Genomic DNA, 54,855 nt, shown 5'->3' with positions numbered 1-54,855 from the left:
CGCCTGAGCAACTCGCGGAGGCGCTGCGGGAGGACACAGCCCTCGTCTCCATCCACCACGCGAACAACGAACTGGGCACGGTGCAGGACACACCCGCCCTTGCTGCCGTGGCTGCCGCGCGGGGCGTCCCCTACCACACCGACGCGGTGCAGGCCCCCGGCGTGCTGCCCCTCGACCTCACTGGCTGGGGCGTCACCTTCGCCACCTTCAGCGCCCACAAGTGGGGCGGGCCGCGCGGCGTGGGCTTCCTGTACCTGAAGCGCGGCGCGGTTCTTCCCGCCGTCACGCTCGGGGGCGGCCAGGAGGGTGGCCTGCGCCCCGGCACCCAGAACACGGCGGGCGTGTACGCAGCGGGAGTGGCCCTGACCCACGCGGAGGCGGCACGGGAGGAGACGTTCGCCCACCTGACCCGTGTCCGTGACCGTTTCCTGGCGGGGGTCGCGGATATTCCCGGCCTACGCGTGAACCAGCCCGCGGACGCCAGCCCCAAGGTCGCCTCCGTCACCCTGCCCGGCGCGGACGGTGAGGCGCTCCTCATGAACCTGGACCTGCTGGGCGTCTCGGCCAGCGCCGGGAGCGCCTGCGCCGCCGGGACCATGCAGCCCAGCCACGTCCTGACCGCCATCGGCCTGGGCGAGGCGGACGCCCGCGCCACCCTGCGCTTCAGCTTCGGGCGGGCGACCACCGAAACCGAGGTGGACGCGGCGGCGGACGCGCTGCGGCAGGCGGCGGAGTGGAGCCGGGGTTAGCCCAGCTCCGCCCACCGCGCGAGTTCTGCCGCGTCAGGCCGCTGAAACCAGCCGTCCCATTCGAGCAGTTCCTCCCGCGTGACCGGAAACGTGGCGGGCGGAAGGTTCCTGTTGCGCTCCTCCAGCCGCCGCCACAACTCCTCCAGCGGCACGTCCAGCATGTGCAATTCGGCCCGCACGCCCAGCGCCCTCGCCCGCTCGCGGTACAGCTCGCGTTCCTCCCTGGACCAGAAGCCGTAATCCAGCACTACATTGACGCCCAGGCTCAAGGCACGCGCCGCCACGCTCCACAGCAGGTCGTGTTCCAGCACCGCCCGTTTGTTGTCCGACTCGCTCGCGCCGAACAGCGGCCGCATCCACTCGTCCGGCGTCAGGCGCAGCGCCGAATGCTCCTGCTCCAGCCGCCGCGCCAGCGTGGTCTTGCCCGCACCGGGGAGGCCGACGAGGAGAAAGAGGGTGGGCGCAGGATGACCGCTCAACACGGTGTGGCGGCTAGAAGGGCAGCAGGCCGGTCATCAGGTACACGCTCCCCTTGCGTCCCGGTTCCCGGTCCAGCCTGTTGAACCCCTCGATGCGGCCATCCACGCGGCAGTATTCCGTCTGGCCCTCGGTGCGGCACGCCACGTCGTGAAGCTTGCCGTCCAGGGTCCTCATCTCTCCGGTCTGCAACCGGGAAGCCTGAAAGATATGGGCGCGGGCGAAGTTCCCCGCCTCCGCGGAGGTCAGGAACTCGCCCAGGCTGACCCCCTTGCGACTCAACTCCCGCCCGAGCTGGGCCTTGATGTCGGCATCGCTCGCGTTGACCAGCAGCACCGTGACCTCCCCCTCCCCGCTTTGCAGGGTGGGCAGCAGCGCCCGGCAGGCCACAGCGTCCACGCCCCGCGCGCAGGATGCGACGAACTCCCGCGCGTCGGGCGGAGTGTACAGGTCCAGGCCGGGACTGCACGCGCTCAGCAGACCGGCGGCGCACAGGAGGGCAGACCGTGGCAGCTTCATGGGTTCAGCATAAGCGGAGCGCCGGGCCATCTGGCCGGAATCTGTGCGGGGAGGCTCGGAGTGTTGCCCCCAGCGGCAGAGGGCCGGGTTCAGTCGAAGTTGAACCCAGGGTCCGGAAAGACGCCCGTCTGGAGGCCCGGAAAGGCGGCCCGCAGCTCTCGCGCCAGTTGCCGCAGGCCCCACAGCTCGGTCCGGCGGTGCCCCAGCGCGACCACCCCCAGGCCATGCGCCCGCGCCGCCCCCACTGCCGACGGGCGCAGCTCCCCGGTGAGGTACACGCGGACCCCCTGCTGCGCTGCGGCCCCCAATAGTGCCGGATTCATCGCGTTCATCAGGGCCAGTCTCAGCGGTCCGGCGGGTGGCTCCGGCGGCCAGGATGTGTCCTCGCCGCCCAGCTCGGCCTGAAGGGCGGCGCGGAACGCCTGCCAGTCGCCTTGCGGGGGAGCCGCGGCCAGGCCCACGAGTCGGCCCTCCCAGGTCACTTCCTCCACGTCCGTCCAGCCCAGGGTGCGGGCGAGCCTGCGGTTCGGTCCGGTGGTGAGCCGCGCGTCGAAGCCGTCGTGGGCGGCCAGCACCCCCCGTCCCGGCCAGTGGCTCCCCACCCGCCGGGCGCGGTGCAGAAAGAGGGCGTCGGCCTCCAGAGCGGGCGGCAGGTCGGCGGGTTCCAGGGCGAGGGCCAGGCGGCGCACCTCCGGCGGGCCGTCCCGGCGCAGCGGCTCCGGCTCGTCCAGCTCGGTCCGCAGCCAGTCGGCGAGCTGGGTCAGGGTGGGTGGCAAGAGGAGGGCCTCTACCGGCCCGCCGGGATTCCAGCCCCCGCCAGCACCCGCCCGAGGCCCTCCTCGAAGCGGCGCACCGTGCCCTCCACGTCCGCCAGCTTGTCCAGCCCGAACAGGCCCACGCGGAAGGTCTTGAAGTCCTGCCCCTCGCCCACCTGGAGCGGCACGCCCGCGGCAATCTGCACCCCCGCCTGAGCGAACGCCTTGCCCGTGTGGATGGCGTCCGCGTCGGTGTAGCAGACGACCACGCCGGGGGCCTGGTACCCCTCGGCGGCGACGCTGGCGAAGCCTGCCTCCTTCAGCACCTGGCGGACGCGCCCGCCCAGGTCCCACTGCGCCGCCTTTGCCCGCTCGAACCCGAAGGCCTTCATCTCCAGCACCGTGTCGCGGAACTGGCGCAGGCCGTCGGTGGGCAGGGTGGCGTGATACGCGAAGCCGCCCCCCTCGTAGGCGCGCATGATGTTCAGCCACTTTTTCAGGTCGAGGGTGAAGCTCACCGAGTCGGTCGCGTCCACCCGCTCTGCGGCGGCCGCGCTCATCAGGACCACCCCAGCGCAGGGCGTGCTGCTCCAGCCCTTCTGCGGCGCGGTAATCAGAATGTCGATGCCCAGCGCCCGCATGTCCAGCCACACGGCCCCGGAGGCGATGGCGTCGATCACCAGCAGCCCGCCCGCCTCGTGCGTCGCCTGGGCGAGCTGGCGAATGTAGTCTTCCGGCAAAATGATGCCCGACGAGGTTTCCACGTGCGGCGCGAACACCAGCGCGGGTTTCTCGCGGCGGATGGCGGCCACCGCCTCCCCGATGGGTGCGGGCGCGTAGGGCTGCTGGCGGCCCGTGCCCTGCTCCCCGGCCCTCAGCACGGTCACGGCTTCCGGCACGCGGCTCATCTCGAAAATCTGCGTCCAGCGGTAGCTGAACCACCCGTTGCGAATGACCAGGCAGCGCTCGCCCTGTGCGAGCTGGTCCACCACCGCCTCCATCGCGGAGGTGCCCGACCCCGGAATCATCGCCACGGCGTCGGCGTGATACACCGCCTTCAGTTCGGCGGAGAGGTCGCGCATCACCTCCTGGAACGCGGCGGACATGTGGTTGAGCGAGCGGTCGGTGTAGACCACCGAGTATTCCAGCAGGCCGTGGGGGTCGATATCGGGTCGCAGGGCAGGCATGGGGTCAGGATAGCCCTGGCCTGGGTCTACCGAGGCGACGTGCTTTAACAGGTGAGGGCAGACCGCTCTCTGAGGTGGCCTGCCCATTCACCTCCATCCGGCTTAAGGATGGGACAAAGAAAGCCCCCACCACCTTCCGGCGCGGGGACTTCCTGGCTGATACGGATTCCGTCCAATTCCTGAACAGTCGGGAGGGCACCGCCTGTTCATCCATTTCCCGAAATCCGCCCTTGTTCCTTCTCCCTCTGGTCGGATTTCCGGGTGTTTTCAACACCCTTCAATCGGAATCAGTATGACGACTGAAAGCTGACCGCTTCCCTCAGAACTGCGCCAGCACCGCCTCCAGCCGTTCTTTCTGCGCCCCGAAGTCCTGCACCCGGCGGCGTTCTTCCTCGATCACTTCCTGGGGGGCGCGGGCCACGAAACCGGCGTTACCGAGCTTGCCCTGCGCCTGCTTGATCTGCTTGTCGAGTTCCGCCAGGCGCTTTTTCTGCTTGCCCAGCCAGTCCGCGATGTCCACGGTGCCTTCCAGCGGCGCGCGCACGCTCACGCCCTGTTCCACGGCGCTCAGCGTCCGGCCCTCCAGTGCGGGCACCAGCGTCACGCGGGCAATGCCCTCTACCACGCGGGCGTTCTCCTGCACGGTGGCGCTCAAATCGCCCTCCACGGCCACGTTCAGGCGGTCCTGGGGCGAGAGGCCCAGCTCGTTCTTGAGGCTGCGGGCGGCACTCACGGCGGCGCGCAGGGCATCGAAGGCGCGGGTGGCCCCGGCGTCGTGCAGCGCGGCCTCGAACTGCGGCCAGGCATGCAGCGCGAGCTGGCGGCGGTGGCCCAGCGAGGCGTACAGCTCGGAGGTGATAAAGGGCATGAAGGGATGCAGCAGCTTGAGGATGTGCTCCAGCACGGCCTTCAGCGTGGCGAGCGTGCCCAGTTGCCCGGCGGCGAGGGCGGGCTTGGCCGCCTCGATGTACCAGTCGCAGAACTCGTCCCAGGTGAAGGCATACAGGGTGCGGATGGCCGCGCCGATGTCATAGGCGTCGAGCTGTGCGCTCGCCTCCGCCGTCACCGCGTTCAGGCGGCTGATGATCCAGCGGTCGGCCAGGGTGAGGTCGTCGCGCGTCCGCAGGGTCGCCAGCACCTCGCTGCTGCGCAGGGGCGGATGGTCAGCGGGGTTCACGGCGCTGCGGACATAACGGGTCAGGTCGTCATGGTCCGTGAGTTGCGGCGCGGCTTCCGACAGGCGCAGCAGCGCGAAACGGGCCGCGTTCCAGAGCTTGTTGGCGAAGTTGCGCCCCTGCTCGAAGCGCCGGGGGTCGTGCCGGATGTCCTGCCCGCCGGTGCTGAGGCTGGTGAAGGCGAAGCGGCAGGCGTCCACGCCGTACTGGTCGAACAGTTCCAGCGGGTCGATGCCGTTGCCCTTGCTCTTGGACATCTTCTGGCCCTTGGCGTCCAGATACAGGCCGTGCAGCATCACCGTGCCGAAGGGGGCCTGCCCGGTCATCGCGTACCCGGCCATCTCCATGCGCGCCACCCAGAAGAACAGGATGTCGTAACCCGTCACCAGCACCTGCGTCGGGTAGAACTTGCGGTAGTCCTCGCAATCGGTATCGGGCCAGCCCAGGGTGGAAAAGGGCCACAGGTTGCTGCTGAACCAGGTGTCGAACACGTCCGGGTCGCGCCGCAGGTTGAGGTGCGCGTAGCGCGGGTCCTGGTCGCAGTCGAGGTCGGGATTCTCGGGGTCGGGCACGTAGACGTTGCCCTCCTCGTCGTACCAGGCGGGAATCTGGTGGCCCCACCAGAGCTGGCGGGAAATGTTCCAGTCGCGGATGTTCTCCAGCCAGTCGCGGTTGACCTTGCCGTATCGCTCGGGCGTGAGCTGAATCTCGCCCGCGTCCAGCCCCTCCAGCACCCGCTGCGCCATCGGCTTCACGTGGACGAACCACTGGGTACTCACGATGGGTTCGACCGGCACCTTGGTGCGCTCGGACAGGCCGATGGCGGTGTCGTGGTCCTTTTCCTCCAGCAGGTCGCCGGATTCGGTCAGGGCCTTGACCACGGCCTTGCGCGCCGCGAAGCGTTCCAGGCCCCGGAACTCTGCCGGCACGAGGTCGGACGTGAGGTTGCCGTGCAGGTCGATCACGCTGGGCCGCGCCAGGCCGTGCCGCTCCCCCACCTCGAAGTCGGTCGGGTCGTGCGCGGGCGTGATTTTCAGCGCCCCCACCCCGAACTCCCGCTCCACCGCCCCGTCCGCGATGATGGGCACGAGGCGGTCGGTGAGGGGAATGCGCGCCCGTTTGCCGACGAGGTGCGCGAAGCGTTCGTCCTCGGGATGAACGGCAATCGCCTGGTCCGCGAAGATGGTCTCGGGGCGCACGGTGGCGATGCGAATCTCGCCGCTTTCCCCATTGCTGGCGGGGGTCTGCGAGTCCTCCAGCTTGTAACTGAGGGTGTACATCTTGCCCTTGCGGACCTCGCGGTCCACTTCCATATCGGACACAGTGGTCTGCCCCGCCGGGTCCCAGTTCACGATACGCTCGCCACGGTAGGCGAGGCCCTCGTGGTACAGCTTCACGAACTGCGCACGCACGGCCTTGGAGAGGCTCTCGTCCATCGTGAAGCGCTCGCGGGTCCAGTCCGCCGAGACACCGAGGCGGGCCAGTTGCCTGAAGATGGTCCCGCCCGATTCCTCGCGCCAGGCCCAGGCCCGCTCCAGAAAGGCCTCGCGGCCCAGGTCGTGTTTCGTCTGGCCCTCGTCCTTCAGTTGTTTTTCCAGCAGCACATGCACGGCGATACTGGCGTGGTCCGTGCCCGGCAGGTACAGCGCCTCGAAGCCTGCCATGCGCTTGTAACGAATCAGCGTGTCGATCAGCGTGTTGTCCAGCGCGTGCCCCAGGTGCAAGCTGCCGGTCACGTTCGGCGGCGGAATCACGATGGTGAAGGGCGGTTTGCCGCTGCTGGCGTCGGCGCGGAACGGCTCGCTGCGCCAGCGCGCGGCCCAGGCGGGTTCGACGGCGGCGGGGTCGAAGGCCCTGTCGAGGGCCACGGCAGCAGCAGCGTCAGTGCCGGCGGCGTCCTGGGATGGAAGGGATGGATTCATGTTGGTGTCGGTCATGGCCTGGCTCCATTCGGAAAGGGCGGGAAAACAAAACGCCTCGTCCGCCGGAGATGAACTCCGAATGCGGACGAGACGAGGCGTTCTCTGCGCTGTGTCCCGTGGTACCACCGCCGTTCCGGCCCGTATGCGGGCGCGGCGCTCGTGCGCGCTGTGACGGGCGCAACCCGGACGGCTCTACTTCCCTCACGGGGTTCTTCCGACCTGCTCGCGGGCGACTTTCCCCGGCGGCCTTCCCGTTCCGGCTCTCAATCCCGGCCAGAACTCCCTGTGGGTGCCGCTTCCGGGTACTCCTCCCGGTCATTGCACCGGCAGTATACGGCGGCCCGGAACGGAATGCATCGGTCAGGTGGCGCATGGCGGGGAAGAGGACTGGGCGTCATGCTCGGGGGGTGCCGGAACTCCAGGACTTCACGCTGTACCACCGCGCCGTGCGGGACGTGCGGGGCGACCACCTCCTGCCCCTGAATACCCTGCGCGGCCCCCACCCCGACGTGTACGCGCGCGAGGTTGCCAAGTACGCGGGCCGCGAGGCGCTGCGGGACGAGCGGGTGCTGCCGCTGGCGTGCGGCTGGGGCGACGTGCTGTTCTTCTCGCCCGTCCACCCCGGCGCGCTGCTGGATACGGTGAGGGCCACGGGCCGGACGGTGCCGCCCCTGCGCTTCTGGACCGTGAAGGCCGCCGAACTCGACCCCGCACGGGCCTGCATCCGCTTCGTGCGGCCCTGGCCGGGCGGAACGTACAGTCCACCCGTGCCCGCGGACTACGCGCCCTTCGACGCGGCGACCCTCCAGCGCGTGTGCGAACCGTCCGCCGCCACGCTGGAGCGGTTGCGAAACCTCCCGCCCGATGCCCCACTGATTCTCTGGTCGGACGTGCCCCATGTGTTGTACCGGGGCACGCTGCCGCTGTCGGCCCTGGGGGAGGTGCGCGCCTGAAGCCCCCGCCTCTGCTGGCGGCTGGAAGCTGACTGCTGGCCGCTCCCCTCAGCCCACCTCCACCAGGCCCGCCGTCAGGAAGGGCCGCAGCGTTTCCAGCGTCTGACGCGGGGGCTGGCCGACGCGCTCCAGCAGAGTCTTGAGGGGCAGGCCCTCGGGGATCAGGCTGAGGGCCACGTACTGCGCCTGGGTCACGGGCTGGGCCTCAGTCCAGCGGGGGGTGAAGCGCAAGGGGCGGTTCCAGTCGGGAAACACGCGCAGCAGACCCTGCCAGGCGTCCGCGTCGTCGATCAGGCGGCGCAGGGCCACGCCCTGCCGCAGCGCCAGCGTCCGCTCGGTGGGGGGCACGTCCGGCGCGAAGGTGAACTGGCCGCTGTCCAGGCTGCTCAGCACTTGCAGCGCTGCCTCGCCCGTCAGCGCCCCCACCCGCGCGTGGACCACCTCGCCCGGCTCGAACCACAGCTCGCCGCCCCGCGCGTGCGCCACACTCAGCCGCCCGGCCCGCCCGCTCGACAGCAGCATCTGCATGACAGGCATGAAGGGAAAGACCGCCAGATCACCGCGCACCATGAAAGCAGTCTAAGGGTCTAACCGTCCAACCGTCTAACGGCTGAGACGCTTCCGCCCATTCGGGGGAAAAGCCGAGGAGAGCCGCGCTGGCGACTCTCCTTAGACCGTTAGACCTTTTGACGGTCAGACAGGCGCGCGAGCGCCTCAGTCGATGCTGGCCCGCCAGCGCCACTCCGAGGCGCGCTTCATCACGTGGGCCAGGCCGCCGGTGATGGCGAGCTTCTGGTTCCAGGGAAGCTTCATCCAGCCGACCGCCATCAGGCCGCCGAGGCTGACGAACTCGCCCAGGGTGGTCGGCTCGTAGGGTTCCAGCTCCTCACCCTTGGCCAGGCGCATCAGGTTCTTGCCGGTCAGGCGGCCCTGCTGCCCGGCGTGCTGGGCGGTGGTGGGCACCGGCTTGCCTTCCTGGTTGAGCGCCAGGCCCATGTCGCCGATCACGAACACGTCGGGGTAGTTCTTGGCGCGCAGGAACTCGTCCACCGCGATGCGCCCGCCCGGTCCCTTCTCCAGCCGCTCACCACGCACGATGTCGCGGGCCTGGATGCCGCCGGTCCAGATGATCTTGCCGGCGGGAATGACCTGCTGCTGCCCGTCGGCGGTCTGCACCGTCACGCTGTCGGCGGTGGCGCTCATCAGGCGGTGGCCCACCAGGATGTGGATGCCGTACTCGCGCAGGGTGTTCTCGGCCTTCTGCCGCAGCGCGTCGTCCAGCACGGGCAGAATCTTGGGGCCGGCCTCGACCAGGTAAATCTGGATCGGGGGCAGACCGCGCTCGCGGCTGAGCACCTCGGCGCGCTGCGCGAGTTCGGTGACCAGTTCTACGCCGGTCAGGCCCGCGCCGCCCACCACGATGTCGCGGTTGCCCGTGTAGTCGCTGCTGTAGACGCGGTTGATGAAGTTGAAGATTTCATCGGCGTCGCTGAGCTGCTTGAGTTCGGCGGCGTTCTCGGCCAGGCCGGGAATGCGGTAGAAGTTGGTGACGGAACCGAGGCCCACGACCAGCTTGTCGTAGGTCAGCACCCGCCCGTCCTTGAGGGTGACCTCGCGCTCGTCGAGGTTCACGTTCTCGACCTGCGCCTGCTCCAGATGCACGCCGGTGCCGCGCAGCAGCGGCGTCAGCGGCAGGGTCACCGGGGTGTTGTGTGCGGCGGCCTCATGCAGACGGGTTTCAAAGGTGTGGTAGGCGTTCTGCTCGACCAGCAGGGCTTCCAGACCGGGCGTGGGTTTGAGCTTGGTGGCTACCGCGAGGCCCGCGTAACCAGCACCGAGAATCAGGGTCTTCATGCAAACACTCCTGTGAACGAATTCACGAGTAGGCTCCGGGGCAGACTCTGCCCACAAAACCGCCGGGGGTTGCCTCCCGGCCCGTGACAACAGCGTACACCTTACACCAATCCGGTCTGTCACCCTCCACACTGCCGCCCTCCCGTGGGGAAAGAGGCAGATGACCCTGGTGCGGGCGCGGTTTTGCCGCAAAAGGCGTCCCCACCACCCGGGTGAGGACGCCAGGAAGAACTGGGGGTCAGAGCGGGCTGAAGACGAACTTCTCGCTGGTGCCGCCGCGCAGGACGCTCTCGGTATGTTCACCGAGGTATATCTCGCCGGTGATGGCTTCCAGCGCGCCCCACACTGCGCCTAGCGTGAAGGTGCATTTGCGGTCGCTGCCCAGGGCTTCGCCGGCCAGGCAGACGGTGTCCTGCATCTCGATGACGATGTTCTCGCCCTCGCGGTAGGACCGGGTGACGGCGGCCAGGCAGGTGCCGTCCCTGCCGATGGCGGCGTTGAGCAGGGGCGCGACCTGCTCGACCGGCACGTTGCTGCCGGTCAGGCCGAGGCTCTGGACCAGGTCGCGGCCCCGCACCTTCCCGGCGCGGGTAAAGACCACGGCGGCACCGTCTGTGCCGAGGGTGTCCTCGACGCCGACGATCACGGCCTTGAAGCAGACGATGGAGTTGAAATCCCCCAGGGTGGGGCGCAGCGGCTGGGTGGTGGTGGCGGTCATGGACGTCCTCCGGGGATACAGGGTGGCAAGCAGGTCTCTGAGGGAAGGGGGTGGGGGGCCAGCGTGGCCTGGGGACATCCGGTTACAGGATGTTGGCGACACCTTCGGCAGTGTCGCGGGCTTCCATGTGCAGCAGGCCCAGGTTCATGCCGGTGGGAGCCACCACGGCCAGCACGCCCTTGTTGCCCGCCGCGTAGATGTACACCTGGCCCTGGGCACCGCTCACGCTCATGTCGGTCAGGGTGCCCGAGCCGAGGGTGTCGTTGATGCGCTTGCCCAGGCCCAGCGCGGTGGCGGCCATCGCGGCGACGCGGTTGGCGTCGGTGCCGTCGCTCATGGTCTGGGCGATGGGCAGGCCGTCCACAGTGGCGACCAGCGCGCCGCGCAGTTCGGGCATGGCGCTGCGCAGGTTGGTGAGGGTGGCGTTGAGGCGGTCTTGCTTGCTGAGGGTCGCGGTCATGGTGAGGTCCTTTCGGGGTGCCCGGTCAGGGCTAGGCGTGAGAGGTGAGGGTGAGTTCCAGCAGCCGGGCCAGCAGGTGCCGGGCCTGTGCGGGGTTGGTGGCGTCCAGGCCCACAACTTGCTGCTCCGGCAGGTCGAAGTACAGGGCCACGTCGGCGGGCTGCCACACGCGCGGCTGATCCTGCCGGGTCACGCCGACCAGGAAGGGCACCGGGATGCGGCTGGTGATGAATTCCAGGATGTTGCGGGCGTGCCCGAAGTCCTGCGGGCGGTCCCCGGCCACAAGCAGTACCAGGCCGAGTGCTCCTTCGCACAGCACCTCCCACATGAAGCTGAAGCGGTCCTGGCCGGGCGTGCCATAGAGGTGGAGGTCCTGCCCATCCAGGTGCAGGGTGCCGAAATCGAAGGCGACGGTGGTGCTCTGCTTGCCGATGTCCTCGCTGGCCTCGGCCTCGGTGGCGATGACGGGGGTCTGGGAGAGCGTCTGGACGAAGGTGGTCTTGCCCGCGCCTACCGGGCCGGACACTACGAGTTTGAGGGGAGCCTGGGGAAGAGTCATGATCGGGATGTTCCGGCCAGCCGGCGCAGGGCACCAAGCAGGCGGTGGACGAGAGGGGCGGTGGCGGGGGACGGGGACGCCGGGAACACGTCCGCCGTGTGGGGCGTTTCCAGGGCGAGGGATACGGAGACCGGCTGGGGCCGGGCCGCCCGCAGCGGGGCGATCAGGTCCACGGCGCGCAGGCGGTGCAGCGCCACCTGCACGTCGCGTTCGGTCTGACCCACCTGCCGGGCCAGTTCCGCGGCGCTGGCCCCCTGCGCCAGATGCGGCTGGAACAGTGCCCACGCCGCCGCCAGCGAGGGCGGCACGGCCAGGCGGCCTGGGGCGGGCAGGAAGCGGGTATCGGGGTGAGGCAACTGGTCCAGGGGAATGGACGCCCCGGCAAACTCTTGAAGCGTTTCCACCAGCGGCAGTACGTAGGAACTGGGCAAGGGTTCCGGGAAGTCCTCGCGCTGAAACTCGAAAGCCCCCCGACCCTGAAGGTGCAGTTCCCGCAGGATGTTCCGTACCTGCGCCTGCTCCCGCACCAGAAAGCCGTCCACATAGAGCGCACGGAGTTGTCCATGGGTCAACGTCAGTTCCAGCGTGTGGCCCTGGTAAGCCTCATGAAAAAACAGGGTGCCGGTCTGGGGCTTGAGAACTCTTGCCAGATCGGTGAGCGCGTGGTGTTCGAGGTCACCGAAGAGGGCCATATCAACTCCTTTCTGGGACGGGAACGAGGGCTTGAACAGGGCTGACCGGCAGGTTGCCGGCGACGGAGGCTGGCCCTGCTGTGAAAAACCGTACACGGACAGAAATCACGATTTTGTCACGTTTTATTGCATGGATTGAGCCGGACTTTTGGCTTGTGGGCAGCAAAAATACCGTCTGTCACGGTATTTTCTTTGGTTTTAAGAAATATGTTTGATGTTGAGAGATATAGCCGGGTGCCTTCCTCACCGGAGAGGAGTCCTGGCGAACGTTCCGGGGCTTTTCCTGCCTGCCTGCGCCCTGGCCTGTTTCGTGCTTGAATGGAAGCTGTAACCACAACCTACAGGCACGCCGCGCCCACCGGGTCCGGCGTCTCACCGCACACGCCCCCAGCCCGGAGGTTGAACATGCAGGAGAGGAACCGCCGCCCCGTCCCCCCCAGATGGACCCCGCTCAGCGGAGGCCAGCGATGAACGTCACCGTGACCGTCAATGGCCGGGCCTACACCCGTGACGTGGAACCCCGCACCCTGCTGGTGCATTTCCTGCGGGAGGACCTGGGCCTGACCGGCACGCACGTGGGCTGCGACACCAGCCAGTGCGGGGCCTGCACCGTCCACCTGAACGGCGACGCGGTCAAGAGCTGCACCGTCCTCGCCGTGCAGGCCGACGGCCAGAGCGTCACCACCATCGAGGGCATGGGCACCCCCGCCGACCTGCACCCCCTCCAGGCGGGCTTCTGGGAGAAACACGGCCTCCAGTGCGGCTTCTGCACCCCCGGCATGATCATGAGCGCCGCCGAACTCCTCAGGCACAACCCCGACCCCAGCGAGGAAGAGATCCGCCACCACCTCGAAGGCAACTACTGCCGCTGCACCGGCTACCACAACATCGTCCTCGCCGTGCAGCAGGCGGCGGGAGCGATCCGGGAGGCGGCGGGGGCGGGGCAGGCGGCGGACGACTAATAGGACGCGGGAAGCGGTGCGCGGTAGGCAGGAAAAGCTCTTCACCGCGTACCGCGCACTCCCCGGGAGGGAACCCAATGACCGAATCCAGACCCGACAAATACATGGGCCAGGCCCTCAAGCGCAAGGAGGACCCGCGCTTTATCACCGGGACCGGGCAGTACACCGATGATTTCGTGCTGCCGGGGATGCTGCACGCGGCGATGGTCCGCAGTCCCTACGCCCACGCGCGCATCACGAACATCGACCGGAGCAGTGTGGAGGGGTTGCCCGGCGTAGTGGCCGTGCTGACCGGCGAGGACGTGGAGGCGGCGGGGGTCGGCCCCATTCCGGTGGGGTGGTTGCTGCCCGAGCTGAAGGTGCCCGCGCACCACGCCATCGCGCGGGGCGAGGTGAACCACGTCGGGGACATCGTGGCGGCGGTGGTTGCCGAGACGCGGGCGCAGGCGGAGGACGCGGCGGCGCTGCTGGCGGTGGACTACGAGCCTCTGTCCTCCGTTGCGCTGGGGAGTGCCGCGCTGGAGGAAGGCGCGCCCCAGGTCCACGACGACGTGCCCGGCAACGTCGCCTTCCAGTGGGAAATCGGGGATGAGGCCGCGCTGCAAGGGGCGTTCAACCGGGCGCACAAGACGGTGAAGGTGCAACTTCGCAACCACCGCCTGATTCCCAACGCCATCGAGCCGCGCGCCTCGCTGGCGCAGTTCACGCCCGCCAGCGGCGAATATCTGCTCTACACCACCTCGCAGAACCCGCACATCCACCGCCTGATTCTGGCGGCCTTCGTGATGGGCATTCCCGAACACAAGCTGCGCGTGATCAGCCCGGATGTGGGGGGCGGCTTCGGCTCCAAGATCTTCCAGTATCAGGAAGAGGTGATCGTGCTGCTGGCCGCGCAGAAGCTGGGCAAACCGGTGAAGTGGGCCGCCCGCCGCAGCGAGAGCTTCGTGTCTGACATGCAGGGCCGCGACCACCAGTCCGTGGCTGAGCTGGCGGTGGACGAGAACGGCAAGATGCTGGGCCTGCGCGTGAATACGGTCGCCAACCTGGGCGCGTACCTGACCCTCTTCGCACCCGCCGTGCCGACCTATCTCTACGGCACGCTGCTCAACGGCGTGTACAAGTTCCCTGCCATTCACGCCAAAGTCACCGGCGTCGTCACCAACACCATTCCGGTGGACGCCTACCGCGGCGCGGGCCGACCCGAGGCCACCTACCTGATCGAGCGCACCGTGGACGTGATGGCGCACGAACTGGGGATGGACCCGGCCGAGTTCCGCCGCATCAACTTCATCGGGCCGGACGAGTTCCCGTACCAGACGCCCGTCGCGCTGGTCTACGACTCCGGCAACTACGAACCCGCCCTCGACAGGGCGCTGGAGATGATGAACTACGCGGACCTCCGCGCCGAGCAGGAACGGATGAAGGGCACGAACAAAATCCTGGGTATCGGCCTGATTTCCTACCTGGAAGCCTGCGGCCTGGCCCCCTCCGCGCTGGTCGGGCAACTGGGGGCGCAGGCGGGGCAGTGGGAAAGCAGCCTGGTGCGCGTCCACCCCACCGGCAAGGTCGAGCTGTACACCGGCTCGCACAGCCACGGCCAGGGCCACGAGACGGCCTTCCCGCAGATCGCCGCCGACGAACTCCAGATTCCCATCGAGGACATCGACCTGATTCACGGTGACACGGGCCGGATGCCCTACGGCTGGGGCACCTACGGCTCGCGCTCGGCGGCGGTGGGCGGCTCCGCGCTCAAGATGGCCCTGGGCAAGATCACCGCCAAGGCGAAAAAGATCGCCGCGCACCTCCTCGAAGTCTCCGAGGAGGACGTGGAGCACGAGGGCGGCGTTTTCCAGGTCAAGGGCGCGCCGGGCCAGCAGAAGACCTTCTTCGATGTGGCGCTGATGGCGCACCTCGCCCACAACCTCCCGGAAGGCATGGAGCCGGGGCTGGAAGCCACCGCCTTCTACGACCCCAAGAACTTCGTGTATCCCTTCGGCACCCATATCGCGGTGGTGGAGATCGACACCGACACCGGCAAGGTCAGTCTGCGCGCCTACGGCTGCGTGGACGACTGCGGCCCCCTGATCAACCCGCTGATTGCCGAGGGCCAGGTGCACGGCGGCATCGCGCAGGGAGCCGGGCAGGCCCTCTGGGAGGAGGCCGCCTACGACGAGGACGGCAACCTGCTCGCCGGGACTTTCATGGAGTACGCCGTCCCGCGCGCCGACGACCTCCCGCACTTCCAGACCGACCACACCGTCACCCCCAGCCCCCACAACCCCCTGGGCGTCAAGGGCATCGGTGAGGCCGGCACCATCGCCAGCACCGCCGCCGTCGCCAACGCCGTCATGGACGCCCTGTGGCACGAGTGCCGTATCCCGCACCTCGACATGCCCTACACCAGCGAGAAGGTGTGGAGGGCGATTCGGGAGGCGCGCGGCGGGGGGATGGGGCAGGCAGCGGACGACTGATAGGGCGCGGGAAGCGGTGCGCGGTGCGCAGGAAAAGCCTTTCACCGCGTACCGCATACCGCGCACCGCGTACTTTCCGGAGGGATTCATGTACCCAGCCAATTTCGACTACCAGAAAGCCGCCACCGTCGCCGAGGCGCTCGCGGTGATGGCAGCCAATCCGGACGTGAAAGTGATTGCGGGCGGGCACTCGCTGCTTCCGGCCATGAAGTTGCGGCTGGCGCAGCCGCCCGCGCTGCTCGACGTGTGGGGCATCGAGGAGCTGAAGGGCATCCGGCGCGAGGGGGACACCTTCGTGGTGGGGGCGATGACCACCCACGCGGATGTGCTGCGCTCCGAACTGCCGCTGTTCCCGGAAGTCGCCTATGAGGTGGGCGATCCGATGGTGCGCAACCGGGGCACCATCGGCGGCTCGCTGGCGCACGCCGACCCCAGCGCGGACTACCCGGCGGCGGCCCTCGCGCTGGGCGCGGAGTTCGTGATTCGTGGCCCGGAGGGTGAGCGAGTCGTTCCCGCCGACGAGATGTTCGTGGGCATGTTCGAGAGCGCGGTGCAGCCCGGCGAACTCCTCACGCATATCCGCATTCCCGCGCAGGTGCAGGCGAGCGCCTACGAGAAGTTCAAACACCCGGCCAGCCACTACGCGATTGTGGGCGTGGCCGTCGTCCGTGACGCGAACGGCCAGATTCGCGCCGCCTACACCGGGGCGGGCGAGAAGGCCGAGCGGCTGCACAAGCTGGAGGAACGCCTGAACAGCGGGCAGCCGGTCGGCACCGGACTGGTCGAGTCGGCGGGCCTCCTTGGGGACCGTTTCGCCAGCCCGGAATACCGCGCGCATCTGGTGGACGTGCTGGCGGCGCGGGCGGCGGCGAGGGTCTAGGGGAGCCGTCAGCTTTCAGCGGTCAGCCATCAGCAAAAAGAGAAGGGGGCCACTCCAGCCGGAGCTGCCCACCTTCCCCTAACGCCTAGCGCCTCATCCCTAAGCCCTGATACGGATTCCGTCCAATTCCTGAACAGTCGGGAGGGCACCGCCTGTTCATCCATCTCCCGAAATCCGCCCTTGTTCCTTCTCCCTCTGGTCGGATTTCCGGGTGTTTTCAACACCCTTCAATCGGAATCAGTATTACTCGTGCATCCCCGCCACATGCGCGTGGCCGTGTTCGAGTTCCTCAGCGGTGGCGTCGCGCACGCTCTTTACGGTCACGTCGAAGTCGAGGACCTGTCCGGCGAGCGGCGGGTTGAAGTCCACCTGCACCTGGTCACCCTCAATGCCGACGACCGTGAAGGGCAGGACGCTGCCGTCTTCGGCCTGGGCGTAGTAGGTCTGGCCGATCTCCGGCTCGTCGTCGAAGTCGCTGCGGTCCAGGGCCTCCGTGTTGTCCTCGTCGCGCTCGCCGTAGCCTTCCTCGGGCTGGACGGTGACGTGCAGGCTGTCCCCGGCCTTCTTGCCTTCCAGGGCCTTTTCCAGGCCGGGAATGATGTTGCTGTGGCCGTGCAGGTACGCCAGCGGGTCGCCCGGCTCGCTGCGGTCCACGACCTCGCCGTCCACCTTGAGCACGTAATCGAGTTCGACAACCTTGTCCTGCGTGATGTTCATGTCTGTTCTCCGTTCGGTGGGGGTGTGGGGGATGGCATCCGCATGCGCGTGGCCGTGTTCGAGTTCCTCGGGGGTGGCGTCGCGCACGCTCTTCACGGTCACGTCGAAGTCGAGGACCTGTCCGGCGAGCGGCGGGTTGAAGTCTACCTGTATCTGCTCCCCTTGCACGGCGACCACCGTGAAAGGAAGCACGCTGCCATCTTCAGCCTGGGCGAAGTAGGTTGCGCCGACCTCAATCTGGTCGTCAAAGTCACTGCGGTCAAGCGTCTCCGTATTGTCCTCGTCGCGCTCGCCGTACCCCTCTTCAGGCTGGACCGAGACATGGAGGCTGTCTCCGGGTTTTTTGCCTTCCAAGGCCTTTTCCAGCCCCGGAACGATGTTGCCGTGCCCTTGCAGATACACCAGCGGTTCACCCGGCTCGCTGCGGTCCACGACCTCGCCGCCGACCTTGAGCACGTAGTCGAGTTCAACCACCTTGTCCCGAGTGATGTTCATGTCTGTTCTCCGTTCGGTGAGAGCTGGCGGAATCTCGGGCTTGCCCCAGAAGTCTACCCTCTCATGCCGGGGTGAACGGGGCGGGGCGTGACTTGCCTTAACGAAGCGAGAATGCCCCCCCTCCTGCCAGGAGACTGCCGCCAGGGGCCTATGCTGCCCGCATGCTGCCCAACCGTCCCGACTTCCCCATGCACGTCAGCGTCGAGCAGGCGCGGGAGATGCTGGCCGCGCTGCTGCCTGCGCCCGGCACCGAGATCGTTCCGCTGGGCCAGGCCCGCGGGCGCACCCTGGCCGCCGACCTCGCCGCGAGGGTCAGCCACCCCAGCGCGACCGAAAGCGCCCTGGACGGTATCGCTGCCCGCGCGGCCGACACCCTGACCGCTGCGGCTGCCGCGCCCGTGCGTCTGCGCGTGGTGGGGGAGAGCCGCGCTGGCGTGCCTTTTGGGGGAACGGTCGGCCCCGGTGAGTGCGTCCGGATCTACACCGGGGCACCCCTGCCGCGGGGAGCGGATGCCATCTGCCCGGTCGAGCAGCTCAGCGAGGATGGTCCCGATCACGTCCTCCTCGCCCGGCCCGCCAGCCCCGGCGACGTGCGGCACGAGGGGGGGGACTTCCGCAGCGGAGAGGTCGTGTTGCGCGCGGGGCAGCCCTTCACGCCGCCCCGTGTGGCACTGGCGGCGGCCCTGGGCCATGCGGAGGTGCCCGTGCGCGGCCGCCTGCGCGTCGCGCTGCTCTCGACCGGCGACGAGGTGGTCGAACCCGGCCTTCCCCTGCGGCCCGGCCAGGTGTACGACAGCAACCGCTTCGGCCTGCAAGCCATGCTCGAAGAATGCGGGTGCGAGGTGCTGGCCCTGGGCCACGCCCCCGACAGCCCCGAGGCCCTGACGGGGGCCATCGCGGCGGCGGGCGGGGCGGACGTGCTGCTGACGAGCGGGGGCGTCAGCATGGGCAAATACGACTTCATGCGCGACCTGCTGCTGGAGCGGGGAAAGGTCGCCTTCTGGAAGGTGCGGATGCGGCCCGGTGGCCCCGCGCTGCTGGGCGGCTGGAACGGCCTCCCGGTATTCGGCCTGCCGGGCAACCCGGTCAGCAGCCTGGTCGTGTTTCAGGTCATCGTGCGCCCTGCCCTGACCGGGCAACCCGTGCAGACGCTCCGGCTGCGGGCCGCCACACCCTTTCGGGGCCTGCCTGACAAGATGGCCTTCTGGCGCGGGATTCTGCGCGAGGGGCAGGTGCACGACTACGGCAAACAGGGCAGCGGCGTCCTGCGCTCGCTGAGTGAGGCCAACGCGCTGGTGGTGGTGCCGGAGGGCGGGGCCGTGCGGGCAGGGGAGGATGTGGACGTGGTGTTGCTGTAGGGCGGCCAGCTTCCAGCCACCAGCGACCAGCAAAAGCCACCTGAGCCTCAGCGGAGGCGGCTTTTTGCTGGCGGCTGACGGCTGGAAGCTGGCCGCCCTACAGCAACGCCCGGTGGTCCGCCAGCATGCAGCGGTCCTGAATCACGTCGATGCCGCGCTCGGTCAGGGCGCGGGCGGTGGCCTCGTCGCGGATGCCCTGCTGCATCCACACCACCCTGGGCAGGGGCTGCATGTTCAGGATGTCCGCGAGGTGGTCGCGCACCTTGTCGCTGCGGCGGAAGATTTCCACCACGTCCACGGGCGTGCCGATCTCGGCCAGGGTGGAGACGGCCTTGTGGCCGAAGAAGCTCTCGCCGCGGGCGGCCAGCGCCGGGTTCACGGGGATGATGGTATAGCCCTGGCGGTGCATGTACTCGGGGACGTAGTAGGCGGCCTTCATCGGGTCGTGATGAAAGCCCACCACGGCGATGACCTTGTTGTCAGTCAGGACGCGCAGCACGTCCGCGGTCTGCTGCAATTTCGTCATGCGTTCCTCCCCAGGCCCGCGAAAGCGCTGCGGGCGGCGTCCAGCGTGGCGTTCAGTTCGGTGTCGGTGTGGGCGGCGCTCACAAAAATGCTCTCGAATTGCGAGGGTGCCCAGTAGATGCCCCGCGCGAGCAGGCCCTGGAACCAGGCGGCGAAGGCCTGGGTGTCGCTGCGCGCCGCGTCCGTGTAGGTGCGGAGGGAGCCGTCGGGCGCATCCTGAAAAAAGGCCGTCAGCATCGAGCCGATGTGGTTCACGCTGAGGGGCACGCCCGCCGCCCGCGCCGCCGCGCTCAGGCCCCCCGCCAGCGCCGAGGTGTACGCCTCCAGCCGCGCGTAGAGGCCGGGGTCCCCCTCCAGCACCTCCAGCGTGGCGAGGCCCGCCGCCATCGCCAGCGGGTTACCGCTCAGCGTGCCCGCCTGGTACACCGGCCCCTGCGGGGAGACGAAATCCATCACGTCCGCCCGGCCCCCGTAGGCCCCCACCGGCAGACCCCCGCCGATGATCTTGCCCCAGCAGATCAGGTCGGGTGTCAGGCCCAGCAGGCCCGTCGCGCCGCGCAGCGAGAGGCGGAACCCGGTCATCACCTCGTCGGCAATCAGGAGCGCACCCCTCTCACGGACGCGGTGCAGGGCGGCCAGGAACTCCGGCGTGGGCAGCAGCACGCCCGCGTTGCCCACCACCGGCTCGAAAATCACCGCCGCGATTTCATGGCCGCGCTCCGCCAGCAGGGCGTCCAGGGCCGCCGGGTCGTTGTACTCGCTCACCAGGGTCAGGCGGGCGTATTCCTCGGGCACGCCCGCGCTGCTGGGGGCCGAGGTGCCCAGCGCCCCTTCCGCGTTCGTCAGCAGCCCGCTGCCCGCCTCCACCAGCAGGCCGTCGGCGTGGCCGTGGTAGTTGCCCCGGAACTTCACGATGAACTTGCGCCCGGTAAAGCCCCGCGCCAGCCGCAGCGCGCTCATGGTGGCCTCGGTGCCGCTGTTCACGAAGCGCACGCGGTCCACGCCGGTCAGGCGCGTGACCGTCTCGGCCAGGCGCACCTCACCCTCGCCTGGCGCGCCGAAACTGGTGCCGCGCGAGAGGGCTGTCGCAATCGCCTCGCGCACCGCCGGGTGGTCGTGGCCCAGAATCATCGGCCCCCAGGACCCGATGTAGTCCAGCAGGCGGTGGCCGTCCACGTCGGTCAGGTACGCCCCGTGCGCCTCGCGGATAAAGCGCGGGGTGCCGCCCACGCTCCGGAAGGCGCGTACCGGGCTGTTCACGCCGCCAGGTGTCACGGCCCGCGCACGGGCAAACAGCGCCTCCGACTGGGTGGTGGAAGGGAGAATCTGGGTCGTCATGCCGCCCACCTTACGGCAGCCTGATGAGGGCACGCGGGAAGGGAAGCGACACTTCTGGGGGCAGCGCCCGCCTGCTCCAGGTGGAAACAGCAGGGGAGGCGAGATCGTTCGCGTTCCCCTGCTGGCCGCTGGCGGCTGGTCCGCTGACCGCTCCCTACAACCCCAGCAGCCCCAGCGCCGCCGTCTCGGTCAGCCTCGCGCGGTAGGGGGCGACCAGGGCCTGTTCCTGGGGCGTGGCCGTCTGCACCGTGGTGTTCAGGTCGGGGAGGCGGCCACGCTGGAGGGCCTCGGCGGCGCGGCTGAAGTCCACGTTGGGCACGCCCAGGGAGCGGTTCACGGCGCTGCGGACGGCGGCGTACCGCTCCAGGCTCATGCCCTCGCGGGCCAGGGCGGCGGCCTGCGCCTGCCGGGCGTTGCCGATAGCGGTTCCGGCGTCGCCCAGCACGCGCACGATGGTCAGCACATTGGGCGTCTGCCCGTTCTGGATGTCGGTCCAGACCTGCTGGAGGTTGGTGAAGTGCGTGCCCAGCGAATCGCGGATGGCCCCGCGCACGCGCACGAACCGCTGCACGTCGGCCTGGGAGAGGGGCGCGTTCACGTTGCCGGTGGGGGCGGGGGGGGTGGCGGTGCTGCCGCCGGTCTGGGTCTGCGTTTGTGTCTGGGCGGGGGCGCGCCAGGATTCCAGGAAGGTGCGGGCGGGCTGAATCACCAGGAACCAGGCCAGGGCACCCAGCACCACCAGCACCAGCAGGCTGCCGCCCCCGCACCCCAGGCAACCGCAACCGGGTCCACGTCGTCTCATGCCCCCAGGGTACGCGGGGAGGCGGAAGGAAGTTCCCGGCAGTCGCGGGCGGGCCAGGGCAGGCCGGCCGGGGACAGGTTGACAGGGGCGACAGCCGCGCCCTTAAATACGGATGTTTTCCCGCTCGACAGCCTATGGTCCCGTGGTTTCGTCCGTCTGCGCCCTGCCCGCGCGGCTGCCGCCCCTTTTCCTTGCTGGAGGCCCCATGACCGGTACACTGCCCCGCCCCGCTGCCCGCCCTGTCCGCGCGCTGACGCTGCTCGCCTGCGCCCTGGCCCTTGCCAGTTGCGGTGGGCCAATCACGCCCGCCGAGACGCGCCCGCAGGACACCCGCACCTTCAAGGCCACCGACCCGGCGACCACCGCCCTGGCCGGGGCGACCCTCTACAAGGGGCAGTATGCGGGCATCCAGGGGCCGGCCAGTTACCTGATCGAGGTGCCCGACAACTGGAACGGCACGCTGGTGATGTACGCGCACGGCTACGCGGGCACGGGCGAGAACCTGACGGTTGCCCCACCCTCCATCCGCCAGTATCTGATTGCTCAGGGGTACGCCTGGGCCGCCAGCAGCTACTCGGCCAACTACTACGACGTGCGCGCCGGGGTGGAGGACACCAACGCGCTGGCCCTGGCCTTTGGCAAGCTGACCGAGGGCAAGTACCGGACACCGGACAAGTACCTGATCATGGGCGTCTCGATGGGCGGCCACATCGCCGGGGCCGCCGTGGAAAAGGAGACGCTCGCCACCGAGCAGAGCAAGGTGAACTACGCCGCCGCCCTGCCCCTGTGCGGCGTGATGGACGAGGAATACGAGTTTCAGTGGCTGGGCGACTACACCACGGCCGCCGCGCAACTGGCCGGGCTGGGCGCGCGCAGCTACCCGCAGAGCGACTACCAGGCCCTGCTGCCCGACATCAAGGCGGCGCTGTTCAGCGACACCACGACCAGCCAGACTGACCCCTACTGGCAGGAAAATGAGGGCCAGGGGGCCAAGCTGCGCGAGATTGCCCGCCGCCTGACCGGGGGGGACCGGCCCGTGTTCGAGCTGGGGTTCCGCCTCGGGGCCTACCAGAATGCGGTCTTCAGCACGGGCGGCTCGGATGGGACACTGAACGGCGTTCTGAACAAGAACTTCTACGGCAACAAGGACACCGTCTACCGCTGGACCGACGGCCCCACCCCCACGCCCGCCGAGGTGGCCTTCAACGCCGCGATTCTGCGCGGGAGCGCCAACCCGAACGCGAATGCGGCCCGGCCGGGCGGTCTGCGCTGGCTGCCGCGCGTCAATGGCGAATTCAGCGTGCCCGTCCTGACCATGCACACGCTGGGCGACCTCTACGTGCCCTTCCGGCATCAGCAGCTCTACCGGCTGGCCGCCCAGGCGAACGGCAACGGCGACCGTCTGGTGCAGCGGGCCATCCGCGCGGGCGGGCACTGCGAGTTCACCGGCCCGGAAGTCGTGGAGGCCTTCAACGACCTCGTGACCTGGCAGAAAACCGGGGTCAAACCCGCCGGGGACGACGTGCTGAACGCCGCGGCCGTGGCCGATCCCAACTACGGCTGCCGCTTCACCCGCGGCGTGCGAACCGGGGTGGCCGCCTGCCCGCCCACCCCCTGAACATGTAGGACCCGACACCAACTAAAGGAAACCTTCTCGGCAGGGCGGCGGGGAACGGGGTAGGGTCAACCTGTTCCCCCTATTGCGTTGAACAGGAGATGATTCATGCCTAAACCACACCTTCTGCTGCTGTCCGCCCTGACCCTCGCTGGCGTTTCTGTCGCCCACGCCGACCTCGCGGACGTGAGAAAGAGCGGCGAGCTGCGCGTCGTGATGAGCGGCGAGTATCCCCCCTTCTCGCAACCGGCCCCCGACGGCTCGCTGACCGGCTTCGACGCCGATGTGGCGCGCGAAATTGCCCGGCGGCTGGGGGTCAAGGCGCGGCTGATCAAGGCCGAGTTCCCGTCGATCATCGCGGGCTTGCAGGCCGGGCAGTTCGATATCGCGGTGGCCTCCCAGAGCAAGACGCCCGAGCGCGAGCGGGCCGTGGATTTCCTGAGCAAGCCCTACTACTACGACGGCTTCCAGCTGTTCGTGCCTGCCAGCTCGGCGGCGAAGAACCTGGCCGGGCTGGGCGGCAAGCCCGTGGCCGTGGCGCAGGGCACCGTATTCGAGAAGTTCCTGCGTGAGCAGAAGTACCCCAATGTCGCCACCTACAGCGGCGAGCAGGAAATCTTCCTGGCGCTGGGGGCCGGGCGTGCGGCGGGCATGATCACCACGCGCACCGTGGGCAGCGTCGCCATCAAGAACGGGCAGAAGCTGAAGCCCGCCGGCCCGGTACTCCAGCAGGACAACCCCTACATCACCCTGGGCAAGAACCAGCCGCAGCTCAAGGCCGCCGTCGAAAAGGCGCTGGCCGCCATGCGCGCGGACGGCACGCTCAAGCGTCTGAGCCTCAAATACCTGGGCGCGGACATCACGGTGCCCACCAAATAAGAGCCGACCGGGGAAGACAGGCCGTGCGACTCCCCGCGCGGTCTGTTTTGCTGTGGCGCGCAAGCAGCCAGGAGCAGGCACGCTGGCTCCGACCGAGGAGGAAAAACGATGCAGGATGTCTTTACGCCCGAAGCCTTGCGGGCGCTGTGGCGCGGCGCGCAACTGACGCTCTCGCTGACGCTGCTCGCCAGCGTGTTCGGCCTGCTGCTGGGACTGGTGGCCGGGCTGGGGCGGATGTCGCGCCTGGCCCCGCTGCGCCTGCTGGCGGGTGCCTACATTGAGATTTTCCGGGGCACACCGCTGCTGGTGCAACTGTTCTTTCTGTTTTTCGCCCTGCCGCAACTGACCGGGGTGAGCCTGCCCGCCTTCAACACGGCGGTGTTGGGGCTGAGTCTCTTTGCAGGGGCCTACGCCGCCGAGATCATCCGGGGCAGCCTGAACGCGGTGGACCGGGGCCAGGTGGACGCGGCGCGGGCGCTGGGCCTGACGCCGCTGCAAACGCTGCGGCTGGTGCTGATTCCGCAGGCGGCCCGCACCGCCGTCCCTGCGCTGGGCAACCAGTTCATCGGGCTGCTCAAGGATTCCAGCCTCGCCAGCGTCATCACGGTCTCGGAGCTGCTGCTGACCACGCGCGGATTGGTGTCCATTACCTACCAGCCGGTGCCGCTGTACCTGGCCGTCGCCCTGATCTATTTCCTGCTGTCCAATGTGGCGGCGCGGCTGTTCCGGCTGCTGGAACGCCGCCTGAACCGGCCTTACCGGACCAGCGCAGCCTGAGCCTCACGGCAGGTGGGCTTCCCCGCCATGCAGAACGGTCACCAGCGCCAGCCCGCCTTCCAGACTCGCCCTGACCGGGCCGCCCGCCGCCTCGTTGCTGACCGTCCACCCGCTGCCCAGCGGCACGTCGGCTCCCGCGAGGGGCCAGCGCACGCCGGTCAGGGTCAGGCCGCGCAGGTCGCTCAGGGCCAGCACGCTGAGGGTCGCGCCGGGGGGGAGGTCCAGGGCCACCGCCGCACCCGGCAGCAGCGGTTGCCCACTCTCGTCGCCGCTGTGCAGGACGACGTGGAGGCCCTCCCGCGCGAGGCGTACGCCGCCCAGCACCAGCGCCGCCGCATGGTCGAAGCGGCCACCGAAGGCCCCCAGGAAGACCAGCCGGGTCGCGCCCCGCTCGCGGGCCAGCCGCACGGCCAGTTCCGCGTCCGTCTCGTCCTTGGCGGTCGGGTGAACCTCGCGCGGGACCTCCAGGCTCAGCCCGCCCGAGGAATCGAAGTCGCCCACCCAGGCGTCTACCGGCACGCCCAGCGCCGCCGCGTGCCGTGCCCCGCTGTCGGCGGCCACCACGAAGTCGGGGCGGGGGAGGGCCAGCAGCGCGGGCGTCGGCACCAGCCGCCCGCCGACCAGAATCCAGGCCGTCACGCCGTCTCCCGGTCGTCGGGGAGCGTCAGCACGCGTGCTGGGTCCACCGTCAGGCGCAGCCTTCCCCCGCAGATGTCCGCCGCCTCGCGCGGGCTGAGGTGCAGCGTGAGGGGACCGAGGGGGTGGCCCACCATCACCTCCGTCCCGGTGTCGGTGGTCTGCCGGGCCGTGACGGGGAAGGCTTCCCCCTCGCCCAGCCGCACGGCGTCCTCGGGAATGAGGCGGGCGGTGCCGCCGGGGCCGGGCAGCACGTTGGCGTGTCCCAAGAAGGCGGCCACCCACGCCGTCGCGGGCCGCGCGAAGACCTCCCCCGCCGCGCCCACCTGCACCAGCCGGCCCGCGCGCATCACCGCCACCCGCGCGGCCACCGCCAGCGCCTCCCGCTGGTCGTGGGTCACGAGCAGCACGCCCGCCCCCAGCCGGGCGAACAGGTCGCGCAGGTCCGCCCGCAGCCGTGCCCGCAGTTGCTCGTCCAGGTTGCTGAGCGGCTCGTCGAGCAGCAGCAGGGGCGAACCCGTTGCCACCGCCCGCGCCAGCGCCACCCGCTGCGCCTGCCCGCCGGAGAGTTCGGTGGTCCGGCGGGCCGCCAGCGCCTCCAGGCCCACCAGCGCGAGGGCCTCGCGCGCCCGCGCCTCCGCCTCAGTCCGCCGCGCGCCACGCATCCGGGGGCCGTAGGCCACGTTGCCCAGCACGCTCAGGTGCGGGAAGAGGGCGTAATCCTGAAACACCAGCCCGACGTGCCGCGCCTCCGGCGGGAGGGCCGTCATGTCCCGGCCCCCGATGCAGACCTGCCCCGCGTCCGGGCGTTCCAGGCCCGCCACGCAGCGCAGCACGGTGCTTTTGCCGCAGCCGCTGGGACCCAGCAGGGCGACGGTCTCGCCTGGGGCGACGCTGAGGGACAGGTCCACCACTGCCGGCACGTTCCCGAAGGCTTTGGCGAGGTGGACCACGCTCAGGGCGTTCACGGGGTCGGTCCGCCCGCGGCCAGCGCCGTGAGGGTCGCGTCCAGCCAGCGCACCACAGCCGGAATCTGGCGCTCCATGTCCTCGGCGTCCAGCGTGCCGCTCTGATCGTTGAGGTAGGCGTAGGCGAGCACCTGGCCGCCGGGGAGTTCCGCGGCCCCCGTCAGCGTGAGGATGCGCCAACCGCTGCCCGCCTTGGCCCCCCAGAACGTCGCGGGGAGCGTGGGGTGGGCGGGTTTGCAGCAGCCGTCCGCGAGCCAGGCCCGGAACAGGCGGCGGATGGTGGGCTTCAGGTCATTGCCGGGCAGGGTCCGGGCCAGCAGGCCCGCGTAGGCCCGTGCGGTGCTGGTGTTCTGCAAGGCGAGTTCCAGCGCGGGGTCGTAGCCCTGACCGTGAAAGTAGCGGTCGAGGGCTGTCTCCACCTGCGGCCCGGTAAGGTCCTGCGCCCGGCGGTTGAGGGCCTGCGCGACCGGCAGACGTTCTTCCAGCGGCAGCGCGGCGTACCGGGCGGCGTCCGTGCCGGGGCGGAACACGTCGGGCAGCAGGCCCGCCTGGGCGGCCCACAACGCCTTGGTGGTGTGCAGAATGTGGGTGCAGGCGCTCAGGGCGGCCACGGCGCGCGCCACCCGCTCGGGGCCGGCCGCCAGGTGCAGGATGTCGCTGGCGGTGTTGTCGCTGCGCACCAGCGCGAAGCGGGCGAGTTGCTCCAGCGTGTTGCGGCCCGCCGGATACCGCTCGATGCTGCGCCGCCCCGGCGTCGTTTCGAGCTGCGTACCCAGCGTGAGCCTTCCGGCGTCCACCTCCTGCAAGGCCGCCCGCACCACCAGCGACTTGAAGGCGCTCGCCAGCGGGTGCAGGGCGTCCACGTCGCCCAGCCGCACGTCCCGCAGGGGCTGGCCGTCCGGGCCGTACACGGCCGCGTAAAAGGCCACCCGGCCCGTGACGCCGTCCGGCAGGGGCCGCGCGGGGACCGAGGACAGGAAGGGCCGCGGGCCGCCTGCTGGGTCGGGCGCTTCCTGGCAGGCCAGCGCCGGGGCTTCCGTCAGGCCGGGCGGGAGGGGAGCCGGCGTGCCGAGGGCACCCGCCGGGGGGCACAACAGGAGGAGGGCCAGGGCCGCCGGCCAGCGGGCCGCGCGGCGCGGCGCGGGAAGGACGGACACGGGGGGGCGCACCGGGTCATTGTGCCGCGTGCGGCGGGCGGTCACGTCACCTCCCCCTCGCCGCCGTCCAGCAGCGTGAAGCTCAGGCCCGCGAGCAGCAGCAGCACCGTCGCCAGCGCGCATGCCTCGCCCAGGTTGCGTTCGCCGGGGCGGCCCAGCCGCTCGTACAGACCCACGCTGAGGGTGGCCCACTCGGGCCGCGTCAGCACCAGCGTCGCGCCGAACTCGCCCAGTACCGTCGCCAGCGCGAGGGCCGCCCCGCCCCGCAGCGCCGGAAGGGTGAGGGGCAGCGTGACCGTGCGGTGCGCGGCCAGGGCTGTCGCGCCCAGCGTGCGGGCCGCTTCCAGCGTGCGCGGGGGCAGGGCACGCAGCGCGGGCAGCACGCTGCGCGTGACCAGCGGAAACCCCAGCAGCGTGTAGGCCGCGATCAGCATCGGCAGTGTGGCCGAGAGGGCCGGGTAGGCCAGCAGGTAGCCCACCGCCAGGCTGACCGGCGACACCATCAGCGGCAGCAGCGAGAGCAGGTCCAGCGTGCGCGACCGCGCCAGCCACGCGCCCAGGGCGTGCAGCGTGCCCAGCAGGGCGGCCCCGGCCAGGGCCAGCAGCCCGAAGCGCACCGTGTTGCCCAGCAGCAGCGGCGTGTCGGGGTCGGTCAGGACGCCCCGCCAGTAGCCCAGCGTGGGGCCGCCCGACCCCAGCAGGCCGCGGACGACCACCGCCACCAGCGGCCCGAAGCAGATCAGCAGCACCAGCGCCACGAGTGACCACAGCAGCAGCGCCGCTGCGCCCCGCGCCGGGGGAAGGTTATTCGCGGGCACGCCCGTTCCCCCCCGCAGCAGCCGCACGTAGGCCCACGTCGCCGCCAGCGTGAGCAGCAGTTGCCCGGCAATCAGGGCGCTCGCCTCGCTCAGCCGGAGCTGGTAGGCGGTCAGGGTGTAGATTTCCACCTCCAGCGTCGCGTACCGCTCGCCGCCCAGCGCCAGCGGCAGCCCGAAGCTCAGCGCCGAGTACAGGAACACCAGGATGAACCCGGCCATCAGGCCCGGCAACGCCAGCGGCAGCGCCACCGACAGCGCGGCCCGCAGCCCCGAGGCCCCCAGCGTCCGCGCGGCCCCTATCAGGGCAGGGGGCACCCGCGAGAAGCCCCCGTGGGCCAGGCGCACCATTACCGGCAGGTTGAAAAAGAGGTTCCCGAAGATCAGCAGGGCGGGCGTGCCCTCCAGGTCCAGGCCTAGCGGCCCGCTCAGCCAGCCGCGCGGCCCCAGCAGCGCCGTGATGCCCAGCACCGCCACCAGCGTCGGGGTCACGAAGGGCAGCAGCAGCACGCGCAGCAGCGCCCTCTTGCCGGGCACGTCGTAACGGGACAGCAGATAGGCCAATGGCCCCCCGACCGCCAGCGCGAGCAGGGCCGTCCCGCTGGCCTGCCCCAGCGTCCAGCCCAGCCGCCCCAAGAAGTAGGGGTCACGCCAGATGCCCAGGTTCACCCCGCCCTCGGCCAGGGTGCGGCCCAGCGGCAGCGCGAGCAGCAGCCCCAGGAAGAGGAGGGGAGGCAGCGCGAGGAGCCAGCCCCGCAGCGTGGGCGAGAGGGTCATGGCCGAGAGGCGTAGAGCCGGGCCGAACCACCGAGGCTGTGGAGGGACCGCCCCACCCCCACCGCCTCCCGCTTCCCGCGCACCGCGCCCCCTCCTACCGCGCCCGCAGCACGTTGTTGACCCAGGCATCCACCAGCCGCTGCGGGTTGGCGAGGACTTCCGGTTTGACGGCGGGTACCTCCGGCTGCCCGGCGAACCGGAAGACGGGGTCCAGCGGGACGCCGCTCACGGCGGGGTAGACCCACATGCGGGTGGGGATGTCGGCCTGCACGGGCGCACTCAGCATGAAGTCCACGAACTTGCGGGCCAGCTCGGGCTGCTTCGCGCCCCTGAGCACGCCCACGCCTTCGAGCTGCCGGAAGGTGCTGCCGGGCAGGAAGAGGTTGGCGGTGGGCGACTGCGCCGGGAGCTTCCGGGGGTCGTAGCCGTCGGCGTAGAACACCTCGGCGGCGGGGCTGCTGGCGTAGCTCAGCACGATGGGGGAGCGGCCGCCGTTCTTGCTGAAGTCCTTTTCATAGGCGTCCGACCAGCCGCGCGTGACCTTGAGGCCGTTGGCACGCGCCTCGCGCCACCACGCCCACGCGCCCGCCTCGCCGTAGTGGTTTACGGTGGCGAGCAAAAAGGCCAGGCCGGGGCTGCTGGTCGCCGGGGAAGGCACGACGGTCAGCCGGGCATACTGGGGCTTTTTCAGGTCGTCCAGGCTTTTCGGGAGGGGCAGACCTGTCTTCGCCCAGGCGGCCCGGTCGTAGTTCAGCGCCACCAGGCCCCGGTCCACCGTGTTCAGCAGGCCCGCGTCGTCCAGGCGGTCGGCGGCGGGAACACGGGCGAGGTTCGGGGACTTGTACGCCTCCAGAATCCCGGCAGCCCTCGCGCGGGGCAGCAACGTGTTGTCCAGGCCGTACACCACGTCGGCCAGCGGGGCGCGGCGCGTCAGGATGAGGCGGTTGAGCAGTTCCCCGGCGTCGCCACCCTTCACGAAGCGCACGCGGGCATGGTTGGCCTGCTCGAACTGCGCGACCAGCTTCTTATCCACGTCGAAGGAATCGTGGGTGATGACCGTCAGGGTGGTCGGTGCGGGCTGGGCGTGGGCCGCGCCCGCGAGCAGCAGGCCGAGCAGCAGTGCCTTCTTGAACATGACTTGTTTGAACATAAAAAGTCCCCCTCGCGTCACGAAGGGGAGAGGTTGGGGGCATCGGCTCTGGACCGGGTCTGTGGTCTGCCCCGTCACGCTCCCTCCGCCGGTATGACCCGGATCAGGTTCTTTGGGGTGTTTCTCAGCCCATGCCGATGTGGCAGGGGCACCCCCGGTGACGCGGGAGACAGGATAGCAGCGGCGCGGCCCCGCGAGGAGGGGGGACCTCACCGGGGCTGGTGGCCGGAATAAGTCACGCTGGTCAGTGTGACGTTCGGCGGCCAGGCGGGCATCATGGACGGATTCCGGGCAACACCGGGCGGGAGGACCATGTATTCCAGACCACAGGACACCGGACAGGAGGAGCGGGGGCCGCAGCCTGCCCCCGCGCGCCCACGCCGCCCACCGCGCGTCTGGCTGATTCTGGGCCTCGTGCTGGTGGCGCTCAACCTGCGCCCGACCATCGCCGGGTTCGGGCCGCTGCTGGCGCAGATTCAGGCGGAGTTGCGGGTGAACGCGGCCACCGCCGGCCTGCTGACCACCATTCCGCTGCTGTGCTGGGGCCTGCTCGCGCCGCTGGCCCCACTGCTGACCCGGCGGCGCAGTTCCGAGACGGTGATTCTGGCTAGCACCGCCGTCATCGGGGTCGGGGCGCTGCTGCGGGTGGGGCCGTCCCTGCCCTGGATTCTGCTGGGCACGGTGCTGGTCGGGGCGGGCATCGCCGTCATCAACGTGCTGCTGCCCAGCCTGGTCAAGCGCGACTTTCCCGAGCGGGTCGGCCTGATGACGGGCGTCTACACGCTGGCAGTGGTGAGCGGCGCGGCGCTGGCCTCCGGGCTGGCGGTGCCGCTGCGAACCGCGCTGGGCGGCTCCTGGCGGGCCTCCCTGGGCGTATGGGTGTGGCTGGCGGTGGCGGGCGTGCTGGCCTGGCTCCCGGCCCTGTTCGGGCGGCAGACGCACGAGCGGGCCACCGGGCAGGGGGCCTCGGTGTGGCGCAACCCCTACGCCCTCCCCGTGACGCTGTTCATGGGCTTTCAGGGGCTGGTGTTCTTCACCTGGCTGACGTGGCTCCCGCGCGTGCTTCAGGACCACGGGCTGAGCGCCGCCGCGGGTGGCCTGCTGCTTGCGGCCGGGAACGTGGTGCAACTGCCCTTCACGCTGGTGGTGCCGGTCCTGGCCGCGCGGCTGCGGAAGCCCTCCCTGCTGGTGGCGGGGGCCGCGGCGCTGATCGGCGCGGGGCTGCTGGGGCTGCTGCTCGCGCCGGGGTGGCCGCTGCCCTGGATTCTGCTGCTGGGGGCGGGGTGCGGCAGCACTTTCCCGCTGGCCCTGGTCTTCATCGCGCAGCGGGCCGCGCACCCGGCGCAGGTGCCGCAGCTCTCGGCGCTGGCACAGGGCTTCGGCTACCTGCTGGCCGCGACGGGGCCGTTCATCTTCGGGGCGCTGCACGACCGCACGCACGGCTGGAACGCGCCCCTGGGCTTCCTGCTCGTGGGCACGGGCCTGACGCTCGTGACGGGGCTGCTGGCGAGCCGGCCCCGGCGTTTCCCCTGAGCCATTACCCTGGGCCATGACCTTTCATCTGGTGGCCTGGCTGGTGCTTCTGGACCGGGAAGGGCACGTGCTGCTGGGCCGCCGCGCGGGCGTGTCCTACGGCGAGGGCCTCTGGGGCCTGCCCGGCGGCCACGTGGAGCCGGGCGAGGGCCTGGCCGAGGCGGCGGCGCGCGAGGCCCGCGAAGAGGTCGGGGTGCGCGTGGACCCGGCGACCCTGCGGTTCCTGGGCGTGAGCCGCTACGACCTGGAAGGGGTCGTGGGCACCGACTTCCTGTTCCTGGCGCAGACGTGGGAAGGCCGTCCCCACACCTCCCCCGAGACGTCGGAGGTGGCCTGGTTCAGCCCGGAGTCCCTCCCGCCGGACTGCCTCCCCTGGCTGCCCGGCGTGCTGAGGGCGCATCTGGTGCAGGGGGTGCACCTCTCCGAGCAGCGGGACGGGCTGGCGGGTTTGCGGCTGTTCCCCCCAGTGGGACAGGAGGATGACAGTTCTCCTTCCAGATGAAATACTTTCAGTTGAAATGACTTCTTCCCATTCCTCCTTTTCGCAGGACGAGGTGTACCGGCTGGTCCGGCACACGCTGCGGCTCTCGCGGCATTTCCGGCAGGCGCTGGACGAGCCGCTGGAACAGGCGGTGAACCTCAACACCAAGGAAGTGCTGGTGCTGGGCGCGGTGATGGACGGGCTGGAGACGCCCGGCGCGGTGGCCGAACACCACCGCCTGCCCGCCCCCACCGTCACGCGCATCGTGACCAAGCTGGCCGGGCAGGGCCTGCTGGAGCGGGTACCCGACCCCGGTGACCTCCGCCGGCAGCGCCTGCGCCTGACCCCGGCAGGCGAGATGGCCCGCGCCCGCACCCGCGCCGCGGCCCACGACATCGTGCGAGCGCAGTTCGGCCACCTGCCGCCCGCGCAGGTGCACGCCGCACTCCTGGCGCTGGAGGGGCTGGAGGCCGCCCTCGCCCTGCACGCTGGGAAGCCGCGCGCTGAAACGCCGGCCCGCGAGGAGGTAGGCGCATGACCGCTCCCGTCGCCTCACCCGCTGGCGCAGGCCTGACCCACCGTGACAAGATCCTGGCCTTCGTCGGCATCCTGACGGTGCTGTTTCTCTCCAGCTTGAACATGACCGTGGTCGGCAGCGCCATGCCGCGCGTGATTTCGGACCTGGGCGGGTTTCACCTGTATGCCTGGGCCTTTACCGCGTATTCGCTGGCGACCACCATCACCGTGCCCATCGTGGGCACCATCAGCGACCGTTATGGCCGCCGCCCGCTGATTCTGCTGGGCATCGTCGTCTTCGCCGTGGGCAGCGTGCTGCTGGGCTTCGTGCAGAGCATGGGGCAACTGATCGCGCTGCGTGCCCTCCAGGGCATCGGCGGCGGCACCCTGATGGCGATGAGCTTCACGGCGATTGCCGACCTCTTCACGCCCATCGAGCGCGGGCGCTACCAGGGCTACACCGGCGCGGTCTGGGGCATCAGCAGCGTGGTGGGACCGCTGGTCGGCGGCTTCCTGACCGACCACCTGGGCTGGCGCAGCGTCTTTTTCGTGAACGTGCCCTTCGCACTGCTGGCGCTGTACTTCGTGGGCCGTTTCTTCCGGATGCCCGCACCCACCGGGCCGCGCACCCACCGCCACTTCGATGCCTTGGGGGCGCTGCTGCTGGCCGGAGCCGTGATTACGCTCACGCTGGCGCTCTCGTGGGGTGGCGGCACCTATGCCTGGGGCAGCGCGCGCATCCTGGGCCTGCTGGCGGGCACGCTGGTGCTGGGCGGGTGGTACGTGTGGCACAGCCGTCATCAGGAACAGCCCATCCTGAACCTGCGGCTGCTGCGCGACCCGGCCATCTCGCTCGCCAGCCTGGCGGGTTTCCTGACCAGCGCGGGGATGTACGCCGCGATTCTGTACTTGCCCCTCTACATGCAGGGCGTGCGCGGCAGCAGCGCCAGCGGCAGCGGCCTGGCCCTCACGCCGCTGATGTTCGGCCTGATTGTCACGAGCACCCTCAGTGGGCAGATCGTCAGCCGCACCGGGCGCTACAAGATCCTCATCGTGGGCGGCGCGCTGGTCGCCACCGCCGCCCTGCTGCTCAGCACGACCCTGGGCACCACGACCCCGCTGTGGATGGCCGTCGGGTTGATGGTGCTGCTGGGCCTGGGCCTCGGCCCGGTGAACAGCCAGCTCACGCTCGCGGTGCAGAACGCCGCGCCGCGTGACCAGCTCGGCAGCGCCACCAGCGGCAACCAGTTCTTCCGGCAGATTGGCGGCACTCTGGCCGTCAGCCTGTTCGGGGCGCTGGTGAACGCGCAACTGGCGCAGAACCTCGCCGCGAAGCTGCCGCCTGAGGCCGCCCGGCTGCCCGTGCCCGTGCAGGACGCCATCGCCAATCCGAACGTGCTGTCCAGCCCGCAGGCCACCGGGCAACTGGAAGCCGCCCTGGCCCGTCTGGGCCACGCCGACCTGGTGGCCCCCATCCTGACGGCCCTGCGCGGGGTGATGGCGGGCGCGATTGACCACGTGTTCCTGATTGCGGGCCTGCTGGTCGCGGTGGCCTTCCTGGTCACGGTCCTGATGCCCGAGCGGCCCCTGGTCGGGCGAAAGGCCGGGGTGCGGGTGGAAGGGGAAGGTCGGGGACAGCAGGCGGCAGCGACGGACTGAGCCGGGAAACGCAGCCCTCGGGGGACGCTCTGCATGGGCGTCCCTTTCTCGTTCAGGTCAGGCAGTGGGCCTGCTCTCGCAGCACTCGCTCGATGACCAGCGCCACGCCGTCCTGGGCATTCGTCCGCGTCACCTCGTCGGCCACCTCCAGCGCTTCCGGTTCCGCGTTGCCCATCGCCACGCCGCGCCCGGCCCAGGCGAGCATCTCGGCATCGTTGGGCGCGTCCCCGAAGGCCAGCACCTCCTCCCGCGCGATGCCCAGCCGCGCGCAGAGCCGCTCCAGGCCCCACGCCTTGCTGACGCCCTCGGCCAGCACCTCCAGAAAGGGCGCGCCGGAATGCGTGACCGCGAAGCCGCCCAGCCCCAGCGCCCGCACCTCGGCCAGCAGTTCGCGCGGCGTGAGGGCCGCGTGCCGCACGATGAACTTCAGGCTGGGGCGGGCCAGCACGTCGTCCAGGGTGAAGGTGCCCATCTCGCCCGGCTCGCGCTTGTGGTCCTCGAAGTGGGCGATGGCCGCGTAGCCGTCCTGCGCCACAAAGACCTCGCCGCCCTCGCGCACACTGACGAACAGCACGCCGGGCACCCGCGCGGCGAGGGCTTCCGCCACGGCCCGCTGCACCGCCTCCGGCACGTGGGCCTCGAAGAGCGTCTCGCCCGTGCCCAGGTGAACGCCGTGCGCGCCGTTGCCGCACAGGGCGTAGTCGGCAAAGCCCGCGGCCTCCGCGATGGGCCGGACCCCTCGCGGCTGCCGGGCCGTCACCGGGACCACCTGGATTCCGGCGGCCCGCGCCGCGGCCAGGGCCGCCCGCGTCCGGGCGCTCACGGTCAGGTCGGGGCGCAGCAGCGTGCCGTCGAGGTCCGTGGCGATGAGGCGAATCACCGCGCCTCCAGCACCACGACGGCTGAGGCGTGTTCCTTGGTGTGCGTCAGGGTCAGGTGGGCCACCCAGCCGCGTTCTTCCATCTCGGTCGCAATCTCGGGCGCGAAGCCCAGCACCGGCGGCGCGAAGGGAAAGGGGCCGTCCGGCGTGCGCTCCCGCTCCACCCACACGTCGCGCCAGCCGTGGGGGCGCGGCCAGACCTTCTGAAACGCCTCCTTCGCGGCGAAGCGGGCCGCCAGGGAGGGGGCGGGGTCGGCCAGCCGGGCGCAGTAGGCGAGTTCGGTCGGTGCGAACAGCTTCTCCGCCCGTTTCCCCTCCCGCGCGAGCATCCCCCGAATGCGCTCGATTTCAATCAGGTCGTGTCCGATGGCGACAATCATCCGGGAAGCATGGTGACATAGACCGTCCCCACTTCAGACTCTCGTGGCGGTGAATTCCATGCGGAACGTGTCGCACTCGCCGCCCGCGTAGGCGACGCGCAGCATGCCGGACACCTTGCCGGGGGCCGTGAAGCTCCCGGTCAGCCCGAACCACATCCGGCCCTTCGGCTCGTTCAGTGCGCCGTTGAAGACGCCGTTTGCGACAGGCAGGGTGCCGGGGGCGGTGTAGCCTTCCGTCCGGCTGCGGCCACTTTTGCAGCGGTAGGTGCCTTCCCAGCGCACGTCCGCCAGTTCTCCTGCCGCGTTCACCGTGAACATGATGCGCTGGCCCTTCTGGTTGGTCACGGTGGCCTGGTAGCGGCCCGGAGCCGGACGGACCCCGGTGGCCGCCGGGACCGCTGGCCCCACCACCGGTTCCTGCGCGGGGCGGGCCGGAGCGGGCACTGGCCCGGTGGTAGGAGCAACTGGGGCCGGGGCAGGCGTGGCGACCGCACTGCGGGGCGTCACCGCCACGACCTGAGTTGGCCGCCGGGCATAGGTGCCCTGTACCGCACTCTGGAGCAGCGCCTTGAGCTGGGGGTCAATGCTGCTGAAGAGGTTGGCGAGGTCCAGCGCGGTCTGCCCATCCCGGTTGCGGAGCCGGGCGTCCGCGCCGTTGTCCAGCAGGAGCCGCGCGGCCTCCACGCGGTTCTTGTAGACGGCCAGCATCAGCGGGGTCCAGCCGGTGGCGCTGCTGGCCGCGTTCACGTCCGCGCCCTGGGCCAGCAGCTGGCGAATCAGGGCGACATTCCCGGTGTCCGCCGCGTCCCGCAGTTCCGGCCCGAGTTGTGCGCTGGCGGCGGACCACAGGGCGGCGACACACAGAAGCAGGGGAGCACGAGCAGAACGCATGGAAAACCTCCAGGAGCGCAGGGGCAGGCGCTGAAACGCGGCGACGGGAGAACCTGACAGGCAGTTTAAGCGCCCACGGGAGGACCGCGCTTCCCCCTGCGGGTGGGAGCGTGCTCTGGAGCAGGGGTTTCTCAGGTGTGGGAAGCCTGGCGGCTCTATCTTCCCCGGTGTGGTGACCCCGCCTCCCGCCCTCTTTCCCGACCTGCGCCTGCCCACCATCGCGGGCCTGTTGCGTGCCGGCGAGGCGCAGTGGCGGGCCGTGGGGGTCACGCGCGTGCGGGTGTTCGGCTCGGTGGCGCGGGGCGAGGCTGACCACTCCGCCGACATCGACCTGCTGGTGGACTTCGCGGGCGAGGCGGGCCTGCTGGATCTGATGCGGGCCAGGGAAGTCTTCGAGGTCCTGCTGGGCCGCCGGGTGGACGTGCTGACCGAGGGGGCGCTTAAGGCCCCGCTGCGCGCCGAGATTCTGGCCGACGCGGTGGATGTGCGGCACGTGCCGGTCCCCCCGCCCGCCACCCACCGCCGCAAACGCTGGCGCTGGCGGGTGTATGACCTGCTGGACGCGGTGGACCGGGTGACGGCGTACACCCAGGCCCACACCCTCACCACCTTCCTGGCCGACGAGCGCACGCGGGACGCCGTGCTGCACAACCTCACCCGGCTGGGCGAGACGACCAAGTTCATTCCGCAGAGTGTGCAGGAGGGGACGCCCGAAGTGCCCTGGGCGCTGCTGCGCGAGGTGCGGAACCTCGTCGCGCACGATTACTTCGGCATCGACCCGGCGCTGGTGTGGCACACCGCGCGGGTGGAACTGCCCGCCCTGCGGCCCGCGCTTCAGGCGCTGGCGGACGGGGGAGAGGATGTGGAACGTGGGTTGTAGGGCATGGGCAAGCGGAGGCTGAGGCTGCCGCCCTCGCTGGCCGACACCCCACAGCCGACAACCCCTACGTCCACGCCAGCCCTGCCCGCTCCCCCCAGTACCGCTCCGGCGGCTGCGCGAGGTCGTCCAACGTACTCGCAGCCAGGGTCAACCGCAGTGCGGCGAGGTTGTCTTGCAGTTGCTGCACCGTCGTCGCCCCGCTCAGCACCACGTCGGCCCACGGCTGCGCGAGGGCGGCGGCGAGGGCGATGGCATCGGGGGTGGCGCGAAGTTCCTGGCAGAGGTCGGCCAGTGCGGACGGCACCTGACCGCGTAAGGTGAGGCGTCCGTTCGCCACCGCCTCCTTGACGACCACGCCCCAGCCTGCCGCGTGCGCTTCCGCCAGCACCTCGCCCGCTGAGGGTTCCAGCAGGTTCCAGGTCGCCTGCACCACGCTGAAGGGGTTCAGGCCGTCCACCCGCACGGCCAGCGCCTTTCTCAGCGTGCCCGCCTGCCCCGGTCCACTGGTACTCAAGCCCACGCGCACGCCCTCCGCGGCCAGCTCGGCCAGCCGGGCCAGCACCCCCTCGTCTTCCAGCACACCCGTGTCCAGCGTGGCGGAGTGAATCAGGTACACGTCGGGGCGGTCCAGCACCTCCAGCGTTTCGGGCCACTGCCGCTCCAGGGTGGCGAGGGTGTGGTTCTTGACCTCGTGTGTCTCGGCGTCCGTGCGCCAGTTCGCGGTGTAGGTGTAGCCCCATTTGCTGCCCACTGCCGCCGCGTGCCCGCGCTCCCGCAGCCAGCCGCCCAGGAACTCCTCCGCCCGCCCGTAACTGCGCGCGGCGTCGAAATACCGCAGGCCCGCCTCCCACGCCGCGTCCAGCACCGCCCAGGCCCGCGCCCGCAGCGCCTCCACGTCCTTTTCGGCCCCGAGGTCCTGTCCGTGCCCCAGGTTGATGTATCCGGGCCGTCCCAGGGCGGCGAGGCCCAGACCCAGGCGGGGCGCGCCGGGGGGCAGCAGCGGAACGCTCACGCTTCCCCCGTGATGATGGCTTCGGCCTCGATTTCCACCAGATGCCGGGGGTCAATCAACGCGGCGACCTGCACCATGCTGGCCGCCGGGCGAATCTCGCCAAAGACCTCGCCGTGGGCGCGGCCCACCTCCTCCCAGCGGGTGATGTCGGTAACGTAGATTCTCGTCCGCACCACGTCCCCGAGAGTTGCCCCGGCAGCCTTCAGCGCCGCGCCGATGATGTCCAGCGCCGCCCGCGTCTGGGCATAGGCGTCCCCCACGCCGATGACCTGGCCGTCCGTGCCTGTGGCGGTCGTTCCCGCCACCTGCACCACGTTCCCCACGCGCACCGCCCGCGAGTACCCCACCACCGCCTCCCACGGAGACGAACCGCCGATGTTCTGCCGCATGGGGGGAGCTTATCCGGGTTGTGGGCAGGAGGGGCACCGTGCCCGGACCTGTCTACGCCGCCGCCACGGGCGCGCTTGAATCCGCAGACCGCAGGTGTCACACTCCGGGCAGTCACCGGGGGTGCCCATCCGCAGAGCGCGGGGGCTGAGAGGGCCGCGAAGAGGCCCAACCCCAGGAACCTGATCTGGTTCATACCAGCGGAGGGAGCGTGACGGGTGCCGAACAGGGATGTTCAGCCCTCCTCCGACGTTTGGGGGAGGGCTTTTTTGGGTTTCTAGACGCTGCTGCCAGTTCACGAGTGCTTCCTACGAATTCCGGTCGAACAGTGATGCAATCACTGCGAAATCCGACTGGAAGAAGAAGGACGGATTCCAGAATGGAGTGAGCCTTCGGTGCTTTCCCGAAGGCTCCCAGAATGGCCGGAATCCGTATCAGGCCGGGCCGCCCCAGGGTCGCCCGTCGCCACCGCCCTTTTGTCTGTTCTGCCCTGGAGGTTTTCCATGTCGGCATCCGTCCCCCCTGAACCCAGCCCCGAAACCACCCTGTCCACCACGCCCTTTCCCGGCAGTGAGAAGCGGTATCTGGGCGGCGTGTTCTACCCACAGGTGCGCGTGCCGGTGCGGGCCATCCGCCAGTCCGCGACCCTGGAAGCGGTCGGCGGCCTGACCCGCCGCACCCCCAACCCCAACGTGCTGGTGCCCGATACCAGCGGCCCCTACACCGACCCGGACGTGTCCATCGACGTGCGCCGGGGCCTCCCACACGCCCGCCCCTGGCTGGCCGCCGACGCCCGGCTGGAGGTGCAGCGGGAACGGCTGTCCGCCCGGCTGGACGGCGCGGGGCCGCTGCCCTTTCCCGCCGTGCCCATGCCGCGCCGCGCCCGGGGCGGGCAGGCCATCACCCAGATGCAGGCCGCGCGCCGGGGCGAGATCACCCCCGAAATGGAGTTCGTGGCCCTGCGCGAGAACCTGCGGCAGGAGGAGGCCTTCACGCTGACGGCGCAGCACCCCGGCCAGAGCTTCGGGGCCGCCATTCCCCGCGAGATCACCCCCGAGTTCGTGCGTTCGGAGGTGGCGCGGGGCCGGGCCGTGATTCCGGCCAACGTGAACCACCCGGAACTCGAACCGACGGTCATCGGGCGCAACTTCCGGGTGAAGGTGAATGCGAACCTGGGCACCAGCATCGTGACCAGCTCCATCGAGGAGGAGGTCGAGAAGATGGTCTGGGCGACCCGCTGGGGGGCCGACACGGTGATGGACCTCTCGACCGGCAAACACATCCACCAGACACGCGAGTGGATTGTGCGGAACAGCCCCGTGCCCATCGGCACCGTGCCGATCTATCAGGCGCTGGAAAAGGTGGGCGGTGTGGCCGAGGCCCTCACCTGGGAGGTGTACAAGGGCACCCTGATCGAGCAGGCTGAGCAGGGCGTGGACTACTTCACGGTGCATGCGGGCGTGCGGCTGGCGCACATTCCCCTCACCGCGCGGCGGCGCACCGGCATCGTGTCGCGCGGCGGCAGCATCCTCGCCAAGTGGTGCCTGGCGCATCACCGCGAGAACTTCCTGTACACCCACTTCGCGGACATCTGCGAGATCATGGCCGCCTACGACGTGACCTTCAGCCTGGGCGACGGCCTGCGCCCCGGCTCCGTCGAGGACGCCAACGACGCCGCGCAGTTCGCGGAGCTGGACACCCTGGGCGAACTCACCCGCGTGGCCTGGGACCACGGTGTGCAAACCATGATCGAGGGGCCGGGCCACGTCCCCATGCAACTGATCCGCGAGAACATGACCCGGCAACTGGAGGTCTGCCAGGAGGCCCCCTTCTACACCCTGGGGCCGCTGACGACCGACATCGCGCCCGGCTACGACCACATCACCTCGGCCATCGGCGCGGCGCAGATTGCCTGGTACGGCACGGCGATGCTGTGCTACGTGACGCCCAAGGAACACCTGGGCCTGCCCGACCGGCAGGACGTGCGCGACGGCGTGATCGCCTACAAGATTGCCGCCCACGCCGCCGACCTCGCCAAGGGCCACCCCGGCGCGCAGGCCCGCGACAATGCGCTCTCGCAGGCCCGCTTCGAGTTCCGCTGGGAAGACCAGTTCAACCTGAGCCTCGACCCTGAAAAAGCCCGCGCCCTCCACGACGAGACGCTCCCCGCCGACGCCGCCAAGACCGCCCATTTCTGCTCGATGTGCGGCCCCCACTTCTGCTCCATGAAGCTCAGCCACGACCTGCGCGCCGGGGACATCCTCGCGGGCCTGGAGGACAAGGCGCGCGAGTTCCGCGAGGCGGGCGGAGAGCTTTACGTGGAGGGGGTCGGGGCGGATGACTGAGGAGCGCCCGCGAGTCGGGGAGTCGAGCGGTCGAGAGGTCGGGCGGTCTGACGTTCTCCCGCCCCCTCAACCTCTGGACCCCCCAACCCTCCCCCTGGGCCGCCTCTATTTGGTCGCCACCCCGCGCCCCGGTCAGCCCGAGGCGGAGTTCCTGGCGCGTGTCGAGGCCGCGCTGGATGGCGGAGTGGACACGCTGCAACTGCGCTGCAAAGACGGGGAGGCCCGCCCCCTCATTGCCCTGGCGGAGCGGGTGGGTGCCCTCGCCCGCGCCCGCGACGTGCCCTTCTTCGTGAACGACTGGGTGGACGTGGCGGCTGCCGGCGGGGCGGACGGCGTGCATCTGGGGCAGGGGGACCTGCCGGCCGAGTGGGCACGCCGCCTCGCGCCGGCCTTGCAGGTGGGCCTCAGCACGCATTCGCCCGGACAGGCCGAGGAGGCTATCCTGGCGCGCCCCGCCTATTTCGCGGTCGGCCCCGTTCACGCCACGCCCACCAAACCGGGCCGGGCGGCGGCCGGGCTGGCCTACGTGCGGCACGTCGCGGCGCTGTTGCCCCCCGTGCCCTGGTACGCCATCGGCGGGCTGGACCTGGACACGGTGGAGGAGGTGGTGGCCGCCGGAGCCACCCGCATCGCGGTGGTGCGGGCGGTGCTGGACGCGCCCGACCCCGCGCGGGCCGCCGCCGACCTGCTGGCCCGGCTGCCCCTTCTCCGGGAGGCCGCGCCGTGCAGGTGAACGGCCAGACCCACCCGCACCGCGAGGGCCTGACCCTCCACGCCCTGCTGCGCGAGCTGAACGTGCAGCCCGAACGGGTGGCCGTCGCCGTGGGGGACGACTTCTACCCCGGAGCGCGGGTGCCCGACCGTCCCCTGGAAGCCCACGACACCATCGAAATCGTCCGCATCATCGGAGGAGGCTGAGATGCCCGCACAAGACCCCCTGACCATCGGCGGCCGGACCTTCACCTCGCGCCTGATGCTGGGCACCGGCAAGTTCTGCGACTTTGGGGTGATGCGCGAGGCTCTGGAGGCCAGTGGCACGCAGATCGTGACCGTCGCCATCCGCCGCGTCGAACTCAGCGCGCCCGGCCACGCGGGCCTGCTGGACGCGCTGGACCTGGACCGCTACCAGCTCCTGCCCAACACGGCGGGTTGCCGCACCGCCGAGGAGGCTGTGCGGGTGGCGCGGCTGGCGCGGGCCGCGACGGGCGTGAACTGGGTCAAGCTGGAGGTCATCCCCGACGCCCGCTGGCTGCTGCCCGACCCGGTGGGCACGCTGCGGGCCGCCGAGACGCTGGTGGGCGACGGCTTCACGGTCCTCCCCTACGTGCAACCCGACGCGGTGCTGGCCCGCGCGCTGGAACGGGCGGGCTGCGCCACCGTGATGCCCCTCGCCAGTCCTATCGGCAGTGGGCGCGGCCTGCGCACCGGCGAACTGCTGCGAACGGTGCTGGACGGGGCGACTGTGCCTATCGTGGTGGACGCGGGCCTGGGCGTCCCCAGCGACGCCGCGCAGGCGCTGGAAGGCGGGGCCGACGCCGTGCTGGTCAACACCGCGATTGCGGAAGCACACGACCCGGTGGGCATGGCCCACGCCTTTGCGCTGGGCGTGCAGGCGGGCCGGGCCGCGTTCCTGGCGGGCCGCATGGCCGAGCGCGAGGGGGCCAGTCCCAGCAGCCCGGTCGTGGGGGTGCCGCGCCTGCCTGACCCGGAGGCGGTGGATGTCGGCTGAGTCGAGGGGTCGAGGGGTCGAGCGGGCTGACGTTCTCCCGACTCCTCGACCGTCCATCCTGGTGGTGGGCGGCGGCCTGATTGGTGCGGCCGTCGCCTTCACCCTGCGGGAGGCCGGGCTGGGGGTGGAGGTGCTGGACGCGGGCCTGCCCGGCGCGGCCTGGCTGGCGGGCGCTGGCCTGCTGACCCCCGACGGCGAGCGGCTGCGCGGCACACCCCTCCACGCCGACGCCCTGGAAAGCCTGCGCCTGTGGCCCGACTTCGCCCGGCGTCTGGAGGCCCACAGCGGCCAGCCCGTGCATCTGCGCCCTGGCGTGCTGCGGCTGGGCGCGGCAGATGGGGGAGAGGCCGTCACGCCGCCCCCGCCCCATGCCACCGCCCGCGCCACCCCCGGCGAGGGCCAGGTGCATCCGCCCAGTGTGGTGCGGGCGGCGCTGGCGGGCCTGACCGTCACACCCGCACGGGTGCTGGCGCTGCGGCCCCGGCCCGACGGCGTGCGGCTCCAGACCAGCCTGGGCGAACGCCGGGCCGACCTGGTGGTGCTGGCGGCGGGGGCCTGGAGCGCGGCCTTCGGGCTGGAGGTGCGGGCGGTGCAGGGCCAGGCGCTGCTGCTGGATGGCCCCCGCGACCACCCTGCCCTGTACGGGGGGCGGCGGCGCGGCTCCGGGCCAGCCGGGTATGCCCTGGGCCGCCCGGACGGGCTGTATGTGGGGGCGACCACCCGCCTCTCGGCTTCCCCCCGGCCCGACACCTATGCGGGGCGCTGGTTGTGTGCCCAGGCCCGAGCGCTGGTGCCCGCGCACGCGGAGCGGCCGGTCCTGGCCCGCTTGGTCGGCCTGCGGCCCGTCACGCCGGACGGCCTGCCCCTGGTCGCGCCCCATCCCACCCTGCCGCGCGTGCTGGTCGCCACCGGGCACGGGCGACACGGGGCGCTGCTGGCTCCCCTGACGGCGCGGCGGGTGCTGGCGCTGGTGCGGCACCACCTGGGGGCAGCGGCATGACGCGCGTTCCGGTCGCCCTCACCATTGCCGGGTCGGACTCGGGGGGTGGGGCGGGCATTCAGGCCGACCTCAAGGCCTTCGAGGCGCACGGCGTCTTCGGCACGTCGGCCCTGACGGTGATTACCGCGCAGAACACGCGGGGGGTCCGCGCGGTGCAGGCCCTGCCCCCCGAACTGGTCACGGCCCAGATAGAGGCGGTCCTCGACGACTTCCCGGTGGCCGCCGTCAAGACCGGGGCGCTGGGCAACGCCGGGATTGTCCGCGCGGTCGCCTCGGCCCTGCGCGGGCGCGGCCTGCCCCTGGTGGTGGACCCCGTCCTGCTCGCCAAGAGCGGTGACGCCCTGCTGGACCGGGAAGCGATGGGCGTGCTGCTGGAGGAGTTGTTCCCCCTCGCCACGTTGATTACCCCGAACCTGCCCGAAGCGGAGGCCCTGTTCGGCCCGGACCTCCCCGCCCACCTGCCGCTGCTGCTCAAGGGCGGACACGCCACGGGCGAGACGGTCACGGACGAGCTGTGGACCCCGGAAGTGCATCTGCGGCTGGAGGCCCCGCGCCAGTCCACCCGCCACACCCACGGCACGGGCTGTACCCTCTCGGCGGCCATCACCGCCCACCTCGCGCGGGGGCAGGCGCTGGCCGGGGCGGTGCGGGAGGCCCACGGCTACCTTCAGGCGGCCCTGCGGGCGGCCCCCGGCCTGGGCGCGGGGCACGGGCCACTGGGACACAGTCTGGGGCAGGAGGTCTGGCAAAGGTCGGCGCGCTGAACACGGCGGTGGGCGGGCGGAGAGGTGAACCTGTCCTCTCCGCCTGCCCCTTTGTAAGCGTGACTGTATGGACTTTTCCGGCCTTCCTGTACACTGAACCTAACGCTCGTTAGGCAAGTTCCGTCCTCACTCCGGAGGTCCCCCCATGACGCAGATGCACCCTACAGAAACCGCCGAGCAGCACGCCGCCTTCAACGCCCGCATCGCCCGCGGCGAGAAGATCGAAGCCGGCGACTGGATGCCCGCCGAGTACCGCCGCCAACTGATCCGCATGATTTCCCAGCACGCGCACTCGGAGGTCGTGGGCATGCTTCCCGAGGGGGGCTGGATTACCCGCGCGCCCAGCCTCAAGCGCAAGACCATCCTGATCGCCAAGGTTCAGGACGAGGCCGGGCACGGCCAGTACCTCTATCACGCCGCCGAGACGCTGGGCGCGACCCGTGAGGAGATGCTGGACGCTCTGCTGAGCGGCAAGGCCAAGTACTCCAGCATCTTCAACTACCCCACCCACAGCTGGGCCGACGTGGGCATGATCGGCTGGCTGGTGGACGGCGCGGCCATCAAGAACCAGACCATGCTGGCGGGCTGCTCCTACGGCCCCTACTCCCGCGCGATGGTCCGCATCTGCTCGGAGGAGACCTTCCACCACAAGCAGGGCAAGGAAATGATCGTGCAGTACGCCCAGGGCACGCCCGAACAGCGCCAGATGGCCCAGGACGCCCTGAACCGCTGGTGGTGGCCTTCCCTGATGATGCTGGGTCCGCACGACGCCGACAGCCCCAACACCGGCGCGCTGGCGGGCTGGGGCATCAAGCTCAAGACCAACGACGAGGTCCGCCAGGAGTTCATCAACGAGCACGTCCCCGAACTGCTCGAAGCCGGCCTGACCATCCCCGACCCCGACCTGCACCAGGACGAGAACGGCAACTGGAAGCATGGCCCCATCAACTGGGAAGAGTTCTGGGCGGTCGTGAAGGGCCAGCAGGGCCTCAACAAGGAACGCCTGGGCGCACGCCAGCAGGCCCACGACGACGGGGCCTGGGTGCGGGAAGCCATGCAGGCGTATGCGGCGCGGCAGATGGGGCAGGCGGCGGATTGAGAAGTGATGAGCTGTGAGTGATGAGGGTCGAGGCGTCGCTTCCTCTCATCACTCAACCCGCATCACTGCCTCCCTGGTGAAACCATGACCACATCCCAACCCCTTTCCCCATCCCCCGATACCCAGTGGCCCCGCTGGGAGGTCTTCAAGCAGGACGCGCCGGGCCGGCCCTATCAGGCGGTCGGCAGCGTCCACGCAGGCGACCCCGACCACGCGCTGCTGACCGCCCGCAACGTCTTCGTGCGCCGTCCCGCCGCCGTGAGCCTCTGGACTGTGCGCGAGGCCGACATCCTGACCGCCACGCCCGAGGAGGTGAACACCCAGCCTGCCCTGCTGGAGACTCCCGGCGAGGCAGGCACGTACCACCTGGGCCTCAAGCGCACGCACAAGCGGTCCATGACCTTCGTGGACCTGGTGGGCACCCTGGAGGCGAGCGGTCCCGGCGACGCGCTGCGGCAGGCGCGCGAGCAGTACCCCGACGCGCTCACCTGGCTGGTCTTTCCCGAATCCGCCGTGGTTCGCACCGACGACGACCCCGGCACGGTGGAAAGCTGGTTCGCCCCCGCGAAGGACAAGACCTACAAGCAGCAGCAGTATTACGGCGTGATCGGCAGGCACGTCGGTGAACTCAAGCGCGAGGGCCGGATGCCGGGGCGCGTGAAGGAGGCGCAGGAATGACGGCCAGCAGCCAGTCGCCAGCGGCCAGCGCCCAGCAGGAGACCCTTGCGCCCGAACTTCAGCCTGCCCTGATTCGCAAGCTCACCGCCCTGGCCGACGACGAGATTATCCTCGCGCACCGGGACGGCGAGTGGACCGGACACGCGCCGATTCTGGAAGAGGACATCGCCCTGGCGAACATCGCGCAGGACGAGCTGGGGCACGCCTCCCTTTATCTGGACCTGCGCCGCGAGCTGGACGGCTCCGACCCCGACCGCCTCGCCTTCTTCCGTGACGCGGACGGGTTCACCAACGTCCGCCTGGTCGAACTGCCGAAGGGCGACTGGGCCTTCACCATGCTGCGCCAGTACCTCTTCGACGCCTACGAGGCGCTCTGGCTGGATGCGGCCCGCGCCAGCACCTACGCGCCCCTGGCCGAGGTCGCCGCCAAGGCCGTCCGCGAGGAGAAATTCCACCTCCAGCACACCGCGCTGTGGGTGGAACGCCTCGCCCTGGGCACCGACGAGAGCCACCGCCGCACGCAGAACGCGCTGAATGAGCTGTGGCCGTTCGCGGCGCAACTCTTCCAGCCCGTGCAGGACGAGGAAACGCTGGTGGAGGCGGGCATCCTTCCCGACCTGGCCGGAGTGCGGGCACGCTGGGAGGCGCTGGTGGTGCCGCACCTGACCGGGAAGTGCGGTCTGACGTTGCCCGACGCTCCTGCCAATGCCGCTGCCGGACGCGCTACACACACCGAACACCTCGCCCCCCTGCTGAGCGAGATGCAGAGCGTGGCGCGGGCCGTGCCGAACGCCGAGGTGTGGTGATGGGGGCAGAAGGCGGAAGGCAAAAGGCGGAAGGCCAGAGGCAGGAACAGCCTTCTGCCATCCGTCATCCGCCATCCGCAGACGAAGTCTGGGCTGCCCTCGCCCACGTCCCCGACCCCGAAATCCCCGTCGTGTCCGTCACCGACATGGGCATGGTGCGGGACGTGACGGTGGACGGCGGGCGCGTCTCCGTCACCTTTACCCCCACCTTCTCCGGCTGCCCCGCGCTGCACGTCATCCGCGACAGCATCGGTGAGGCGGTGCGTGCGCTGGGGGTGGAGGATGTGGAAGTCCGCAGCACCCTCACCCCCCCCTGGACGACAGACTGGATTCAGCCCGACGCCCGCGAGCGTCTGCGGCGGTACGGCATCGCGCCGCCCGCCCCCGCCGGAGACTCCCCCCTCATCACCCTGGACCCCGAACCCACCCGCTGCCCCCGCTGCGGCTCCCTGAACGTGCGGATGACCGCCAGCTTCGGCCCCACGCTGTGCAAGCGGCTGTACGTGTGCGAGAGCTGCCGGGAGCCGTTCGAGGGGTTCAAGAGCGTGTGATTTCAGGCGGTCAGAATCAGCGGCGCACCCTTGGTAATCATGACGGTGTGTTCAAAGTGCGCGGCGATACCTCCATCGGTGGTGGAAAGCGTCCAACCGTCCCGCAGGGTTCTGGTGCGCCAGTTGCGGCCACTGGACACCATCGGTTCCACGGCAATCACCAGCCCTTCGTGCAGGGGCTTTTTCAGTACCGGGTGGTAGAAGTTCGGCACGTCGGGCTTTTCGTGGATGGCCCGGCCTACGCCATGTCCCTGCAATTCGCGGAGCAGCGTGAAACCCCGTCGCGCCACTTCCGTTTCAATTGCCCGGCCGATGCCGTTCAGCGGTCGGCCCGCGCGAGCGACTTTCATGGCCTCCGCAAATGCCGCTTCGGCACAGGCCATCAGGCGGGCAGCCACCGGGGAAACAGGCGGAACAGCCACCGTCACGGCCGCGTCAGCGACGTACCCGCCCACATTCGGCGTCACGTCGATGCACACCACGTCGCCTGCTGCAAGAGGGCGGTGCGTGGGCAGGCCATGAACAATGTCCTCGTTGACGCTGATAAAGACATTGACGGGAGCGCCGTACTCCGCGCGAGGAGCCGAGAACGCCCCATACTGGGCAAAAATCTGTCCGGCCAGTTTGTCCAGTTCGGCGGGCGTTATGCCGGGTTCTACCGCGGCCTTCAGCACTGCAAGCGTGCGGGCGACCACCTGGCCGGCCTGCTTCATCCCCTCCAGGTCACGCTCGTTGTTGATGGTCATACGTGATTCTAGTTCAGCCTCAAGGAGTCCCCATGACCACCCTCCCCATATCTCGTGCGGTGGCCCTCGCCGCGATTCTTCTCGGCACTTCTGGCCGGGCTGCTTCCCCCATTGGGGTACAGGTTCGGCAGCTTCCCGGGGGTGTGGCCCTGAAGTCCCTGAACAGCGCCCACTCCACCACGTTCCTCTGCGTGGCTGGCTCCTCTGGGCTTCGGGTGTATCTCTCGGCCGTCAACCTGAAGGTGACACTCCGGCAGGCCAGCCTGTACCCGAGGCTGGGGGAGATAGGACCGGGCGGCGCTCCGGATGCCCCGGTTGCTGGGGGCGAGGTGCGCCTGCGCTGTGAAAACGGTCTTCTGAAGCTGGAAGCTGGCAGCGACATCACGTTGATAAACAGCGATGACGCTCCCACCCGGGATGCGCCTGCGCCGGGCCACACCTGACCGCCCTTTGGCACAAGGAGTCGTGTATGACCACAACCACTGAAATCCTCCGCCCCGCCTCCTACGTCTACGGCACCTGGCACACCGCCCCTGCCGAAGGCCAGACCCTCGTTGATGCCGTGTATGGCCGCCCCGTCGCCGTCATCTCCAGCGAGGGGGTGGATTTTGCCGAGGCGTTGCGTTACGGGCGCGAGGTCGGCGGCCCGGCCCTGCGGCGGCTGACCTTCCACACGCGGGCGCGGATGCTGCGGGCGCTGGCGACGGAGCTGCTGGAGCGCAAGGAGGACTACTACCAGCTCAACCTGCTGACCGGCGCGACCCGCCGTGACGGCTGGGTGGACATCGAGGGCGGCATCGGGACGCTGTTCAACTATGCGAGCATGGCCCGCCGCGACCTGCCCGACGAGCGTTTCCTGCCCGAAGGCAAGGTGGAGCGGCTGGGCAAGGGCGGCACCTTCGTGGGCCGTCACCTCCTGGTGCCGCGTGAGGGTGTGGCGGTGCAAATCAACGCCTACAACTTCCCGGTGTGGGGGATGCTGGAAAAGCTCGCCCCGGCCTTCATCGCCGGGATGCCCAGCCTGGTGAAGCCCGCGCCGCAGACGGCCTACCTCACCGAGCGCGTGGTGCGCGACATTATCGCCTCGGGCCTGCTCCCGGAAGGCAGCCTGCAACTGGTGACGGGTGACCCCGGCGACCTGCTGGACCACCTGGAGGAGCAGGACATGGTGGCCTTCACGGGTTCGGCGGCGACCGCGCAGAAGCTGCGGGTGCATCCCAACATCGTCGCCCGCAACGTGCCCTTCAACACGGAGGCCGACAGCCTGAACGCCTCCGTGCTGGGCCTGACCGTGCGCCCCGAGGACCCCGAATTTGCCCTCTACGTCCGCGAGGTGGCCCGCGAGATGACCGGGAAGGCCGGGCAGAAATGCACCGCCATCCGCCGCGCCATCGTCCCCCGCGACCGGGTGGAGGAGGTCGTGGCGGCGCTGCGGGCCGAGTTGAGCAAGGTGACGGTGGGCGACCCCGCCCGCGACGACGTGCGGATGGGGGCGCTCGTCAGCACCGAGCAGCGCGAGCGGGTGCTGGCGACGCTGGACGACCTGAAGGCCGAGACGAGCGTGGTCATCGGCGGCGAGGAACGCGACCTGTTGGGCGGCGACCGCGAGAAGGGGGCCTTCCTCGACCCCACCCTGCTGCTGTGCGAGTCGCCCCTGACGGCGAAGGGGCCGCACGAGTTGGAAGCCTTCGGCCCGGTGGCGACCCTGCTTCCCTACGACACGCTGGAGGAGGCCGCGCACCTTGCCCGCATGGGTCGGGGCAGCCTGGCGGGCAGCATCGTGACCCACGACCGCGCGGAGGCTACCGAACTGGTCATGGGCATGGCGAGCAGCCATGGACGCCTCCTCATCCTGAACCGCGACGACGCCAAGGAAAGCACCGGCCACGGCTCCCCGCTGCCGCAACTGCTGCACGGCGGCCCCGGTCGCGCGGGCGGCGGTGCGGAACTGGCGGGCATCGCGGGCATCAAGCACCACATGAACAAGGTGGCGGTGCAGGCCGACCCGACCACCCTCGCCGCTGTGACGCGCGAATACGTCCCTGGTGCCGAGGTCCGCGAGGACGTGGTGCACCCCTTCCGCAAGACCTTCGACGAGATTCAGGTCGGGGACAGCCTGCTGACGCACCGCCGTACTGTGACCGAGGCCGACATCGTGAACTTTGCGGCCCTGACCGGCGACCACTTCTATGCCCACGTGGACGACATCGGCGCGAAGGAGGGCATCTTCGGCAAGCGGGTGGCGCACGGCTACTTCCTGATTTCCGCCGCCGCCGGACAGTTCGTGTCGCCCGCGCCGGGGCCGGTGCTGGCGAACTACGGCCTGGAGAACCTGCGCTTCGTGGAGCCAGTCGGCATCGGCGACACCATCCGCACCCGCCTCACCTGCAAGCGCAAGATTCGCAAGGACCTGCGCCCCGGCGAAACGCGCCCGACCGGCGTGGTCGAGTGGCACGCGGAAATCACCAACCAGAACGAGGAACTGGTGGCGACCTACGACATCCTGACGCTGGTCGAGCGGGCGCGGGACGAGGCGGACGGCCCCAGCGCCTGACCTCAGCTCTCCTGGGGGCCGGACAGCGGCGAAACTGTCCGGCCCGTTTTCTTAGGAAACGGTCATGCCGGAACATGAGAAGGTCGCGCTGGCCTGGGATACGTTGAACAGGGTCTGTGACCCACCAGAGATGCTGCTCCCTCCCGAGCCTCGGGTGAGGCGGGAGGTACACGCTTGCAGGAGGCGGAATGAACCTTTTGGAACTGTTGGAATCCTACTTTGGCGGGGCGGGTGCCGAACGCCTGGGGCGCGAGGCGGGTCTGAACGCCGCCGAGGCCGAGCAGGTGTTGCGCCAGGGTCTGCCGCTGCAACTGCGTGCCCTGGCCGACCAGGCCCGCACGCCCCAGGGGCAGGCGCAGGTCACGGAGGCCATGCAGTCCCTGCCGGCCTTTGCCAGCGTCGAGGCGGCCCTGGCCGAACCGGAGGGGGCCGCCCACCTCCAGCAGGCGGGAGAACTCCTGACGCCTGCGCTCCTGGGGAGTCAGGCAGGGCAGATTGCCGGTCAGGTGGGGGGCGGCCTGAACGCGGACAGTGTCCAGCGGCTCCTGCACATGGCCCTCCCCCTGCTGCTGAGCCTGCTGGGCCAGCGGGGCGTGAGTGCGGAGAACCTGGGCAGCCTCCTGCCTGACCTGAATGCCGCGCCGGAAGCAGCAGGTGGCGCGCTGACTGCTGCGGGCCTGGTCGAGTTCCTGAAGGGCCAGTTCGGTTCCGCTGCCGCTGAGCAGGTAGGCCGGGCGGCGGGCTTTACCGGGGGAACGGCCACGCGGGCGGCCCAGGCGGCGCTGCCAGTGGTCCTGGGTGCTCTGGTCAACCGGGGCCAGACCGAGGCGGGCGCGGCCGACCTGCTGAACCGTGGCGGCACCTTCGGGCGCTTCACGAACGCGAACGGCCTCCTCGACCTGGCCCCGCTGGGGGACGCGGCCGAGGCTGCCCGCGTCGAGGGCCAGGGTCGGGGCCTGCTCGGCTCGCTGTTCCCCAACGTGGACGCGGTGACGGGACGCTTCGGCTCGGCGCTGGGCGGCTCGGGGACCAGCGCGGGCCGTCTGCTGGCCCTGATGGCCCCCCTGGTGCTGGCGCTGCTGACGGGCCGGGCACGAAGCGGGAACCTGACTGCGGGCGGCCTGAGCAGCCTGCTGGGCGGCGTCGGCCCACTGCTCCCCACGCTGCTGCCGCCGGGGCTGACCAGCCTGAATGCCCTGCTGACCCTCCCGCAGGCCGCCCAGGCCGCGCCGCCAGTGACGACCGTGGAGACGGTCGCGGTCGCGGAAACACCCGCGCCCCGCGTGGAGACGGCCCCGCCCACCACGCCCGCGGCCCCACCCCCCGCCGCAGCTGTTTCCCCGGCTCCGCCTGCTCGCCGGGGTGGGTTTCCCTGGTGGCTGATTCCGCTGCTCCTGCTGCTGGGGCTGGGCGGGTGCTGGCTGCTTCAGCGCCAGCCGACCACGCCGGTCGCCGTTCCCACCACGACCGGCACGGCTGGAAACAGCATCGTCGTGACCAACCCCGTCGCGGGTGCCGCCCTCCCCGCCGAGGACTTCGTGATGAGTGGGACGGCCCCGGCGGGCGACACCCTCAGCATCGAGGACCAGGGCCAGCAGGTCGCCAGCGCCAACGTCGGCACCGACGGCAACTGGCAGGCCGCCATTCCTGCCCCCACCCCCGGCGAGCATACCTACACCATCAGCGGGAAAGACAGCAGCACCCGCAGCGAGTTCAAGGTCAACGTGACGGACGCGGCCGCCTCCGGCAGCTCTGGCACAAATGGCAGCAACACGAACGGCGCGGCCACCAATGGCACGGCCACCGACGGCGCGGCCGGCACCTTCGCCATCAGTGAACCCGCCGAAGGTGCCCAGCTTCCTGCCGGAGGCTTCACTCTGCGCGGCACGGGCCAGGCCGGGGAGACCCTTCAGGTGCTGGAAGACGGGACCAGCCTGGGGAACGTGACCGTGGCGGATGACGGGACCTGGAGCCTGAACGTGCCCAGCCCCAGCGCGGGCAGCCACACCTACGCCGTGCAGGGTGCGGGCGGCACCGAACTGGGCCAGGTGGCGGCCACGGTCGCGGCGGCGGATGCCAACGCCAGCGCGGCGGCCTGCAACCGGGACTACACCCTCAGCATCACCGACGGGCAGACGGTCAGCGAACCCTTCCGCTTCGGCGGTGAGGGCCAGGGCCAGGGCTACAGCGTGACCGTCAGGCGTGGCGAGCGCGTCATCGGCACCAAGAACATTCCCCTGGACGCGACCTGCGGCTGGAGCTACCAGAGCAGGCCGGGTGCGGGCAGCGTGACCTACGAGGTGCGCCCTCTGGGTGAAGCGGCAGCAGCGCCCCTCAGCACCGTGACCCTGACCGTGACCCGCTAAACATCCTCCCGAACCCGGGGCCGCTTCAACAGAGGCGGCCCTTTTGCTGTTCCAACTGTCCCCGCCGCCCCTCCATACCCACTAGCCCTCTGTGCCCGCTAGCGGCTGACCGTCCAGATACCCGCGAAATCCGCGAACTGCGTGTTCGCGTCCGGCGTGGCGTAGGCGCTGATGCTGCCGTCGAGGTACAGCGCGTCGGGGCAGTCCAGCACGTCCCGGAAGAACACCGCGAAGCTGTGAAAGTTCACCGGCCCCGCACTCACCGCGAAGCGAACGCGCCCATCCCGGCACACCCCCACGCCGCTGCGGACCTTGAAGCTGGTCCCGTCCTTGTTGAATGCCGGATGCAGTTGCCCCCCCTGCACCAGCAGCGGCCCGGATTGCGTGGCAAAGGTCGGCTGCATGTTCAGGCGGCGGTACGCCTGCGTCTCCGTCACCCCGGCCCGCTCCCCCTTGACCCAAAACACACCGTTGGGCAGCAGCGCGAAGTTCCCCCCCGAGCGGGCGTTGTTCAGGCCCACCAGCGTCCGCCCTTCCTCCACGTGCAGGCCCAGCGGCTCCAGCCCTGGCGCGTAAATCCCGCTGTTGGTGGCAAAAAGCACCCGTTCCCCCTGCTTCCCCAGCCGCGCCATCACCTCGCCGAAGGTCCGGTAAGGCTGCCCGGTCGCCGGATTCTTCCAGTGCAGGCGCAGCCGATCGCGCTTGGGATCCACGGCGGCCACCGTGTACAGCATCCCCCGCGATGTGACCCGCTGGACGTCCAGTCCCCCCGCCCGCGCGCAGGCCGTCAACACCAGAACAGGAACCAGGAACCACAGGAGCCAACCAGAAGGAAAGGAGGCAAAGGGCATATCCCGCCCATCATGTGGCCCGGCCATGAGGTCGGCGTGATGCGAGGGGAGGAAAAAGCCGTCTGCTACGGCCTCCGGAAGCACCTCTCTGGAGCCTGAAGAAAGGGCGGCGGGCAGGGGGTTGACAGAATGTGCTGCCGCCTGTATCTTTTCTGAGCCTCAGTTGAGGCGAGCAGCATGACAAGCGAAGCGTGCGAGTGAAGCACATACTGCAAGAAACAATCTCCTCCGTTGGAGGGGTTGCAAGAAGCTTCTGTCCTGCGGGGCAGAAGTGGACAGGTCAAGATAGCAAGGGTCCACGGTGGATGCCCTGGCACTGGAGCCGATGAAGGACGCGATTACCTGCGAAAAGCCCCGACGAGCTGGAGATAGGCGTCGACTCGGGGGTGTCCGAATGGGGAAACC

The 54,855-nt window shown here is 70.2% G+C and carries 54 protein-coding genes, 1 rRNA gene, 1 pseudogene and 2 riboswitches (1 of these 58 only partly in view); of the genes and pseudogenes, 28 read left to right on the top strand and 28 right to left on the bottom strand.

Features of this window, described 5'->3' with window-relative positions; all coding sequences use genetic code 11:
- Window positions 1-749 carry the 3' portion of a cysteine desulfurase family protein gene (locus tag ABEA67_RS13885; RefSeq protein WP_345466196.1) on the top strand. It extends 385 nt beyond the left edge of the window, so only the last 749 of its 1,134 coding nucleotides appear in the window; the start codon falls outside the window, past its left edge; the stop codon is at window positions 747-749.
- Here the strand turns inward: ABEA67_RS13885 and ABEA67_RS13880 are convergent.
- The 5 genes from ABEA67_RS13880 to ABEA67_RS13860 form a co-directional block, all read right to left on the bottom strand.
- Window positions 746-1,228 (bottom strand): P-loop nucleotide/nucleoside kinase family protein, encoded by a 483-nt coding sequence (locus ABEA67_RS13880; RefSeq protein WP_345466194.1) that lies wholly within the window; start codon window positions 1,226-1,228, stop codon window positions 746-748. The two genes, ABEA67_RS13885 and ABEA67_RS13880, sit on opposite strands and share 4 nt — an antisense overlap.
- Window positions 1,229-1,241: 13 nt before the next feature.
- On the bottom strand, window positions 1,242-1,745 hold the full coding sequence (locus ABEA67_RS13875; protein ID WP_345466192.1) for a hypothetical protein: 504 nt from the start codon (window positions 1,743-1,745) through the stop codon (window positions 1,242-1,244).
- 89 nt (window positions 1,746-1,834) lie between these two features.
- A complete protein-coding gene (locus tag ABEA67_RS13870; RefSeq protein WP_345466190.1) occupies window positions 1,835-2,521 on the bottom strand; it encodes a Nif3-like dinuclear metal center hexameric protein in 687 nt (228 codons plus the stop codon).
- Between the two features lie 11 nt (window positions 2,522-2,532).
- Window positions 2,533-3,687 (bottom strand): aminotransferase class V-fold PLP-dependent enzyme, encoded by a 1,155-nt coding sequence (locus ABEA67_RS13865; protein ID WP_345466188.1) that lies wholly within the window; start codon window positions 3,685-3,687, stop codon window positions 2,533-2,535.
- 319 nt (window positions 3,688-4,006) lie between these two features.
- Window positions 4,007-6,799: a valine--tRNA ligase gene (locus ABEA67_RS13860; protein ID WP_345466186.1), complete on the bottom strand. Its 2,793-nt coding sequence runs from the start codon at window positions 6,797-6,799 to the stop codon at window positions 4,007-4,009.
- A gap of 392 nt (window positions 6,800-7,191) precedes the next feature.
- On the opposite strand from ABEA67_RS13860, the gene ABEA67_RS13855 reads away from it, so the two are divergent.
- Window positions 7,192-7,737 (top strand): hypothetical protein, encoded by a 546-nt coding sequence (locus ABEA67_RS13855; RefSeq protein WP_345466183.1) that lies wholly within the window; start codon window positions 7,192-7,194, stop codon window positions 7,735-7,737.
- A gap of 48 nt (window positions 7,738-7,785) precedes the next feature.
- Here ABEA67_RS13855 and ABEA67_RS13850 read toward each other — a convergent pair whose 3' ends face one another.
- The 6 genes from ABEA67_RS13850 to ABEA67_RS13825 form a co-directional block, all read right to left on the bottom strand.
- A complete protein-coding gene (locus ABEA67_RS13850; RefSeq protein ID WP_345466180.1) occupies window positions 7,786-8,307 on the bottom strand; it encodes a DUF4388 domain-containing protein in 522 nt (173 codons plus the stop codon).
- Window positions 8,308-8,451: 144 nt separating this feature from the next.
- Window positions 8,452-9,591, bottom strand: a complete 1,140-nt coding sequence (locus ABEA67_RS13845) for an NAD(P)/FAD-dependent oxidoreductase (protein ID WP_345466178.1) — start codon at window positions 9,589-9,591, stop codon at window positions 8,452-8,454.
- Window positions 9,592-9,829: 238 nt separating this feature from the next.
- Complete coding sequence (locus tag ABEA67_RS13840; protein ID WP_345466175.1) at window positions 9,830-10,309, bottom strand: hypothetical protein; 480 nt, start codon at window positions 10,307-10,309, stop codon at window positions 9,830-9,832.
- Between the two features lie 82 nt (window positions 10,310-10,391).
- Window positions 10,392-10,769, bottom strand: coding sequence for a roadblock/LC7 domain-containing protein (locus ABEA67_RS13835; protein WP_345466173.1), 378 nt, complete (start codon window positions 10,767-10,769; stop codon window positions 10,392-10,394).
- Window positions 10,770-10,800: 31 nt separating this feature from the next.
- Window positions 10,801-11,328 (bottom strand): GTP-binding protein, encoded by a 528-nt coding sequence (locus tag ABEA67_RS13830; protein ID WP_345466171.1) that lies wholly within the window; start codon window positions 11,326-11,328, stop codon window positions 10,801-10,803.
- Window positions 11,325-12,020: a hypothetical protein gene (locus ABEA67_RS13825; RefSeq protein WP_345466169.1), complete on the bottom strand. Its 696-nt coding sequence runs from the start codon at window positions 12,018-12,020 to the stop codon at window positions 11,325-11,327. The genes ABEA67_RS13830 and ABEA67_RS13825 overlap by 4 nt, the downstream gene beginning before the upstream one ends.
- A 467-nt stretch (window positions 12,021-12,487) precedes the next feature.
- Here ABEA67_RS13825 and ABEA67_RS13820 point away from each other — a divergent pair, with 467 nt between their 5' ends.
- The 3 genes from ABEA67_RS13820 to ABEA67_RS13810 all read left to right on the top strand — a co-directional run bounded on the left by ABEA67_RS13820 (window position 12,488) and on the right by ABEA67_RS13810 (window position 16,333).
- Complete coding sequence (locus ABEA67_RS13820) at window positions 12,488-12,982, top strand: (2Fe-2S)-binding protein (RefSeq protein ID WP_345466167.1); 495 nt, start codon at window positions 12,488-12,490, stop codon at window positions 12,980-12,982.
- A 77-nt stretch (window positions 12,983-13,059) separates the two neighbouring features.
- The gene (locus ABEA67_RS13815) at window positions 13,060-15,453 is read left to right on the top strand and encodes a xanthine dehydrogenase family protein molybdopterin-binding subunit (protein ID WP_345466165.1); all 2,394 of its coding nucleotides are present in this window, start codon (window positions 13,060-13,062) and stop codon (window positions 15,451-15,453) included.
- Window positions 15,454-15,541: 88 nt separating this feature from the next.
- Window positions 15,542-16,333: an FAD binding domain-containing protein gene (locus tag ABEA67_RS13810; protein WP_345466163.1), complete on the top strand. Its 792-nt coding sequence runs from the start codon at window positions 15,542-15,544 to the stop codon at window positions 16,331-16,333.
- A gap of 243 nt (window positions 16,334-16,576) precedes the next feature.
- Here the strand turns inward: ABEA67_RS13810 and ABEA67_RS13805 are convergent, their stop codons facing one another.
- Together ABEA67_RS13805 and ABEA67_RS13800 are read right to left on the bottom strand one after the other, a co-directional pair.
- Entirely contained in the window at window positions 16,577-17,050 is a 474-nt protein-coding gene (locus ABEA67_RS13805) for an FKBP-type peptidyl-prolyl cis-trans isomerase (RefSeq protein WP_345466299.1), read from the bottom strand.
- A 36-nt stretch (window positions 17,051-17,086) separates the two neighbouring features.
- Window positions 17,087-17,545: pseudogene (locus ABEA67_RS13800) on the bottom strand (FKBP-type peptidyl-prolyl cis-trans isomerase); the annotation flags it as partial.
- A 161-nt stretch (window positions 17,546-17,706) separates the two neighbouring features.
- On the opposite strand from ABEA67_RS13800, the gene ABEA67_RS13795 reads away from it, so the two are divergent.
- Window positions 17,707-18,903, top strand: coding sequence for a molybdopterin molybdotransferase MoeA (locus tag ABEA67_RS13795; RefSeq protein ID WP_345466160.1), 1,197 nt, complete (start codon window positions 17,707-17,709; stop codon window positions 18,901-18,903).
- A 97-nt stretch (window positions 18,904-19,000) separates the two neighbouring features.
- On the opposite strand, the gene ABEA67_RS13790 is transcribed toward ABEA67_RS13795, so the two are convergent.
- The 3 genes from ABEA67_RS13790 to ABEA67_RS13780 form a co-directional block, all read right to left on the bottom strand.
- A complete protein-coding gene (locus ABEA67_RS13790) occupies window positions 19,001-19,429 on the bottom strand; it encodes a CoA-binding protein (protein ID WP_345466158.1) in 429 nt (142 codons plus the stop codon).
- Window positions 19,426-20,766, bottom strand: a complete 1,341-nt coding sequence (gene hemL, locus ABEA67_RS13785; RefSeq protein ID WP_345466156.1) for a glutamate-1-semialdehyde 2,1-aminomutase — start codon at window positions 20,764-20,766, stop codon at window positions 19,426-19,428. Before hemL ends, ABEA67_RS13790 begins: the two co-directional genes overlap by 4 nt.
- Before the next feature lie 154 nt (window positions 20,767-20,920).
- Window positions 20,921-21,568 carry a hypothetical protein gene (locus ABEA67_RS13780; RefSeq protein WP_345466154.1) on the bottom strand — a complete coding sequence of 216 codons (648 nt, stop codon included), beginning with the start codon at window positions 21,566-21,568 and terminating at the stop codon, window positions 20,921-20,923.
- Window positions 21,569-21,773: 205 nt separating this feature from the next.
- Here ABEA67_RS13780 and ABEA67_RS13775 point away from each other — a divergent pair, with 205 nt between their 5' ends.
- The 3 genes from ABEA67_RS13775 to ABEA67_RS13765 all read left to right on the top strand — a co-directional run bounded on the left by ABEA67_RS13775 (window position 21,774) and on the right by ABEA67_RS13765 (window position 24,839).
- Complete coding sequence (locus ABEA67_RS13775; RefSeq protein WP_345466152.1) at window positions 21,774-23,186, top strand: alpha/beta hydrolase family protein; 1,413 nt, start codon at window positions 21,774-21,776, stop codon at window positions 23,184-23,186.
- 105 nt (window positions 23,187-23,291) lie between these two features.
- The gene (locus ABEA67_RS13770) at window positions 23,292-24,062 is read left to right on the top strand and encodes a transporter substrate-binding domain-containing protein (protein WP_345466150.1); all 771 of its coding nucleotides are present in this window, start codon (window positions 23,292-23,294) and stop codon (window positions 24,060-24,062) included.
- Window positions 24,063-24,170: 108 nt separating this feature from the next.
- Window positions 24,171-24,839, top strand: a complete 669-nt coding sequence (locus ABEA67_RS13765; RefSeq protein ID WP_345466148.1) for an amino acid ABC transporter permease — start codon at window positions 24,171-24,173, stop codon at window positions 24,837-24,839.
- 3 nt (window positions 24,840-24,842) lie between these two features.
- Here ABEA67_RS13765 and ABEA67_RS13760 read toward each other — a convergent pair whose 3' ends face one another.
- From ABEA67_RS13760 to ABEA67_RS13740, 5 genes are all read right to left on the bottom strand, one after another.
- Window positions 24,843-25,478, bottom strand: a complete 636-nt coding sequence (locus tag ABEA67_RS13760; protein ID WP_345466145.1) for a thiamine diphosphokinase — start codon at window positions 25,476-25,478, stop codon at window positions 24,843-24,845.
- Window positions 25,475-26,443 (bottom strand): ABC transporter ATP-binding protein, encoded by a 969-nt coding sequence (locus tag ABEA67_RS13755; protein ID WP_345466143.1) that lies wholly within the window; start codon window positions 26,441-26,443, stop codon window positions 25,475-25,477. Before ABEA67_RS13755 ends, ABEA67_RS13760 begins: the two co-directional genes overlap by 4 nt.
- Window positions 26,440-27,645: a serine hydrolase gene (locus ABEA67_RS13750; protein ID WP_345466141.1), complete on the bottom strand. Its 1,206-nt coding sequence runs from the start codon at window positions 27,643-27,645 to the stop codon at window positions 26,440-26,442. The genes ABEA67_RS13755 and ABEA67_RS13750 overlap by 4 nt, the downstream gene beginning before the upstream one ends.
- Complete coding sequence (locus ABEA67_RS13745) at window positions 27,642-29,192, bottom strand: ABC transporter permease (protein WP_345466139.1); 1,551 nt, start codon at window positions 29,190-29,192, stop codon at window positions 27,642-27,644. Before ABEA67_RS13745 ends, ABEA67_RS13750 begins: the two co-directional genes overlap by 4 nt.
- A gap of 94 nt (window positions 29,193-29,286) precedes the next feature.
- Window positions 29,287-30,342, bottom strand: coding sequence for a thiamine ABC transporter substrate-binding protein (locus ABEA67_RS13740; protein WP_345466137.1), 1,056 nt, complete (start codon window positions 30,340-30,342; stop codon window positions 29,287-29,289).
- A 62-nt stretch (window positions 30,343-30,404) separates the two neighbouring features.
- Window positions 30,405-30,508, bottom strand: a riboswitch (TPP riboswitch).
- Between the two features lie 83 nt (window positions 30,509-30,591).
- Between ABEA67_RS13740 and ABEA67_RS13735 the strand changes: the two genes are divergently transcribed.
- Genes ABEA67_RS13735 through ABEA67_RS13720 form a run of 4 tightly spaced genes read left to right on the top strand, consistent with a single transcriptional unit; the run spans window position 30,592 to window position 34,531 of the window.
- Window positions 30,592-31,875: a CynX/NimT family MFS transporter gene (locus ABEA67_RS13735; RefSeq protein WP_345466134.1), complete on the top strand. Its 1,284-nt coding sequence runs from the start codon at window positions 30,592-30,594 to the stop codon at window positions 31,873-31,875.
- A gap of 16 nt (window positions 31,876-31,891) precedes the next feature.
- Window positions 31,892-32,377 (top strand): NUDIX domain-containing protein, encoded by a 486-nt coding sequence (locus tag ABEA67_RS13730; protein ID WP_345466132.1) that lies wholly within the window; start codon window positions 31,892-31,894, stop codon window positions 32,375-32,377.
- Between the two features lie 16 nt (window positions 32,378-32,393).
- Entirely contained in the window at window positions 32,394-32,894 is a 501-nt protein-coding gene (locus ABEA67_RS13725) for a MarR family winged helix-turn-helix transcriptional regulator (RefSeq protein WP_345466129.1), read from the top strand.
- Complete coding sequence (locus ABEA67_RS13720; RefSeq protein WP_345466127.1) at window positions 32,891-34,531, top strand: MDR family MFS transporter; 1,641 nt, start codon at window positions 32,891-32,893, stop codon at window positions 34,529-34,531. Before ABEA67_RS13725 ends, ABEA67_RS13720 begins: the two co-directional genes overlap by 4 nt.
- A 52-nt stretch (window positions 34,532-34,583) precedes the next feature.
- Here the strand turns inward: ABEA67_RS13720 and ABEA67_RS13715 are convergent, their stop codons facing one another.
- The 3 genes from ABEA67_RS13715 to ABEA67_RS13705 are packed head-to-tail and all read right to left on the bottom strand — an operon-like array spanning window position 34,584 to window position 36,682.
- On the bottom strand, window positions 34,584-35,408 hold the full coding sequence (locus ABEA67_RS13715; protein ID WP_345466297.1) for a Cof-type HAD-IIB family hydrolase: 825 nt from the start codon (window positions 35,406-35,408) through the stop codon (window positions 34,584-34,586).
- Window positions 35,408-35,791: a 4'-phosphopantetheinyl transferase superfamily protein gene (locus tag ABEA67_RS13710; protein ID WP_345466124.1), complete on the bottom strand. Its 384-nt coding sequence runs from the start codon at window positions 35,789-35,791 to the stop codon at window positions 35,408-35,410. The genes ABEA67_RS13715 and ABEA67_RS13710 overlap by 1 nt, the downstream gene beginning before the upstream one ends.
- 33 nt (window positions 35,792-35,824) lie before the next feature.
- Window positions 35,825-36,682, bottom strand: a complete 858-nt coding sequence (locus ABEA67_RS13705) for an ankyrin repeat domain-containing protein (protein WP_345466121.1) — start codon at window positions 36,680-36,682, stop codon at window positions 35,825-35,827.
- Between the two features lie 172 nt (window positions 36,683-36,854).
- Here ABEA67_RS13705 and ABEA67_RS13700 point away from each other — a divergent pair, with 172 nt between their 5' ends.
- On the top strand, window positions 36,855-37,562 hold the full coding sequence (locus tag ABEA67_RS13700) for a HepT-like ribonuclease domain-containing protein (protein ID WP_345466119.1): 708 nt from the start codon (window positions 36,855-36,857) through the stop codon (window positions 37,560-37,562).
- A 64-nt stretch (window positions 37,563-37,626) separates the two neighbouring features.
- Here the strand turns inward: ABEA67_RS13700 and ABEA67_RS13695 are convergent, their stop codons facing one another.
- On the bottom strand, window positions 37,627-38,574 hold the full coding sequence (locus tag ABEA67_RS13695; RefSeq protein WP_345466117.1) for an aldo/keto reductase: 948 nt from the start codon (window positions 38,572-38,574) through the stop codon (window positions 37,627-37,629).
- On the bottom strand, window positions 38,571-38,963 hold the full coding sequence (locus tag ABEA67_RS13690) for a RidA family protein (protein WP_345466115.1): 393 nt from the start codon (window positions 38,961-38,963) through the stop codon (window positions 38,571-38,573). The genes ABEA67_RS13695 and ABEA67_RS13690 overlap by 4 nt, the downstream gene beginning before the upstream one ends.
- 107 nt (window positions 38,964-39,070) lie before the next feature.
- Window positions 39,071-39,188: riboswitch (TPP riboswitch) on the top strand.
- Window positions 39,189-39,464: 276 nt separating this feature from the next.
- Here ABEA67_RS13690 and thiC point away from each other — a divergent pair.
- The 10 genes from thiC (at window position 39,465) to paaD (ending at window position 47,933) form a co-directional block, all read left to right on the top strand.
- Window positions 39,465-41,306, top strand: a complete 1,842-nt coding sequence (gene thiC, locus ABEA67_RS13685; RefSeq protein ID WP_345466112.1) for a phosphomethylpyrimidine synthase ThiC — start codon at window positions 39,465-39,467, stop codon at window positions 41,304-41,306.
- Complete coding sequence (gene thiE / locus ABEA67_RS13680; protein ID WP_345466110.1) at window positions 41,299-42,039, top strand: thiamine phosphate synthase; 741 nt, start codon at window positions 41,299-41,301, stop codon at window positions 42,037-42,039. Before thiC ends, thiE begins: the two co-directional genes overlap by 8 nt.
- Window positions 42,030-42,224, top strand: coding sequence for a sulfur carrier protein ThiS (gene thiS, locus ABEA67_RS13675; protein ID WP_345466108.1), 195 nt, complete (start codon window positions 42,030-42,032; stop codon window positions 42,222-42,224). The genes thiE and thiS overlap by 10 nt, the downstream gene beginning before the upstream one ends.
- A 1-nt stretch (window position 42,225) precedes the next feature.
- Entirely contained in the window at window positions 42,226-43,035 is an 810-nt protein-coding gene (locus ABEA67_RS13670) for a thiazole synthase (RefSeq protein WP_345466106.1), read from the top strand.
- Entirely contained in the window at window positions 43,025-44,035 is a 1,011-nt protein-coding gene (locus ABEA67_RS13665; RefSeq protein WP_345466104.1) for an NAD(P)/FAD-dependent oxidoreductase, read from the top strand. The genes ABEA67_RS13670 and ABEA67_RS13665 overlap by 11 nt, the downstream gene beginning before the upstream one ends.
- A complete protein-coding gene (gene thiD, locus ABEA67_RS13660; protein ID WP_345466102.1) occupies window positions 44,032-44,799 on the top strand; it encodes a bifunctional hydroxymethylpyrimidine kinase/phosphomethylpyrimidine kinase in 768 nt (255 codons plus the stop codon). The genes ABEA67_RS13665 and thiD overlap by 4 nt, the downstream gene beginning before the upstream one ends.
- 145 nt (window positions 44,800-44,944) lie before the next feature.
- A complete protein-coding gene (gene paaA / locus ABEA67_RS13655; RefSeq protein WP_345466099.1) occupies window positions 44,945-45,898 on the top strand; it encodes a 1,2-phenylacetyl-CoA epoxidase subunit PaaA in 954 nt (317 codons plus the stop codon).
- A gap of 84 nt (window positions 45,899-45,982) precedes the next feature.
- Window positions 45,983-46,576 carry a phenylacetic acid degradation protein gene (locus ABEA67_RS13650; protein WP_345466097.1) on the top strand — a complete coding sequence of 198 codons (594 nt, stop codon included), beginning with the start codon at window positions 45,983-45,985 and terminating at the stop codon, window positions 46,574-46,576.
- Complete coding sequence (gene paaC / locus ABEA67_RS13645) at window positions 46,573-47,382, top strand: 1,2-phenylacetyl-CoA epoxidase subunit PaaC (protein ID WP_345466095.1); 810 nt, start codon at window positions 46,573-46,575, stop codon at window positions 47,380-47,382. The genes ABEA67_RS13650 and paaC overlap by 4 nt, the downstream gene beginning before the upstream one ends.
- Window positions 47,382-47,933, top strand: a complete 552-nt coding sequence (gene paaD, locus ABEA67_RS13640) for a 1,2-phenylacetyl-CoA epoxidase subunit PaaD (protein WP_345466093.1) — start codon at window positions 47,382-47,384, stop codon at window positions 47,931-47,933. The genes paaC and paaD overlap by 1 nt, the downstream gene beginning before the upstream one ends.
- Window positions 47,934-47,935: 2 nt before the next feature.
- On the opposite strand, the gene map is transcribed toward paaD, so the two are convergent.
- Window positions 47,936-48,679: a type I methionyl aminopeptidase gene (gene map / locus ABEA67_RS13635; protein WP_345466091.1), complete on the bottom strand. Its 744-nt coding sequence runs from the start codon at window positions 48,677-48,679 to the stop codon at window positions 47,936-47,938.
- Between the two features lie 32 nt (window positions 48,680-48,711).
- Here map and ABEA67_RS13630 point away from each other — a divergent pair, with 32 nt between their 5' ends.
- The 3 genes from ABEA67_RS13630 (at window position 48,712) to ABEA67_RS13620 (ending at window position 53,599) form a co-directional block, all read left to right on the top strand.
- Window positions 48,712-49,122, top strand: a complete 411-nt coding sequence (locus ABEA67_RS13630; RefSeq protein WP_345466088.1) for a hypothetical protein — start codon at window positions 48,712-48,714, stop codon at window positions 49,120-49,122.
- Window positions 49,123-49,148: 26 nt separating this feature from the next.
- Window positions 49,149-51,233 (top strand): phenylacetic acid degradation bifunctional protein PaaZ, encoded by a 2,085-nt coding sequence (paaZ, locus tag ABEA67_RS13625; protein ID WP_345466086.1) that lies wholly within the window; start codon window positions 49,149-49,151, stop codon window positions 51,231-51,233.
- A 188-nt stretch (window positions 51,234-51,421) separates the two neighbouring features.
- Window positions 51,422-53,599, top strand: coding sequence for a DUF937 domain-containing protein (locus ABEA67_RS13620; RefSeq protein ID WP_345466084.1), 2,178 nt, complete (start codon window positions 51,422-51,424; stop codon window positions 53,597-53,599).
- 98 nt (window positions 53,600-53,697) lie between these two features.
- Here ABEA67_RS13620 and ABEA67_RS13615 read toward each other — a convergent pair whose 3' ends face one another.
- On the bottom strand, window positions 53,698-54,450 hold the full coding sequence (locus ABEA67_RS13615) for a phosphodiester glycosidase family protein (RefSeq protein ID WP_345466082.1): 753 nt from the start codon (window positions 54,448-54,450) through the stop codon (window positions 53,698-53,700).
- Window positions 54,451-54,728: 278 nt separating this feature from the next.
- Between ABEA67_RS13615 and ABEA67_RS13610 the strand changes: the two genes are divergently transcribed.
- Window positions 54,729-54,855 (top strand): 23S ribosomal RNA (locus ABEA67_RS13610); the annotation flags it as partial.

It is taken from the genome of Deinococcus carri (genome assembly GCF_039545055.1).
GTDB lineage: Bacteria > Deinococcota > Deinococci > Deinococcales > Deinococcaceae > Deinococcus > Deinococcus carri.
The sequence above is the reverse complement of the archived record's forward strand: the minus strand, read 5'-3'. Positions and strand labels throughout refer to the sequence as shown.

Coding starts and splice junctions, on each gene's coding strand:
- ABEA67_RS13875 (WP_345466192.1), bottom strand. CDS start 1,745: ATGAAGCTGCCACGGTCTGCCCTCCTGTGCGCCGCCGGTCTGCTGAGC.
- ABEA67_RS13865 (WP_345466188.1), bottom strand. CDS start 3,687: ATGCCTGCCCTGCGACCCGATATCGACCCCCACGGCCTGCTGGAATAC.
- ABEA67_RS13860 (WP_345466186.1), bottom strand. CDS start 6,799: ATGACCGACACCAACATGAATCCATCCCTTCCATCCCAGGACGCCGCC.
- ABEA67_RS13850 (WP_345466180.1), bottom strand. CDS start 8,307: ATGGTGCGCGGTGATCTGGCGGTCTTTCCCTTCATGCCTGTCATGCAG.
- ABEA67_RS13845 (WP_345466178.1), bottom strand. CDS start 9,591: ATGAAGACCCTGATTCTCGGTGCTGGTTACGCGGGCCTCGCGGTAGCC.
- ABEA67_RS13840 (WP_345466175.1), bottom strand. CDS start 10,309: ATGACCGCCACCACCACCCAGCCGCTGCGCCCCACCCTGGGGGATTTC.
- ABEA67_RS13835 (WP_345466173.1), bottom strand. CDS start 10,769: ATGACCGCGACCCTCAGCAAGCAAGACCGCCTCAACGCCACCCTCACC.
- ABEA67_RS13830 (WP_345466171.1), bottom strand. CDS start 11,328: ATGACTCTTCCCCAGGCTCCCCTCAAACTCGTAGTGTCCGGCCCGGTA.
- ABEA67_RS13825 (WP_345466169.1), bottom strand. CDS start 12,020: ATGGCCCTCTTCGGTGACCTCGAACACCACGCGCTCACCGATCTGGCA.
- ABEA67_RS13820 (WP_345466167.1), top strand. CDS start 12,488: ATGAACGTCACCGTGACCGTCAATGGCCGGGCCTACACCCGTGACGTG.
- ABEA67_RS13815 (WP_345466165.1), top strand. CDS start 13,060: ATGACCGAATCCAGACCCGACAAATACATGGGCCAGGCCCTCAAGCGC.
- ABEA67_RS13810 (WP_345466163.1), top strand. CDS start 15,542: ATGTACCCAGCCAATTTCGACTACCAGAAAGCCGCCACCGTCGCCGAG.
- ABEA67_RS13805 (WP_345466299.1), bottom strand. CDS start 17,050: ATGAACATCACGCAGGACAAGGTTGTCGAACTCGATTACGTGCTCAAG.
- ABEA67_RS13795 (WP_345466160.1), top strand. CDS start 17,707: ATGCTGCCCAACCGTCCCGACTTCCCCATGCACGTCAGCGTCGAGCAG.
- ABEA67_RS13790 (WP_345466158.1), bottom strand. CDS start 19,429: ATGACGAAATTGCAGCAGACCGCGGACGTGCTGCGCGTCCTGACTGAC.
- hemL (WP_345466156.1), bottom strand. CDS start 20,766: ATGACGACCCAGATTCTCCCTTCCACCACCCAGTCGGAGGCGCTGTTT.
- ABEA67_RS13780 (WP_345466154.1), bottom strand. CDS start 21,568: ATGAGACGACGTGGACCCGGTTGCGGTTGCCTGGGGTGCGGGGGCGGC.
- ABEA67_RS13775 (WP_345466152.1), top strand. CDS start 21,774: ATGACCGGTACACTGCCCCGCCCCGCTGCCCGCCCTGTCCGCGCGCTG.
- ABEA67_RS13770 (WP_345466150.1), top strand. CDS start 23,292: ATGCCTAAACCACACCTTCTGCTGCTGTCCGCCCTGACCCTCGCTGGC.
- ABEA67_RS13765 (WP_345466148.1), top strand. CDS start 24,171: ATGCAGGATGTCTTTACGCCCGAAGCCTTGCGGGCGCTGTGGCGCGGC.
- ABEA67_RS13745 (WP_345466139.1), bottom strand. CDS start 29,192: ATGACCCTCTCGCCCACGCTGCGGGGCTGGCTCCTCGCGCTGCCTCCC.
- ABEA67_RS13740 (WP_345466137.1), bottom strand. CDS start 30,342: ATGTTCAAACAAGTCATGTTCAAGAAGGCACTGCTGCTCGGCCTGCTG.
- ABEA67_RS13730 (WP_345466132.1), top strand. CDS start 31,892: ATGACCTTTCATCTGGTGGCCTGGCTGGTGCTTCTGGACCGGGAAGGG.
- ABEA67_RS13725 (WP_345466129.1), top strand. CDS start 32,394: ATGACTTCTTCCCATTCCTCCTTTTCGCAGGACGAGGTGTACCGGCTG.
- ABEA67_RS13720 (WP_345466127.1), top strand. CDS start 32,891: ATGACCGCTCCCGTCGCCTCACCCGCTGGCGCAGGCCTGACCCACCGT.
- ABEA67_RS13710 (WP_345466124.1), bottom strand. CDS start 35,791: ATGATTGTCGCCATCGGACACGACCTGATTGAAATCGAGCGCATTCGG.
- ABEA67_RS13705 (WP_345466121.1), bottom strand. CDS start 36,682: ATGCGTTCTGCTCGTGCTCCCCTGCTTCTGTGTGTCGCCGCCCTGTGG.
- ABEA67_RS13690 (WP_345466115.1), bottom strand. CDS start 38,963: ATGCGGCAGAACATCGGCGGTTCGTCTCCGTGGGAGGCGGTGGTGGGG.
- thiC (WP_345466112.1), top strand. CDS start 39,465: ATGTCGGCATCCGTCCCCCCTGAACCCAGCCCCGAAACCACCCTGTCC.
- thiE (WP_345466110.1), top strand. CDS start 41,299: ATGACTGAGGAGCGCCCGCGAGTCGGGGAGTCGAGCGGTCGAGAGGTC.
- ABEA67_RS13670 (WP_345466106.1), top strand. CDS start 42,226: ATGCCCGCACAAGACCCCCTGACCATCGGCGGCCGGACCTTCACCTCG.
- ABEA67_RS13665 (WP_345466104.1), top strand. CDS start 43,025: ATGTCGGCTGAGTCGAGGGGTCGAGGGGTCGAGCGGGCTGACGTTCTC.
- thiD (WP_345466102.1), top strand. CDS start 44,032: ATGACGCGCGTTCCGGTCGCCCTCACCATTGCCGGGTCGGACTCGGGG.
- paaA (WP_345466099.1), top strand. CDS start 44,945: ATGACGCAGATGCACCCTACAGAAACCGCCGAGCAGCACGCCGCCTTC.
- ABEA67_RS13650 (WP_345466097.1), top strand. CDS start 45,983: ATGACCACATCCCAACCCCTTTCCCCATCCCCCGATACCCAGTGGCCC.
- paaC (WP_345466095.1), top strand. CDS start 46,573: ATGACGGCCAGCAGCCAGTCGCCAGCGGCCAGCGCCCAGCAGGAGACC.
- paaD (WP_345466093.1), top strand. CDS start 47,382: ATGGGGGCAGAAGGCGGAAGGCAAAAGGCGGAAGGCCAGAGGCAGGAA.
- map (WP_345466091.1), bottom strand. CDS start 48,679: ATGACCATCAACAACGAGCGTGACCTGGAGGGGATGAAGCAGGCCGGC.
- ABEA67_RS13630 (WP_345466088.1), top strand. CDS start 48,712: ATGACCACCCTCCCCATATCTCGTGCGGTGGCCCTCGCCGCGATTCTT.
- paaZ (WP_345466086.1), top strand. CDS start 49,149: ATGACCACAACCACTGAAATCCTCCGCCCCGCCTCCTACGTCTACGGC.
- ABEA67_RS13620 (WP_345466084.1), top strand. CDS start 51,422: ATGAACCTTTTGGAACTGTTGGAATCCTACTTTGGCGGGGCGGGTGCC.
- ABEA67_RS13615 (WP_345466082.1), bottom strand. CDS start 54,450: ATGCCCTTTGCCTCCTTTCCTTCTGGTTGGCTCCTGTGGTTCCTGGTT.